Consider the following 55,616-nt stretch of genomic DNA (forward strand, 5'->3'; position numbering starts at 1 on the left):
CCCGCTCTACCCGCAGGAGCACCGTGGCAACTGGCCGAACTCACCGACCGGCGACCCGCAGCCGAGGGATTCCCGAGGCCACCGTCGCCCGGCTTCCGCTGTACCTCCGCGCTCTGACCGCGCTGTCGGAGCGCTCGGTCCCCACGGTCTCCTCCGAGGAGCTCGCGGCGGCGGCGGGGGTCAACTCCGCGAAGCTGCGCAAGGACTTCTCCTACCTCGGCTCCTACGGGACCAGGGGTGTCGGCTACGACGTCGAGTATCTCGTGTACCAGATCTCCCGCGAACTGGGGCTCACCCAGGACTGGCCGGTAGTGATCGTCGGTATCGGTAACCTCGGCGCCGCCCTCGCCAACTACGGCGGGTTCGCCTCCCGTGGATTCCGGGTCGCCGCGCTGATCGACGCCGACCCGGCCATGGCCGGCAAGCCCGTCGCCGGGATCCCGGTGCAGCACTCCGACGACCTGGAGAAGATCATCCAGGACAACGGCGTGTCGATCGGTGTCATCGCCACCCCCGCCGGTGCCGCCCAGGCGGTCTGCGACCGGCTCGTGGCCGCCGGTGTCACCTCGATCCTGAACTTCGCGCCGACCGTGCTGTCCGTCCCCGAGGGCGTCGACGTGCGCAAGGTCGACCTCTCCATCGAGCTGCAGATCCTCGCCTTCCACGAGCAGCGCAAGGCCGGGGAGGAGGCCGCCGCCTCCGACGGTGGCGTCCCCACCGCCGCCGCCCGCAGCGACTCCACCGACCAGGGGCCGGACGGGGACATGCCCGCCGTGATGCCGGCATGAGCCTCCTCGTCGTCGGACTCAGCCACCGCAGCGCCCCGGTCAGCGTGCTGGAGCGGGCCGCGCTGACCGCGGACGCGCAGGTCAAGCTGCTCCAGGACACGGTCGCCGCCGAACCGGCCACCGAGGCCGCGGTGCTCGCCACCTGCAACCGCATCGAGCTCTACGCCGACGTGGACAAGTTCCACGCCGGTGTCGCCGAGCTGTCCACGCTGCTCGCCCGGCACAGCGGCGTCGGCCTGGAGGAGCTCACCCCCTATCTCTACGTGCACTACGAGGACCGGGCCGTCCACCATCTGTTCTCGGTGGCCTGCGGGCTGGACTCGATGGTCGTCGGCGAGGGGCAGATCCTCGGCCAGATCAAGGACTCCCTGGCCCGGGCGCAGGACCTGCAGTCCGCCGGCCGGCTCCTGAACGACCTGTTCCAGCAGGCCCTGCGGGTCGGCAAGCGCGCCCACTCCGAGACCGGCATCGACCGCGCCGGCCAGTCCCTGGTCACCTTCGGCCTGGAGCAGCTGGCCCGGGGCGGGGACGTACAGCAGTGGGCGCGGGGCAAGAAGGCCCTGGTCATCGGGGCCGGGTCGATGTCCTCCCTGGCCGCCGCCACGCTCGCGCGGGCCGGGGTCGCCGAGATCGTCGTCGCCAACCGCACCTTCGACCGCGCCGAGCGCCTCGCCCAGATCCTGATGGACGGCGACGACACGGACGTGGCGGCCCGCGCGGTACCGATGGAGTCGGTGCCGGCCGAGCTGACACGTGCCGACGTCACCGTCTCCTGCACGGGTGCGACGGGCCTGGTCCTGACGGCCGAGTCGGTCGCCGGGGCGGTCGAGGGCCGTACGCCGGCGCCGGCCGCCGGGTCCGGCGAGGACGGACCGGGGGCGCCGGGCGGCGAGTCCGGCCCCGCGACCGGTTCCGGGGCGCAGCGCGGCGGTGCGGCGGGCACGAGCCTCGGCAGCGAGGACGGCTGCCCGCTCGACCTCTCCGCGGTGCAGGGCACCGCCGGGTTCTCCGTACTGGGCGAGGCCGCCGTGGCCGGGATGGCCGCCGCCGACCTCGAACAGCACGCGGCGTGGGTGGACAACGGCTCGGTGGGCGGCACCCAGCGCACGGGCGGTACGGCCCGGGCGGGGCAGACCGGCACGCTCGACCCGGCCGCGGACACCGACGCCATCGCCGCGCTCGCCGCGACCGTCGCCACCGTCGGGCGGATCCCCGAGCGGCGCCGGCCCGAGCCGGTGGAGGAGCCGCAGCGGCCCGAGCCCGTGCTCTTCCTGCTGGACCTGGCGATGCCGCGCGACATCGACGCGGCCGTGCACCGGCTGGCCGGGGTGCGGCTGGTGGACATCGAGTCGCTGGCGGAGGCCTCCGCGGGCGCTCCGATGGCTGCCGATGTGGACCAGGTACGGCGTATCGTCTCCGACGAGGTCGCGGCTTTCGGGGCAGCACTGCGGGCCGCGCACATCACACCGACCGTGGTCGCCCTGCGCACCATGGCCGCGGATGTCGTGGCCGGCGAGATCGCCCGGCTGGACGGCCGGCTGCCCGGACTCGACGACAAGCACCGAGCGGAGATCACCCAGACCGTGCGGCGCGTGGTCGACAAACTGCTCCACGCGCCGACCGTGCGGGTCAAGCAACTCGCGGCCGAACCCGGCGGCGCCGGGTACGCGGACGCGCTGCGGACCCTGTTCGACCTCGACCCCGAGACGGTGGCCGCCGTCTCCCGGGCCGAGGACAGCACCACCGAGAAAGACCGAGGGCCGGCATGACTGACACGCGTGAGCCGCTGAGGCTCGGCACCCGGCGCAGCAGGCTCGCCATGGCCCAGTCCGGGCAGGTGGCGGAAGCCGTGAGCCGGGTGACCGGGCGGCCCGTCGAGCTCGTCGAGATCACCACGTACGGCGACGTGTCGCGTGAGGCGCTCGCCCAGATCGGCGGCACCGGCGTGTTCGTGACCGCCCTGCGCGACGCGCTCCTCAAGGGCGAGGTCGACTTCGCGGTGCACTCGCTGAAGGACCTGCCGACCACGCAGCCCGACGACCTGGTCGTCGCCGCCGTGCCGGTGCGCGAGGACCCGCGGGACGTGATCGTCGCCCGGGACGCGCTGAAGTTCACCGACCTGCCCTCCGGGGCCCGCATCGGTACGGGTTCGCCGCGCCGCATGGCGCAGCTCAACGCGTACGCCCGCAGCCACGGCCTGGACATAGCGACGGTCCCGATCCGCGGCAACGTCGACACCCGCATCGGGTTCGTACGCAGCGGAGAGCTCGACGCCGTCGTGCTGGCCGCCGCCGGACTGAACCGGATCGGCCGCGGCGACGAAGTGACCGACTTCCTGTCGGTCGACACGGTTTTGCCCGCCCCCGGCCAGGGGGCCCTGGCGATCGAGTGCACCGCGGCCAACGCGGACCTCGTCGCCGCGCTCGCCGAACTCGACGACCCGTTCACACGGATCGCCGTGACGGCCGAGCGATCACTGCTCGCCGCCCTGGAGGCCGGTTGCAGCGCTCCCGTGGGCGCGCTGGCCGACCTGCCCCCACTCTCGGATCCGCTCGAGCGGGGGGACCCCCAGGCCGACGGGCAGATTGTCAAGGAAATGCGCCTGCGCGCCGTCGTCGGGACCACCGACGGCACGCGCATGGTGCAGCTGTCCACCACCGGTCCCGTGCCCGAGACGCACGACGGGGCAATGGCGCTCGGTCGCGAACTCGCGGCCGAGATGCTCGCCCAGGGCGCGGCCGGTCTGATGGGGGAGCGAGCACAGTGAGCCCCACCACCCTTTCCGCCGGTCCTGAACACGGGCACGTCACCTTCCTGGGTGCCGGACCCGGAGATCCGGGACTGCTGACTCTGCGCGCCGTGGAGGCGCTGGCGAGTGCCGACGTCCTCGTCGCCGAGCACGAAGTGCTCGACGTCGTACGTCAGCACGCCAGGCAGGGCGTGTCCGAAGTGCACACGGATCCGGATCCCTCCCAGGATCCGGCGCCGGGCACAGGAACGCCCCAGCTGACGGTAGTTGACGACACGTCAACCACCGTCGCCGCCCCCGCGGTGCGGGATGCCGCACATCTTGTCATGGAGGCCGCACGGGGCGGCAGGCGGGTCGTGCGTGCGGTGTCCGGGGACCCGGGCCTCGACACGTACGCCGCCGAGGAGATGCTGGCGTGCGCCGCCGCCGGGGTGCCCTTCGAGGTCGTCCCGGGCATCGCGAGCGCCGTCGGCGTGCCCGCGTACGCCGGTGTGCCGCTGCGGGACGCGCAGGGCGCGGACGTGCGGTTCGTCGACGCGCGCACGGCGTCGGACCGGTGCTGGACGGAGGTCGGGGCGTCGGACGGCACGGTCGTCGTGTCCACGACGCTGGACTCCGTCGCCGCGGCGGCCGGCGAGCTCGTCTCCGCCGGGCGCAAGCCGGACACCCCGATGACGGTCACCGTCGCCGGTACGACCACCCGGCAGCGCACCTGGACCGCCACGCTCGGCACGATCGCGCAGACGCTGAAGCAGCTCAAGGTGCTGCCCTCGCCCGACGGCGGCCGGCCGGTGATAGCCGTGGTCGGTGAGCGTTCCGCCGCCGCCCAGCGCGACCAGCTCTCGTGGTTCGAGTCCAAGCCGCTGTTCGGCTGGAAGGTGCTCGTGCCGCGGACCAAGGAGCAGGCGGCGTCGCTCTCCGACCAGCTGCGGTCGTACGGGGCCGTGCCGCACGAGGTGCCGACGATCGCCGTCGAGCCGCCGCGCACGCCCCAGCAGATGGAGCGCGCGGTCAAGGGGCTCGTCACGGGCCGCTACGAGTGGATCGCCTTCACCTCGGTCAACGCGGTCAAGGCCGTGCGGGAGAAGTTCGAGGAGTACGGCCTCGACGCGCGTGCCTTCGCGGGCATCAAGGTCGCGGCCGTCGGCGAGCAGACGGCGAAGGCGCTGATCGCGTTCGGTGTGAAGCCGGACCTGGTGCCGAGCGGTGAGCAGTCGGCCGCCGGTCTGCTGGAGGACTGGCCGCCCTACGACCCGGTCTTCGACCCGATCGACAGAGTGTTCCTGCCGCGTGCCGACATCGCCACGGAGACGCTGGTCGCCGGGCTGATCGAGCTCGGCTGGGAGGTCGACGACGTCACGGCCTACCGGACCGTGCGGGCCTCGCCGCCGCCGGCGGAGACCCGCGAGGCGATCAAGGGCGGTGGCTTCGACGCCGTGCTCTTCACCTCGTCGTCCACCGTGCGGAACCTGGTCGGCATCGCCGGCAAGCCGCACAACGTCACCGTGATCGCGTGTATCGGCCCGGCCACGGCGAAGACCGCCGAGGAGCACGGGCTCCGGGTGGACGTCATGGCTCCCGAGCCGTCCGTCCACAAGCTGGCGGAAGCCCTGGCCGACTTCGGCGCGAAGCGCCGGGCCGCGGCGGTGGAGGCCGGCGACCCGGTGACGCGGCCGAGCGAGCGGCGGCCGGGGGCGCGGCGGAGGCGGTCGACGACCTGAGCGACCCTCACTGGCTGCGGCTACGCGGGAGTCACCGCGTGGCCGTAGCGCAGGAGGTTGTCCGGGTCGTAGACGGACTTGTCGTGGCGTAGGCGGGCGTAGACCTCCGGGGTCCAGGCGCGGGCGCGGTCCTGTTCGTCGCCCGGGGTGCCGTGGATGTTGACCATGGTGCGGCCCGTTCCGTACGGGGCCATGGCTTGGTAGAGGCGGCGGGTCGCCTGCTCGACGGCCTCGGCCACGGGTGGGGCGGGCATGATGCCGACCGACTCCATGAAGTAGCGGGCGTCGCGGGCGCAGACGGCGTCCTCGACGGCGGACGGGCGGGACAGCGCGCCGCCCATGTGCCGCAGGGATGCCACGAGGAGGGGGTGCTCGGCGCCGGCTCCGGGGCCGACCTGCTCCAGGAACGTGTCGACGGCGTCGGGCGTCAGGTCGCGCAGCAGCGTGCAGCACTCGCGGGCCGGGAGCGGATCCTGCGGTTCCATGTGGATGCGGTCCAGGGCCGCGTGGTCCATCTCCTCGACGGTGTCGACGGCCACGGGGGCGGCTTCGCGCAGCGGCGCGATCAGGGCTTCGCCCTCGGCCGGGTCGCCCGGCCACGCGATCGCGACCCGGGCCCAGAAGCCGCCGCGCAGGGGCTCCGGGATCTGCGGGATCGGCGGCAGCCGCAGCACCGAGAACATGCTGCACATCTCGTCCGGGACCGTGCGGGTCCAGTCCGTCCAGGTGCGCAGCAGGGTCTCGGTGTGCTCGGCGTGGCAGTGGATGGCGCCGCCGTAGAGCCGGGGCACGGGCAGCAGTTCCGTGACGAGCGAGGTGACGACGCCTACGTTGCCCTTGCCGCCGCGCAGCGCCCAGAACAGTTCCGGTTCGTGCTGGGGGTCCGACTCGCGCAGGTGCCCGTCCGGGGTGACGACCTGGAAGGAGCGGACCAGGTCGGCGGCGTAGCCGTAGGTCCGGCCGAGGACGGGGAGTCCGCCGCCGAGGGTGTAGCCGACGACGCCCGCGTCCGTGGAGGTGCCGCACAGGCCCGCCAGGCCGTGCGGGGCGGCCGCGGCCATGACGTGGCTCCACTTGGCGCCGGCGACGATGGTGGCGGTGCGGGTGGTGGGGTCGACGTCGACGTCCGTCATGCGGGACGTGTTGATCAGCAGGCCGTGCTCGATCGGGAAGTTGGCGCCGTGGCCGGTGGCCTGGACGGCGACGGGGGTGTGGGTGGCGTGTGCCCAGCGCATGGCGGTGACGATGTCGTCGGCGCCGGTGGCGCCGATGGCGACGTCCGGGGTGTGCAGGGAGGCCAGGTTGAAGCCGGTCACCTCGTCGGCGTAGGCGCGTTCGCCGGGGCGTAGGACGGGGCCGTGGATCTCTGAGAGGGCGAAGAGGTCGGGGGTGTGGGGGTGGGCTGTCATCGGGTCCTCCGTGGGGGCGGGTACGGAGGGACGGCGGCGGTGGGGTGGGCCGGCCGTCGGGGCTCTTCTACTTGTCCTGCTGTTTCAGGATGGACCTGGGGGTGTGGGGGCGCATGTGGGGGCTGGGGGCTTCGGGGGTGCTCGGCGTTTGTGCTGGGGGTGGGTGGGCACGCAGCCCGGCGTGGCGGGGTGCCGCTGCGCCCACGCGTGCCGCCCTTAGCGGCACGCATGCCCGCAGCTGGGCGGGGCGGGTGTGCGTAGCTGGGCGGGGCGGGTGTGCGCAGTTAGGTGGCCGACAAGGCGTCGGTATCGGGGGGTTTGGGGCGGGCGTAGCGTAGGGGCATGACGACGTACGGATCATTTCCCGGTACTCGCCCTCGGCGGTTGCGGACCAGCCCCGTGATGCGTCGGATGGTCGCCGAGACCCGGTTGCACCCCGCCGATCTCATTCTCCCGGCCTTCGTGCGGGAGGGCGTCAGCGAGCCCGTGCCGATCACCGCCATGCCGGGGGTCGTGCAGCACACCCGGGACAGTCTGAAGAAGGCCGCCGCGGAGGCGGTCGCTGCGGGGATCTCCGGGATCATGCTGTTCGGCGTGCCGGAGGAGTCGAAGAAGGACGCGCTCGGGACGCCGGGGACCGACCCGGACGGGATCCTCCAGGTCGCCCTCCGGGACGTGCGGGCCGAGGTCGGCGACGATCTGCTCGTCATGTCCGACCTGTGCCTCGACGAGACCACCGACCATGGGCACTGCGGCATCCTCGACGAGCAGGGCCGGGTCGACAACGACGCGACCCTGGAGCGGTACGCCGAGATGGCACAGGTGCAGGCCGACGCCGGCGCCCATGTCGTCGCGCCCAGCGGGATGATGGACGGGCAGGTCGGGGTCATCCGCGACGCGCTCGACCAGATCGGGCGGGAGGACGTCGCCATCCTCGCCTACACCGTGAAGTACGCCTCTGCCTTCTACGGGCCCTTCCGGGAGGCCGTCGGCTCGTCCCTGCGAGGGGATCGGAAGACCTACCAGCAGGACCCCGCGAATGTGCGCGAGTCGCTGCGGGAGCTCGCCCTGGACCTGGAGGAGGGCGCCGACATGGTGATGGTCAAGCCGGCCGGGCCCTACCTGGACATCCTCGCCCGGGTCGCGGACGCCGTGGACGTGCCCGTCGCCGCCTACCAGATCTCCGGCGAGTACTCGATGATCGAGGCCGCCGCCGAGAAGGGCTGGATCGACCGGGACCGGGCGATCATGGAGGCCCTGACCGGCATCCGCCGGGCCGGCGCGCGGAACATCCTCACCTACTGGGCCACCGAAGTGGCCCAGAAGCTGAAGGATCAGTAGGACAGTGCGTCGTCCATGTCGGCCAGCCAGTACGTGACCGTGAGCGTGCTGTCGTAGTACACGCCCTTGGCCGGCAGGGCCGGGAGCGCCGAGGGGCCGCCGTCGCTGTTCGGCGTGCGGCCCTGGAAGCCGACCGTGAGCTTGTGGCTGGTCGTGCCCCATTCGCCGCTGCCGTCGGCCGCCGACAGTGAGACGCCCGCGTAGCCGGACTCGCCGGGGGCCAGTGTCGTCACCGCATGCGGCTTGGAGTCCTTGACCGGCCGCGGGACCCACTGCATCTCGTCGAAGCGCAGCACCGGGTAGTAGGTCAGGTCACACATCTTCGAGCCGGTGTTCTTGACCGTGAGCAGCATGTGGTTGAGGGGGCGGCGGACCGGCTGGGCGGTGACGGTGGTGTTGGAGCCGTTGCAGGAGACGCGGGTCGCCGTGGCGCCCTTCGCGGCCTCGCCCTTCGCGGACTTGTCGCCCTTCGCGGAGGTGTCGGCCTTCGTGGACCTGTCGACCTTGGCGGCCTTGGTGGGCTGCGTACCCGTCGTGCCGCCGGTCCCCGTCCCGCTGTCCCCACCCCCGTCCTCGGCCGGGTGCGTCGCCGTGGCGGTCGCCGAGGCCGGGTCGGGGTGTGCCGCGCCTTCGTCCTTCGTGCCCGTGCCGTCCTGACAGGCCGTCAGGGCGAGGGCGGCCAGGAGGGCGACGGGGAGGGCGTGGTACTTGCGCATGTCTTGTGTTTCCTTTCGGACAAAGGCAGTGGGGAAGCGTGACCTCGCGGGTCGCGCTGCCGGTGGGCCGGGAGCGGCGTGCTTGGATGACCAGAGCTTGTGCGGGGGTCCGTCCCGGCCGCCAGACGAGGCGGGAGATCAGGGACGTTGGAACGCCCGCACATGCTGTGACCAGGGAGAACAGTCATTCCCTGGAACGGGGGAACGGGACACGGGGCATGGAGGAGCGGTGTCGGAAGGCACGACCGCGGCGGCATTCGCCGCCCTGCTGGGGGAGTTGAAGGGGCGCTCGGGGCTGAGCTACGGGGTGCTCGCCAAGCGGCTCCACATGAGTACGTCGACGCTGCACCGGTACTGCAACGGGGATGCCGTGCCGACCGATTACGCGCCGGTGGAGCGGCTCGCCCGGCTGTGCAAGGCGTCGCCGGAGGAACTCGTCGAGCTGCACCGCCGGTGGGTGCTGGCGGATGCGGGGCGGGTGCGCAAGGGGAGCGGGGGTTCGGGGAGTGGCAGTGGCGCTTCGGAGGTGCCCCTGACGGACGTGACCTCCGCAGAGGCGGTTTCCGCTGAGGCCGACGTACCCGCACCGCCGGAGCCCGCCGGCCGCCCCCGCCCCCGTCGCGCCCTGCTCGTCGGTGTCGCCGTGGCCGTGGTGCTCGGCGCGGTCGGTCTCGCCGTGGCCGTTCCCTCCGGTGGGTCGGACGACGAGGGGCGGCGCGGGACGGCGGCGGCCTCGGGCGGTGGCGGCGGGCAGGAGGGGAAGGGCACGGCGGCGTCCGTGTCGCCCTCGGCAGTTTCGTCGTCGGCGGGCAGCGAGGGGAAGGACAAGGACGGGAAGGGCAAGGGGCCTGCCGCGTCCCCCGCCTCGGCATCGCCCGGCACAGGCACCGGCACCGGCGGCGGTACCGGCTCCGGTGGCACCGGGCGGGACACCGCCCCCGCCTCCGCTCCCCTCACCGTGGACACGGAACCCCACGCCTGGGAGGACCCCTGCTCGCAGCGCTACTTGATCGATCTGCCGCCGGGGCGCGTCGGGCCGCCGCCGCCGGAGCAGGACGCGCCCGGCTGGGTGGCGGCGAACGGGGCCGTGCCGTCGGGGGAGCAGTTCCTGAAGCTGACCGTGCAGGGGAAGGGGCAGGAGACCGTGGTCGTCAAGCGGCTGACGGTCCGTATGGCGGGGAAGCGTGCGCCGCTCGCCTGGAACGACTACGCCATGGGGTATCCAGGCGTCGGCTGCGGCGGTGGCGTGCCGACCAGGTTCTTCACCGTCGCCCTCGACGCCGCGCGCCCGGGGGTCGTGCCCGAGGCGGGGCACGCGGACTTCCCCTTCAAGGTGAGTGAGAGCGACCCGGAGGTGTACTACATCCGGGCCGACGCCTCCGCGTACGACGTCAGCTGGTACCTGGAGCTGGCCTGGTCCAGCGGCGACCGGACGGGCACGCTGACCGTGGACGACCACGGCCGCCCCTTCCGCACGAGCGGCAACAACGGGCGTCCGGCCTACGAGTTCCCGCTGGGCGGCGAGAAGTGGGTCGAGGAGGGGACTACGCAGTAGTCCTGACGGGCCGGGCTCAGTGGAACTCGTGGACCAGCTCGATCTTGCCGACGATGTGGGAGTTGAACTCGTCGAGCTCCTCGGCCGGGACCCACAGTTCGAGGATGGTGCTGCCGCCGGCCTGCTGGACCGGGTAGCGGCTCAGGAAGTCGGCGTCGACCTGGAAGCGCGTGACGTAGCCGGCGCCGTCGTGCTTGACGTTCCAGTCCCGGGCGATCCGGATCGCGTAGTCCTCGTTGAGGACCGGGTAGAAGATCGGCTGCTCGGGGAGCCGGGGTGGCCAGGCGCGCCAGTCGAGGTCGCGGACCAGGTCCAGCTCCTTGGGACCGGTCGGGCGCCAGAGGGTCGTCGTCGGGCGTGGGGCGTTCTGCACGGGCACCATCAAATCAGCTGAACCGTTCGGTTGTTGACTGCCTTAGTGGTTGCTGATTGAACTACACGCCGGCGGGGCGTCCGGATGGCGGAAAGCTGCTTGTAGACGGCACGTATTTCCCTACGCTGCGGGGCACCAGGCGTCACCGCAGCCGAAGGAGCCGTGTCATGATCGTCGCCGAGCCCCTGCCCACCCACGCTCCCGTGCCGCCCCTGGCCGCGCGGGCGCGGGGCGTCGGCGGCTCCCCCGTACGGGACATCCTCGCCGTCACCTCCCGCCCCGAGGTGATCAACTTCGCGGGCGGGCTCCCGGCACCGGAGCTGTTCGACGCCAGGGGCATCGCCGCCGCCTACGAGGCGGTGCTCGCCGAGGCACCCGCGCGGGCGCTGCAGTACTCCACGACCGAGGGCGAACCCGCGCTGCGGGAGGCGCTCGCCGCCCGGACCACCGCGCGCGGCCTGCCGACCGGCCCCGACGACCTGCTCATCACCACCGGCTCCCAGCAGGCCCTGTCGCTCCTGGCCACCGCGCTGCTGGAACCCGGGGACACCGTCCTCGTCGAGAACCCCTGCTATCTGGCGGCACTCCAGGCCTTCGGCTTCGCCGGAGCGCGGATCGTGGCCGTGCCCGGCGACGAGCACGGCATCGACCCCGGGGCGCTGGAGGAACTCGTCCTGCGCGAGCGGCCCAAGCTGCTCTACACCGTGCCCACCTTCCAGAACCCCACCGGCCGGACGCTGCCCGCCGAGCGGCGCGCCGCCGTGGCGTCGGTCGCCGCCCGGCGCGGACTGTGGATCGTCGAGGACGACCCGTACGGGGAGCTGCGCTACGACGGTGAGCGCGTGCCGTGGATCGCCGCCCACCCGGGCGCCGAGGACCGCACGGTGCTGCTCGGCAGCTTCTCCAAGGTCATGGCGCCCGGGCTGCGGCTGGGCTGGCTTCGGGCACCCGGCGCACTGCGGCGCGCCTGTGCCGTCGCCAAGCAGGCCGCCGACCTGCACACCCCGACCGTCAACCAGCTCGCCGCGGCCCGCTACCTCGCCGACAACGACCTGGACGCCCATGTGGCCCGTGTCGCCGGTGTGTACCGCGAGCGCCGTGACGCGATGCTCTGCGGGCTCGCCGGGGCGCTGCCCGAGGGGTCGGTCTGGCACCGGCCCGAGGGCGGCATGTTCCTCTGGGCGCGCCTGCCGGAGCCGTACGACACCACGGTCCTGCTGCCGCAGGTGGTCCGGCGGAACGTGGCCTACGTGCCCGGCGCCCCCTTCTACGCGGGCACACCCGACCGGGCCACCCTGCGGCTGTGCTTCGTGACGCAGACGCCCGAGGAGATCGGGGAGGGGCTGCGCAGGCTGGGGGAGGGGCTCAGTCCCACCAGAAGTGCCACGTCGGCCGGTTGAGGACCTCGTGCTCGGCGTAGGCGCGCAGGGTCGGGTGGGCGCCCTGCCGGACGGTGGCCGGGCAGAACGCGAGGTGCTCGGCGGCGACGGCTTCCGCGGCGGCGGCAGTCGTGGGCGGGGCGGCCACGGACACCAGCAGGTGATCGAAGCCGAGGGCGGTGACCCGTATGCCGAAGCGGTCCTCCCAGGAGCGGAGCACCGCGCTCAGCCGGGCCGTGTCACCCTCGTGGTTCGCCGGGCCGGTCCAGCCGATCGCCGTGGGGATGTCCGCGCTGCGGCGGGCCGGGACGAGGGCGAGGCGGGGGTCCTTGAGGGGGCCGCCGTCGCCGAGCAGGGCGTCCACGGTGCAGGCGGCCACGGTGTCCGGGTCCTGGTCCCCGGGTGCGGCGTCGGCCGGGCCGGGCCGGGCTTCGCCCCGCGCGGCGTGCTCTTCCCAGTACTCCGCCAGGACCTCCTCGGCGTCGTGGTCCCCGGGGTAGGACACCTCGCCCGGCATCAGCTCCCAGCGGTCCGGGCCGCCGTGGCCGTCGCCCGTCTCCAGGACGACCGGCAGGAGTCCCGCACGACGGGCCGGCTCCAGTGCCGTCCAGCCGCCCGGGGCGGCCCGTTCACCGGCGCACCACAGCAACGGCTCGTGCCAGGGGCCCTCGTCGGTGGTGTCGAGGAGCGTCCCGGCGGGGAGCCGGAGGCCGAGCGAGCCGCCGCTGGGATCTGCCGCCAGCTTCGGCAGGGGGTTGGGAAGAGTCGCCATGGTGGTGACTGTAGAGCCGGGCACTGACAGTCCGGCCCGGCCGACGACCGCCGTGGCGGACAGCGACTGACCCAGGTGGCCCCGGACGCCGGCGGACCGGCGCCGAAGCCGCCCGGCGTCAGAGCCGCTCGGGCGTCCGGATGCCCAGCAGGCCCATGCCCCGGTGAAGGGTGCGGGCCGTGACGTCGCAGAGGAACAGGCGGTTCTCGACCTGCTCGGGCGTCTCCGCCTTCAGGACCGGGCACTTGTCGTAGAACGTCGTGTACAGCGACGCCAGCTGGTACAGGTACGCCGCCAGCTTGTGCGGGGCGTACTCCGTCGCCGCCTCCGCCACCGCCGCCGCGAACGAGTCCACGTGCAGGCCCAGTGCGCGCTCCGCCTCGTGCAGTTCCAGCTCGGGGTGCGCAGCCGGGCGGGAGGCGCCGGCCTTGCGCAGGATCGACTGGATACGGGCGTAGGCGTACTGGAGGTAGACGGAGGTGTCGCCGTTGAGCGAGACCATCTGGTCCAGGTCGAACTTGTAGTCGCGGTTGGCCGACGTCGACAGGTCGGCGTACTTCACCGCGCCGACACCCACCTGGGCGCCGCGCTCGGCGATCTCCTCCTCGGAGAGGTCCTGGGCCTTCTCGCGGACGACCGCCGAGGCACGGTCGATCGCCTCGTCGAGGAGGTCGACCAGCCGGACCGTCTCGCCCTCACGGGTCTTGAAGGGCTTGCCGTCCTTGCCGAGGACCGTGCCGAAGGCCAGCTGGTGGGCCTTCACGTCGTCGCCCAGCCAGCCCGCCCTCCGGGCCGTCTCGAAGACCATCTTGAAGTGGAGCGACTGACGGGCGTCCACCACGTAGATGATGCTGTTCGCCTTGAGGTTGAAGACGCGGTCGCGGATCGCGGAGAGGTCCGTGGCCGCGTAGCCGTAGCCGCCGTCCGACTTCTGCACGATCAGGGGGACCGGGTTGCCGTCCGGGCCCTTGATGTCGTCGAAGAAGACGCACAGGGCGCCCTCGGAGCGGACCGCGACGCCCGACTCCTCCAGGAGGCGGCAAGTCTCGGCGAGCATGTCGTTGTACCCCGACTCGCCGACGATGTCCTCGTCGCGGATCTCCATGTCCAGCTTCTCGAAGACGGAGAAGAAGTAGATCTTCGACTCGTCGACGAACTTCTGCCACGTGGCCAGCGTCTGCGGGTCGCCCGCCTGGAGGTCCACCACCCGGCGCCGGGCACGGGTCTTGAACTCCTCGTCGGCGTCGAAGAGCTTGCGGGCGGCCTTGTAGAGGCGGTCGAGGTTCGACATCGCCTCTTCGCCGGAGGCCTCGTCGGCCTTGTGGTCCAGCTCGTGCGGGTGCTCCTCCAGGTACTGGATGAGCATGCCGAACTGGGTGCCCCAGTCGCCGATGTGGTGGCGCCGGACCACGTTCTCGCCGGTGAACTCCAGCAGCCGCACCACCGCGTCGCCGATCACCGCGGAACGCAGGTGCCCGACGTGCATCTCCTTCGCCACGTTCGGCTGGGCGTAGTCGATGACCGTGGTGCCCGGCTGCCCGGCGTGCGGCACGCCGAGGCGGCCGGTGTCGTCCGCGTAGCGCGCGGCGAGGTTCCGGGTGATCGCGCCGTCGGTGAGGGTGATGTTGAGGAAGCCCGGGCCGGAGACCTCGACGTCCTTGATCAGCTCACCCGACTCGACCCCGGAGACGACCTGCGTGGCCAGCTCGTGCGGGTTGGCCTTCTCTTTCTTGGCGAGGGCCAGGATCCCGTTGGCCTGGAAGTCGGCCCGGTCGCTTCGTCGCAGCAGCGGGTCCGCGGAGCCGGCCTGCGGCAGAGCCGCCGAGAGGGCCGCCGCGAGGCGCTGGTGGACGGAGTCGCTGAGGGACGTGACCGAGGCCATGGGCGAGGGTGCCGTTCTCCTAGGGGAAATCGATGGACCCGGCCAGTATCCCATGGGGGTAAAGCCGTTTTTCCGGGCGCGAGGGGGTCTGGGACAATGGTGCGGTCAGCCGTGCGACCGTACCGGCTGCCCGATGCAGAAAGAAGGACGTGCCGATCGTGGCTCAGAGCACCGAGACCACCGACTGGGTCTCCCGTTTCGCGGATGAGGTCATCGAGGAGTCGGAGCGCCGGGCCCCGGGCAAACCCGTCGTCGTCGCGTCCGGCCTGTCCCCGTCGGGCCCCATCCACCTCGGCAACCTGCGCGAGGTCATGACCCCGCATCTCGTCGCCGACGAGATCCGCCGCCGGGGCCACCAGGTGCGCCACCTGATCTCCTGGGACGACTACGACCGGTACCGCAAGGTGCCCAAGGGCATCCCCGGGGTCGACGAGGAGAGCTACAAGGAGCACATCGGCAAGCCGCTGACGTCCGTCCCGGCGCCGAAGGGCTCCTCGCACCCGAACTGGGCCGAGCACTTCAAGGCCGCGATGACCGAGTCGCTGGCCGAGCTGGGCGTGGAGTTCGAGGGGATCAGCCAGACCGAGCAGTACACCTCAGGTGTGTACCGCGAGCAGATCCTGCACGCCATCAAGCACCGCGGCGACATCGACGCGATCCTCGACCAGTACCGCACGAAGAAGGCACCGGCCAAGAAGCAGCAGGGCCAGAAGCCGGTCGACGAGGCCGAGCTGGAGGCCGCCGAGGGCTCCGGCGCCGCCGCCGAGGACGACGGCAGCTCCACCGCCGCCGGGTACTTCCCGTACAAGCCGTACTGCGGCAACTGCGAGAAGGACCTCACCACCGTCACCTCCTACGACGACGACTCCACCGAGCTGACCTACGCCTGCACCGCCTGCGGCTTCTCGGAGACGGTCCGGCTGAACGAGTTCAACCGCGGCAAGCTGGTCTGGAAGGTCGACTGGCCGATGCGCTGGGCGTACGAGGGGGTCGTGTTCGAGCCCTCCGGCGTCGACCACTCCTCCCCGGGCTCGTCGTTCCAGGTCGGCGGGCAGATCGTCGGGATCTTCGGCGGGAAGCAGCCGATCGGGCCGATGTACGCGTTCGTCGGCATCTCCGGCATGGCGAAGATGTCGTCCTCCAAGGGCGGTGTGCCCACCCCGGCCGACGCCCTGCAGATCATGGAGCCGCAGCTGCTGCGCTGGCTGTACGCACGCCGCAGGCCCAACCAGTCCTTCAAGGTCGCCTTCGACCAGGAGATCCAGCGGCTCTACGACGAGTGGGACCGGCTGGACGCCAAGGTCGCCGACGGCAGCGCCCTGCCGGCCGACGTCGCCGCGCACGCGCGTGCCGTGGGCACGGCCGCCGGTGAGCTGCCCCGCACGCCCCGGCCGCTGCCGTACCGGACGCTGGCGTCCGTCGCGGACATCACCGCCGGGCACGAGGACCAGGCGCTGCGCATCCTCAGCGAGCTCGACCCCGAGCAGCCGCTGACCTCGCTCGACGAGGCGCGCCCGCGCTACGACAAGGCCGAGGCCTGGATCAACACGCACGTCCCCGCCGACCAGCGGACGATCGTGCGGGAAGAGCCGGACGCCGAACTGCTGAAGTCGCTCGACGAGGCCTCCCAGCAGTCGCTGCGGCTGCTGCTCGACGGGCTGGCCGACCACTGGTCGCTCGACGGTCTGACGCACCTGGTGTACGGCGTGCCTAAGGTGCAGGCCGGGTTCTCCGCCGACGCCACGCCGAAGGAGCTGCCGCCGGAGATCAAGACCGCCCAGCGGTCCTTCTTCGCGCTGCTGTACCACCTGCTGGTGGGCCGGGACACCGGGCCGCGGCTGCCCACGCTGCTGCTGGCGGTGGGACAGGACCGGGTGCGCGCGCTGCTCGGTCAGTAGCCGACCGACAGGGAAGGGGCCCTCCGGCCGGAGGGCCCCTTCTGTTCCGAGAGCGATGACGGCGACCGTCTGCGCCGTCCCGAATACCGCGACGGCCCGGATCACGATGGCCGCGGCCACCGCGCCGGCCGCTCCTGTCAGTACCCAGCGCATGTCCAGGACGCCGACGGTGAGCATTGCCCCCGGCTAGGCGATGTGGTCCTCTTCCAGTTCCGCGTTGTGACGGTTCGTGAAGCGGTTGACCATCCGCTTCGCATCCTCCGCGGGCAGGCCGATGCCGAACTCCGCCTCCACGTTGTCCATGAGCTCACGCGGCGTGGGATAGCTGCCGTTGATCGACTGCTTGAAGACCTGGTAGAACGACTCCTCGTCCGGCTCCGCGACCGGCGCGGAACCGGGAGGCACGGTGCCACCGCCCTCACCCAGCTCCCGGGTGCGGCCCGGCCCCACCGGGATCGGGAAACTGCCCGTGTCCTCCGGGGACGGCGCCTCGAGCGGCTGGTCCTCCAGGTACTGCTCGGCGTGCTGCTGCTCCGCGAACCACTGGGCGTACTGCTCCGGGTCGTAGGCGGGGTCGTAGCCACCCTGGTACGCGACCTCGCGAGGGGTGTTGAACCAGGGACTCTGGTCGGGTTCCGGCTCCGCATCCAGGAACTCCGGAGCGGGGGCGCCGTCGAGCTCCAGGCGCTGCTCGCCGGGAGGCGTCGCCGCCCTGCGGGGGGCAGACTGCGCGGAAGCCTCAGGACCGCCCCCGGGCCAGGCGGGCGGGGCCCCCGCGTCCAGCGCCTGCTGAGGAGCCGGCGGGATCAGCGCCGGCTCGATACCCGCCGCCGCCAGCCCCGACGGAGCCGTCTCCGCCAACGGCACCCCGTACCGCGCCAGCCGCAGCGGCATCAGGGACTCCACCGGAGCCTTCCGGCGCCACGACCGCCCGAACCGCGACCGCAGCCGCGCCTGATAGACCAGCCGCTCCTGCTCCAGCTTGATCACCTGCTCGTAGGAGCGGAGCTCCCAGAGCTTCATACGGCGCCAGAGCAGGAACGTGGGGACGGGGGAGAGCAGCCAGCGGGTGAGCCGGACGCCCTCCATGTGCTTGTCGGCCGTGATGTCGGCGATACGGCCGATCGCGTGCCGGGCCGCCTCGACGGAGACCACGAACAGGATCGGGATCACCCCGTGCATACCCACACCGAGCGGATCCGGCCACGCGGCCGCGCCGTTGAAGGCGATCGTCGCCGCCGTCAGCAGCCACGCCGTCTGGCGCAGCAGCGGGAACGGGATCCTGATCCAGGTGAGGAGCAGATCCAGGGCCAGCAGGACGCAGATGCCCGCGTCGATGCCGATCGGGAAGACGTACGAGAAGTTCCCGAAGCCCTTCTTGAGGGCCAACTCGCGGACCGCCGCGTACGAACCGGCGAAGCCGATACCGGCGATGATCACGGCACCGGCCACGACCACGCCGATGAGAACGCGGTGCATCCGAGTCAGTTGCAGTGGCGCGGCCACCCGTACTCCCCTCCCCTTGCGTGTTGTTGCGCGCAACAGGGTGGCACATGTGTGCGGAGAACGGGTGGCCGGTTCCTGACGGAGATGCTCAGCTCTTCGCCGCGGGCTTCTTCGACGGCGAGGACGAGGCGCCCTTCGAGGACTCGTCCGAGGCTTCCTTCGACGCGGACTTCGACGGCGACTTGGACGGCGACTTCGACGCGGACTTGGACGGACTGCCGCCCGCCTTGCCGCCCTTGCCGTTCGCCTCGGACACCGCGGCCACCGCCTCCTTGGCCGCCTTCTTCGCGTCCTTCAGCAGGTCGGAGCCGCTCGGCGTCTTGTCACCGGCCAGACCAGCGCCGTTGTAGTCGAGCGTGACCACGACGTTCTCGACGCGCGCCACGACCGTCTGCTGCTTGAAGGTGCCTTCCTTCTTCTTCAGGTCGTAGTGCACGGCCGTCGCCTGGTCGCCCGTACCGGCCACCGGCTCCGACTTGACGCTCTTCGCGCCCTCGACGGCCTGGGCCTCCTGCACCTGCTTCTCGAAGTACTCCTGGGCCAGCTTGTCGGCCGGGCCGCGGGAGACGTCCGACTCGAAGCGCAGCATCGACACGTTCAGCCAGCGGAACTGCGAGCCCTTCACGCCGTTGTTGTCGAGGCTGTTCCAGGAGCAGCTGCCCCGGGTCGAGATATCGTCCGACTTGCCCTCCTTGCCGGACTTGCCCTTCGGAACGAGATCCTCCAGCGTCTTCTTCGAGAACGCCTTGCACGGCTCCGGAAGCTTGCCGTACGCCGCCGCCCGCACCGTCGGGGACGGGCTCGCGGACGCCGACGCGCCCGCCTTCGCCGCCTCGTCCGTGCTGTCGCCGGAGCCGGAGTCCGAGGAGCAGCCGGCGGCGACCAGCATCACGGGGACGGCGGCCGCGCAGACAAGGGCGCGGTTCAGGCGCTTCGCTCGCCGGGTTCGCTCTACTCGCTGTGCTCGTCGCTGCATGGTTCCTTCACTCATGACGCTCGTGGTTCCCTGCGGTCGGAACGGGTCCGACTGGTCACCGTACGCGCTGAGGCAGCGATGTGTTCTTCCTTCGGGTGCTTTGCGCGTATGCGTGAAGGGGCCGTGAAAGGGGCTCAGTCGCTCAGCGAATCCGCCAGCTGGGAGGCCAGTTTCTGCGCCCTGTCCTGCATTTCCTTGCTGTCCGGGACGACGCCGACGGTCGCCGGCTGCTCCGCGTACTCGATGGTCACGATGACGTTGGACGTGCGGAACGCCACAGTCACCGTCCGCTGCTTGGCCGTCGAACCGGAACTGCTGAGCCCGTCGTCGAGGAAGGCCTCGTCGCCGAGGTCCTCCAGCACCCGGGGCTGCAGCTCGGTCGGGGCGACGGACACGGACGCCGAGGGCGAGGAGGAGCCGGACGGAGAGGGGGAGCCGCTCGGGGACGCGCTCGCACCGCCCGCCGGGGTGCTGTCGGCGGACGCCGTCTCGGTCGCGGTCGGCACGGGCAGATGGGCCGAGGCCTCCTGCTCCGCGAAGAGCTGCTCGGCCTGACTGTCGTCACTGACGGCGTTGTCGTAGGAGACGACCCGCTCGAAATCGATCAGCAGGTGGTCGGTGGCGTCCGGGGAGTCCACCTTCCAGCGGCAGCCGACCTTGCGGTCGGTGTCGAACGTGGTCGTCGGCTCGCCCTCGTAGGCCTTCTCGCGCTGCTCCTCGTCGCCGATCTGCCGGATGCCCGGGAGGAGTTCGTCGAGCGTGCTCTCGCTGACCTCGGCGCAGGGCTCGGGGAGCGTGCGGTAGCGGCCGGGCTCGGCGGCGGGCGATGCCGTGCCGGTGTCGCCCGGGTTGGAGCTGTCCGTCGTTCCCTCGTCGCCCGAGCCGCCGGTGCAGCCGGCCAGGACCGCCGCGAGGAGCACGGCGATACCGGGTACGTACGCCTTCCGTTGCACGTGGTGGCCCCTCTCGACACGGATATTGGCTTGCCGCCCCAGGCCGGGCGATGAACACAATGTGTATCGCACGCACTGCCGTGAACGCCGGTCCGATTTCCCTTTCGTCGACCTTGGCTCCGGTATTTGCTGTTGAAGACTTCTGTTCGCTTACGGGGGATTGAGGGCGTTATGTCGTATGTAGAGATACCGGGTGCGAAGGTACCGATCCGGATGTGGGCCGACCCGGCCTCGGTCGAGGAGGGCGCGCTCCAGCAGCTGCGGAACGTGGCGACCCTGCCCTGGATCAAGGGCCTGGCCGTCATGCCCGACGTGCACTACGGCAAGGGCGCGACGGTCGGCTCGGTCATCGCGATGCGGGGTGCGGTCTGCCCGGCGGCGGTGGGGGTCGACATCGGCTGCGGAATGTCCGCGGTGAAGACGTCCCTGACGGCGAACGACCTGCCCGGCGACCTGTCCCGGCTGCGCTCCCGGATCGAGCAGGTGATTCCGGTGGGGCGGGGGATGCATGACGAGCCGGTCGAACCGGGGCGGTTCCACGGGCTGGCCACCGCGGGGTGGGACGACTTCTGGTCGCGGTTCGACGGGGTGGCGGAAGCGGTCAAGTTCCGTCAGGAACGTGCCACCAAGCAGATGGGAACGCTCGGCGGAGGAAACCACTTTGTCGAAGTTTGCACGGATACGACCGGTTCTGTCTGGCTGATGCTGCACTCCGGTTCCCGGAACATCGGCAAGGAACTGGCCGAGCATCACATCGGCATTGCTCAGAAGCTCCCGCACAACCAGGGCTTGGTCGACCGCGACCTCGCCGTGTTCGTCGCGGACACCCCGCAGATGGCGGCGTACCGCAACGACCTGTTCTGGGCGCAGGAGTACGCGAAGCACAACCGCTCGATCATGATGGCGCTCCTGAAGGACGTGATCCGCAAGGAGTTCAAGAAGGCCAAGCCGACCTTCGAGCCGGAGATCAGCGCGCATCACAACTACGTGGCCGAGGAGCGCTACGACGGGATGGACCTGCTCGTGACCCGCAAGGGCGCGATCCGGGCCGGCTCCGGCGAGTACGGGATCATCCCCGGCTCCATGGGCACGGGTTCGTACATCGTGAAGGGCCTCGGCAACGCCAAGTCCTTCAACTCGGCCTCGCACGGCGCGGGCCGGCGCATGAGCCGCAACGCGGCCAAGCGCCGGTTCACCACGAAGGACCTGGAGGAGCAGACCCAGGGCGTGGAGTGCCGCAAGGACTCCGGGGTGGTCGACGAGATCCCCGGCGCCTACAAGCCGATCGAGCAGGTCATCGACCAGCAGCGCGACCTCGTGGAGGTCGTGGCGCAGATCAAGCAGGTCGTCTGCGTGAAGGGCTGACCGGCGCTACGCGTCCCGGTGCACCTTCGTGTTGGACGCCTGGGCGCGGGGGCGCAGGACCAGGAGGTCGATGTTGACGTGGGCGGGGCGGGTGACCGCCCAGGTGATCGTGTCGGCGACGTCGTCGGCCGTGAGGGGCTCGGCGACGCCCTGGTAGACCTTGGCCGCCTTCTCCTCGTCGCCGCCGAAGCGGGTCAGGGCGAACTCGTCGGTCTTGACCATGCCGGGGGCGATCTCGATGACGCGGACCGGCTGTCCGACGATCTCCAGGCGCAGCGTCTCGGCGAGGACGTGGGAGCCGTGCTTGGCGGCGACGTAGCCACCGCCGCCCTCGTAGGTGCCGTGGCCGGCGGTGGAGGAGACGACCACGACCGTGCCGTCGCCGCTCGCGATCAGCTTGGGCAGCAGGGCCTGGGTGAGGTTGAGGGTGCCGATGACGTTCGTCTCGTACATCTGCCGCCAGTCGGCCGGGTCGCCGGTGGCGACCGGGTCGGCGCCGAGCGCGCCGCCGGCGTTGTTGACCAGCACGCCGATCGTCCTGAACGCCGTGGCGAACTCGTCGACCGCGGCGCGGTCGGTGACGTCGAGGGCGTATGCCGTGGCCTGGTGGCCCGCGGTGGTGATCTCCTCGGCCAGGGCCTCGATGCGGTCCTTGCGGCGCGCGGTGAGGACGACGCGGTAGCCCGCCGCGGCGAGCTGCCGGGCCGTGGCGGCGCCGATCCCGCTGCTCGCACCCGTGACGACGGCGATGCGGGAGGCTGCGGGCGGGGCGGCGGTGGCCATGGGGTGCTCCTCGGCTCATCGGGCGTGGGCGGGCCCGGCGTCCGCGTCGGGCCCGTGGCCAGGATAGGCGGGCCCTCCGGTGGGAGAATGAGGACGGGTGATCCCCCGTTCTCCCGGAGGTGGATCATGGGCGAGGCGCGTGAGGTCATGGACCGGCTCACGGAGGCGGTCACCGCGCACACGGATCTGAAGGCCGTCGCCGAGCTCTACGCCGAGGACGCGGTCGCCTTCACTCCCGACGAGGGGGAGCTGCGCGGGCGCGATTCGATCGTCGAGTACTGGCGGACGATGACCGAGGCCGTCCCCGGGGCGACGTTCGAGGTGCTGCACTCCTACGAGGCCGGGGACACGGCCATCGACGAGGGCATCTACCGCGGCCGGAACACCGGGCCGCTGGAGCTGCCCAACGGCGAGACGCTGCCTCCGACGCAGAAGGAGGTCCGGATCCGCGGGGTGGACATCGCCACCGTGAAGGACGGGCGGATCGTCGACTACCGGCTGTACTTCGACGAGATGGACTTCCTGGGGCAGTTGGGGTTGCTGCCGCCCGACGAGCCGTTCTGAGCAGGCCGGGCGGGGGTCAGTTCCCCCGCGGGGCGTACATGATGACGGCCATGCCCGTGAGGCAGACCAGCGCGCCCGCGATGTCCCAGCGGTCCGGGCGGTAACCGTCCGCGACCACGCCCCACAGGATGGAACCGGCGACGAAGACCCCGCCGTACGCGGCGAGGACGCGGCCGAAGTGGGCGTCGGGCTGGAAGGTCGCGACGAAGCCGTAGGCGCCGAGCGCGAGGACGCCGCCGGCCGCCCAGAGCCAGCCCTTGTTCTCGCGCACGCCCTGCCAGACGAGCCAGGCGCCGCCGATCTCGAAGAGGGCGGCGACGGCGAAGAGGGCGACGGAGCGGAGCACGAGCATGGTGAGCAGCTTCGCATGATCGGTACGGCCGCGTGATGTCGGCGTCAGGCGTCGGCTCAAGCTGCGGCTCGGGCGTCGGCGTCGACTCAAGCTTCGGCTCAGGAGGCGGCTCAGGAGGCGGCTCAGGCGTCGGCGGTCTCCGCGTCGTACCGCTCGCGGGCGTCCTTGACCTCGTCGAAGTGGTTCTCCGCCCGGTCCGCGTAGTCGACGCGGACGAGACGGACGGGGTGACCGTGCGGGTGAGCGCAGCGTCGGGGTGAGCGTCTTGGGGCTGGTGCGGGGGCTAGGGCCCGGCGCGTCCGGCCCGGGTCTCCGTCGCGTAGGCCGTGGGCGGCACTCCCACCGTCGCCGTGAAGTCCCGTACGAGGTGGGCCTGGTCGGCGTAGCCGAGGTCGGCGGCGAGGGCGGCCCAGTCGATGTCCTCGCGGGTGCCGGCCTGTTCCAGGGCCTCGTGGATGCGGTAGCGGAGGATGACCCACTTGGGGCTCACTCCCACGCAGGTGGCGAACAGCCGTTGCAGGGCCCGCACCGACACGCCCTCGGCGCGGGCGAAGTCGCCGACGCGGCGCACGGTGCGGTCGGCGCGGATGTGCCGGACGAGATCGATCGCGAGGTCGGCCTGCGGGTCGGGGGTATGGGGCAGGGAGAGCAGGACGGCGTCCAGGGCGGCCACCCGGGCGCGGTCGCCGGCGGCGGTGACGATCGAGCGGGCGGTGTCGCCGGTGATCCGCGGGAACACCTCCCGGGCGGGCAGCGCGCGGCCCGTCCAGCGGGAGACGGGCTCCTCGGGGGTGTACGGGCGGAAACCGCCGGGGCGGAACTTCGCCCCGCAGACGCGGCCCCGCCCGGTCAGCTTCCTGGTGTACAGGCCCAGGGCGACGCCGGTGACCTCGGCGTACGGTGGCCCGTCGCCCTCGTCCCACTGGAAGGTGAGGTTGACGGAGGGGTGCGGGACGACGTGGGAGGCGTAGGGCGCGGGCAGGTCCCAGTCGATGAACCAGTACCACTCGACGTAGCGGCGCAGGGGTTCGGCGGGCTCGTGGCGGCGGAACCGGACGCGCTCCAGCAGCCCGGACGGGTCGACGATCCCGCGGGTGTCGTGGCGGGGTGCCTCCATGGCCGGATCGTACGTCGCGTTTCTTCAAGAGGGGCAGCCCCTGGCCTGCCTACGGTCGGGGTATGGACACGAACGCGGTGAGGACCCACGGCATCGGTGAGCTGCTGGCCCGGGCGAGGGAGCGGGCGGTGCCGGTGGTGCGGGGCATTCCGGACGCGGCGCTGGCCGCTCCCACGCCCTGTGCCGAGTACGACGTGCGGGCTCTGGTCGATCACCTCTTCCAGGTGATCGTGCAGTTCCAGCGGCTGGCGGCGAAGGAGGCGTCGGACTTCGGCGAGACGGCCGGCGTGGTCGCCGAGGACCCCCGGTGGCGTGAGCGGTTCGCGCGGGAGGCGGACCGGCTGGTGGCGGCCTGGTCCGCGCCCGGTGCCGAGGAGGGCACGACCGGCGCGATGGACATGCCGGCGCGGCTGGTCGGCTCGATGGCGCTGCTCGATCTGACGGTGCACGTGTGGGACCTGGCGCGGGCGACGGGCCAGGACTTCCCGGGTGCCGACGAGGCGGTGGTGGCGGAGCTGGCGGGCGCGGTGGACGAGCTGGCGCCGACGGCCCGGAAGATGGGCGTGTTCGGGGAGCCGGTGCCCGAGGGTGAGGGCGCGTCGGCGTTCGAGCGGCTGCTGGCGCGGACCGGCAGGGACCCTCACTGGGAATAGCCCCCGGCCGGTCGCCGTTCTCCGGTATAGTTGAACCGTAAACAACCTGGAGGGTGAGCGACCATGCAGTTCGGGATCTTCAGCGTCGGCGACGTCACGCCCGACCCCACCACCGGCCGGACACCGACCGAGCGCGAGCGGATCAAGGCCATGGTCGCCATCGCGCTGAAGGCCGAGGAGGCGGGGCTGGACGTCTTCGCGACCGGCGAGCACCACAATCCGCCCTTCGTGCCCTCGTCGCCGACCACCATGCTCGGCTACGTCGCGGCCCGCACCGAGCGGCTGATCCTCTCCACGGCCACGACGCTGATCACCACCAACGACCCGGTGAAGATCGCCGAGGACTTCGCGATGCTCCAGCACCTGGCCGACGGCCGGGTGGACCTGATGCTGGGCCGCGGGAACACCGGCCCGGTCTACCCCTGGTTCGGGCAGGACATCCGGCAGGGCATCAACCTGGCCGTCGAGAACTACGCCCTGCTGCACCGCCTGTGGCGCGAGGACGTCGTCGACTGGGAGGGCAAGTTCCGCACGCCCCTCCAGGGCTTCACGGCCACGCCCCGCCCGCTGGACGGCGTACCCCCGTTCGTCTGGCACGGCTCGATCCGCTCCCCGGAGATCGCCGAGCAGGCCGCGTTCTACGGCGACGGCTTCTTCCACAACAACATCTTCTGGCCGGCCGACCACACCAAGCGCATGGTCGAGCTGTACCGCGAGCGGTACGCCCACCACGGCCACGGCACCCCCGAGCAGGCGATCGTCGGACTCGGCGGGCACGTGTTCATGCGGAGGAACTCCCAGGACGCGGTGCGCGAGTTCCGGCCCTACTTCGACGTCGCGCCGGTGTACGGGCACGGCCCGTCGCTGGAGGACTTCACGGAGCAGACCCCGCTGACCGTCGGCTCCCCGCAGCAGGTCATCGAGAAGACGCTGGCCTTCCGCGACTACGCGGGCGACTACCAGCGCCAGCTGTTCCTGATCGACCACGCCGGGCTGCCGCTGAAGACCGTGCTGGAGCAGATCGACCTGCTGGGCGAGGAGGTCGTGCCGGTGCTGCGCAAGGAGTTCGCCGTGAACCGCCCGGCGGACGTGCCGGACGCCCCGACGCACGCCTCCCTGCTCGCCCGCGACGGCCGGTGAGGAGACCGCAGGACCCGGCTCCCGGGTTGCCCGGCCCCTGGTGAGAGGGGAGTAAGAAGGACGCCCCGGCCCAGCGCATACGGTTCCCGGGGCCGGGCGGCTTGGCACACTGGACGCGTGCCCCACACCGTGCTGCTCGCCGAAGACGACCGCGCCATCCGCAACGCCCTGGAGCGTGCCCTCACCCTGGAGGGCTACCAGGTCCTGGCGGTCGCCGACGGTGTCGAGGCGCTCGCGCAGGCCCACCGCAACCGTCCGGACGTGCTCCTCCTGGACGTGATGATGCCCGGCATCGACGGGCTCCAGGTGTGCCGGGTGCTGCGCGCCGAGGGCGACCGCACGCCGGTGCTCATGCTGACGGCCCTCGTCGAGACGGCCGACCGCATCGCCGGGCTGGACGCGGGCGCCGACGACTACGTGGTCAAGCCCTTCGACGTGGAGGAGGTCTTCGCCCGGCTGCGCGCCCTGCTGCGCCGCACCAGCCCGGTGGGGGCCGGCGGCGCACCGGCCACCGAGGCGCCCAGGGCGCTCCCGGAACGGTTCGTCGAGGCGGCCGGCATCCGCATGGACCCGCAGGCGCGCCGGGCCTGGCGCGGCGCGCGCGAGCTGGAACTGACCCGCACCGAGTTCGAGCTGCTGGAACTGCTGGTGCGCAACGCGGGCATCGTCCTCGACCACTCCACGATCTACGACCGCATCTGGGGCTACGACTTCGGGCCCGGCTCGAAGAACCTCGCCGTCTACGTCGGCTATCTGCGCCGCAAGCTCGACGAGCCGGACGCCCCGCAGCTGATCCAGACGGTGCGCGGCGTGGGTTACGTGCTGCGGGAGGACTGAGTGGGCCGCCTGGGCCGCCTGCCGGCCGGGCGGCGGCCGAAGCTGGTCTCGCTGCGCACCACGTTCGCCGTGTCGTTCGCGGCGGTCACGGCGGCCGTGACGATCCTGGTCGGCATCCTGTCCTACAGCGCCGCCGCCCGGCTGGTGCGGGTGGACCAGCAGACGGTGTTCGACGAGGTCGTGCAGGACCTGCGCGACGAGGTCCGGCAGAACCGCATGAGCCCCGGCGACTTCTCGTCCGCCGCCCCCGGCCACGACCTCGTACGGCCCGCCCGCACGGATGTGCAGGTGCTCGGCCCGGACGGGCACGTCGTCGACGCGGGCAGTCCGGGGCTGCCGGTGACCGGCACCGACGCGCGGATCGCCGCCGAGACGCTGTCCGGGCAGGTCGTCGAGCACAAGGACGTCGACGTGGGCAGCGACGTCTACCGAGTCGCCACCGTCTCCCTCGGCGGCGGGCGGGGCGCGGTGCAGGTCGCGCAGGAGTTCAGCGACGTCGAGGACCTGCTGCGGGCGCTCCAGCGGCGGACCCTGTTGCTGATGGCCGCCGTGGTGGTCGGTGCCGGGCTGTTCGGCTGGTGGCTGGCCCGGCGGATCACGCGCCGCCTGGTCGTGCTGACCGACGCCGCCGAGGACGTCGCCCGCACCCGCCGGCTGGGCATCCAGGTGCCGGTGGCCGGTCATGACGAGGTGGGCCGGCTAGGCCGGGCCTTCGACCGCATGCTGGGCCGGCTCGCCCAGTCCGAGGAGGACCAGCGCCGACTGGTCCAGGACGCGGGCCACGAGCTGCGCACACCGCTGACCTCACTGCGTACGAACATCTCCCTGCTGCGCCGGATCGACGAACTCCCGCCGAAGGCCCGCGAGGAACTGGTCGTCGACCTCGGCCAGGAGGCCCGGGAGCTGACCGACCTGGTGAACGAGCTGGTGGACCTCGCGGCCGGGCAGTCCGACACCGAGCCGCCGCGCCGGGTGGACCTCGCCGACATCGCCGAGGAGGTGGCGGGGGTGGCCCGGCGGCGCAGCGGCCGGGAGATCCTGCTGCGCGCGAGCGGCGACACCACGACCGACGGGCGGCCCGGGATGCTGACCCGGGCGCTGTCCAACCTCGTCGAGAACGCGGTGAAGTTCGACCAGGGCGGCCGGGCCCCCGTCGAGATCGTCGTCGCCGGGCCCGCCCGGCCCGGCACCATCCGGGTCGAGGTGCTGGACCGCGGCCCCGGCATCACCGATCACGACCTCGCCCGGGTCTTCGACCGCTTCTACCGCGCCGCCGACGCCCGTTCCCTGCCGGGCTCCGGCCTGGGGCTGTCCATCGTCCGCGAGGTGGCCCTGGCGCACGGGGGAGAGCCGTTCGCCCACCGCCGGGAGGGCGGCGGGACGGTGACCGGGTTCACGGTGGGCGGGACGGCGACCGGATTCACGGGGGGCGGGGGAGCGTGACCGGCGCTGCTGTTTGACCCGGCGGACCGGAACCGCACGGCCCCCTGGGGCGGGCCGGCGTCGATCCCGATGAGCACCGGGCCGTCCGGCGTCAGCTTCAGGCCGGTGTGCGCGAGCCCGTCCCGCAGGCCGAGCGCCGGCAGACCCCGCAGCACGGTGCCCGCCGCCCGGGCCGCCGCAGTGCGGGGTCGTGCACAGCGGCGGCCGGCGCGGTCAGACCGCCAGCCACACCGCCTGGTCCGGCCCCAGCCGGCCGTCCCCGAGCGGGCCGGAGGCCAGCAGCACCGCGGAGTGGCCGGGCAGGTCGTACGGCTCGGCCGAGAGGTTGACCACGCAGACGAAACCGGGCTCCCGGCGGAAGGCCAGGACCCCTTCCGGGGCGTCCAGCCAGGTCATCGTGCCGTCACCGAGGGCGGGTTGGCCGCGGCGGACGCGCAGGGCCGACCGGTAGAGCTCCAGCATGGAGCCCGGGTCGCCGGTCTGCCGCTCGACGGTGTGGTCGGCCCAGGAGTCGGGCTGGGGGAGCCAGGGCTCGCCGGTGCCGAACCCGTAGGGCGCGGTGCGGCCCGACCACGGGATGGGGACGCGGCAGCCGTCGCGGCCGCGGTCGGTGTGGCCGGAGCGCTCCCAGGTGGGGTCCTGGAGGACGGACTCGGGCAGGTCCTCGACCTCGGGCAGGCCCAGTTCCTCGCCCTGGTAGACGTAGGCGCCGCCGGGCAGGGCCAGCATGAGCAGGGCGGCGGCCCGGGCCCGCCGGGTGCCCAGTGCGAAGTCCAGGGGCCCGTCGGGCCGGTAACTCTCGTTGGCCACCCAGCGCTTGACCGCCCGGCGGCCGTAGCGGCTGGGGTGGCGCATGACGTCGTGGTTGGACAGCACCCAGGTGGCCGGTGCGCCCACCGCGCCGAGCATGCCGAGCGAGCCGTCGATGACCGACCGCAGGTCCTTCGGGTCCCAGCTCGACATCAGGAAGTCGAAGTTGAAGGCGGTGTGCAGACCGTCGGGGCGGACGTACGCCGCCAGCCGTTCGGGGGTGTCCGCCCACGCCTCGGCGACGAAGGAGCGGTCGCCCGGGAACTCGTCGGCGACCTTGCGCCAGGACCGGTAGATCTCGTGCACCTCGTCGCGGTCCCAGTGCGGATGGTCGACGTGCTGCCGGGGCAGCCCGTCGTCCGGGTCCCGGCGCAGCGGCAGGTCGGGCAGCTCCGGGTGCTTGATGAGGCCGTGGGCGACGTCGATGCGGAAGCCGTCGACGCCCCGGGCGAACCAGAACCGCAGGATCGACTCGAACTCGGCCCGCACCTCGGGGTGTTCCCAGTTCAGGTCGGGCTGCTCGGGCGCGAACAGGTGCAGGTACCACTCCCCGTCGGGCAGCCGGGTCCAGGCCGGGCCGCCGAAGCAGGACACCCAGTCGTTCGGCGGCTGAGCCCCGTCGGCTCCGCGCCCGGGCCGGAAGACGTAGCGCTCGCGCTCCGGGCTGCCCGGCCCGGCCTCCAGCGCCGCCCGGAACCAGGCATGCCGGTCGGAGGTGTGGTTCGGCACGATGTCGGGGATCACCCGGATCCCCAGCTCGTGCGCCTCCTCGATGAGCCGCTCGGCGTCGTCGAGGGTGCCGAACAGCGGGTCGATCTCCCGGAAGTCGGCGACGTCGTAACCGTGGTCGGCCATCGGCGACTTGTACCAGGGGTTGATCCAGATGGCGTCCACGCCCAGCGACTTCAGATACGGCAGGCGGGAGCGGATGCCGGCGATGTCGCCGATCCCGTCACCGTTCCCGTCGGCGAAGCTGCGGATGTAGACCTGGTAGATGACGGCGCTGCGCCACCAGGGGGCGGTGGGGGACAAGGGTGGGACTCCTTCGGGTACGGAACGGGCTACTTCGCGGCGCCGGCGGTGAGTCCGGCGACGATCCGGCGCTGGAAGAGCAGCACCATGACCACCAGTGGGACGGTGACCAGGACACCCGCGGCCATCTGGCTGCCGAACGGGGTCTCGTACGTCGTCGCGCCGGTGAACTTGGAGATGGCGACCGTGGCGGTCTGCATGCCGGGCTTGTTGGTCATCGACAGGGCGATGAGGAACTCGTTCCAGGCCGCGATGAACGTGATGATCGCCGTGGTGAAGATGCCCGGCGCGGCCAGCGGCACGATGACCTTGCGGAAGGCCTGGCCGCGGGTGCAGCCGTCGACCATCGCGGCGTGCTCCAGCTCGTCCGGCATCTGCCGGAAGAACGTGGTCAGGTTCCACACCGCCAGCGGCAGCGCGAACGACATGCTCGGCACGATCATCGACTGGTAGGTGTTGATCCAGCCGATGTCCGTGAATAGCTTCAGCAGCGGCACCACGATCGACACCACCGGGAACATCGAGGTCGCGATGATCAGGGTCAGGATCAGCCGCTTGCCGCGGAACTCCAGCCGGGCCATCGCGTACGCGGTGAAGGTGGCCAGCACCAGCGCCAGGACGGTCGTGATCCCGGCGACGAACAGGCTGTTGAGCAGCGCCCGCCCGAAGCCCTGCACCGGGTCGAACACGGCCCGGTAGTTCTCGAAGGACAGCGGGGACGGGACGAGCGAGGTGTCGAAGATGTCGCTCGTGCGGCGCAGGCTGGAGACCAGCATCCAGTAGAAGGGCGCCAGGCAGTACGCCACCACCGCGGCGATCCCCGCGTACGACAGCCACCGCCGCCACTCGACCGTGCGCGTCATGCCGCCACCTCCTTGCCACGGCGCCTTGCACCGGGCGCGCCCCCGGCGAGATCGGTCCCGAGCAGCCGGACGAAGGCCAGCGCGATCAGGAACACATAGAGGAAGAGGATCACCGCATAGGCGGAGGCCGGTCCGAAGCGGACGTTGGACGCCTCGTTCTGCGCGAGCATCGACAGCGTCTCCACCGAGTGCTTCTGCGCGCCGACGAGGATGTAGGGCAGGTCGAACATCCGCAGCGCGTCCATGCAGCGGAACAGCACCGCCACCAGCAGCGCGGGCTTCACCAGCGGCAGGGTGATGTGCCAGAACTGCCGCACCGGCCGGGCCCCGTCCATCCGGGCCGCCTCGTAGACCTCCCGGGGGATCACCTGGAGACCGGCGAGCACCAGCAGCCCGATGAAGGGCGCGGTCTTCCACACCTCGGCGACGATGACGGCGACCTTGGCGTGGAAGCCCTCGGTGGTCCACAGGATCTGCTGTCCGAGCAGCGCGTTGGCGACGCCGTCGCTGTTGAAGATCCACCGCCACAGCAGTCCGGAGATCGCCGTCGGCACCGCCCAGGGCACCAGGATCCCGGCCCGCACCAGCGCCCGGCCCCTGAACGCCCGGTGCATGATCAGCGCCATGGCCACGCCGATCACGGTCTCCAGACCGACGGTGACGACCGTGAAGAACGTGGTGTTCCAGAAGGCGTTCCAGAAGCGCGCCCCGGCCTCGCCGAAGATCTCGGCGTAGTTGCCCAGCCCGACGAACGGCTCGGTGTCGCTGATGAACCCGGTCGCCGGGTCCAGGCCCTTCGCCCCGTACAGCGACTCCTTGAGCGCCATCAGGGTCGGGTAGAGCACGACGACCGTGAGCACCAGCAGGGTGGGGGAGACGAGCAGCGCGGCCAGCCGCCCGGCACCCGCGGTCGCCCGCCCCCGCCGCACCGGCGGCCCGGCCTGCGTGGGGGCCCCGGGCGGTGCCACCGCCTCGGTCATGACCCCGGCCTTCACCGCGCCACGGCCTTGCCCAGCGCCTTCTGCAGGTCCCGCAGTGCCTGCGCGCTGCTCTTGTCCCCGTTCAGCACGGCGTACGCCTCCTGCTGGACGGCCGCGGTGACATCGCCGTACGGCACGACCCGGGGACGCGGGGCGGCCCGCACGATGGACTCCTTGAGCACCGGCAGGTACGGGTACTGCCCGACCAGTGCCCGGTCGTCGTAGAGCGAGGCGTACGGCGGGGCGAGGGAGGCGTCCTCCAGCAGGGTCCGTGTGTTCTTCTCGCTCGTCATGAACTCGATGAAGTCCAGGGCCGTCGCCTTGTTCTTCGCCGAGGAGGACACGGCCATGTTGTGGCCGCCGAGGCTGGAGGAACCGGGACCGTTCAGGCCCGGCAGGGGCGCGACCGCGAACTTGCCCTTGATGCCGCTCTTCTGGGCCAGCGAGTACACGTACGGCCAGTTGCGCAGGAAGACCAGATCGCCGGACTGGAAGGCCTGCCGGCCGTCCTCCTCCTGGTAGGTGATGGCCTTCTTCGGGATCGTCCCGTCCTTGAAGGAACGGGCCAGGAAGTCCAGGCCCTCGCGGGCCTCGGGGGTGTCGACGTCCGGCTTGCCGGCGGCGTCGGTGACGGTGCCGCCCGCGGAGTTCACCGCCTCGGCGAAGTTCACCGTCAGGCCCTCGTACTTCTGGAACTGCCCGGCGTAGCAGGACATGCCCTTCGCCTCGGGCAGCTTCTTCACCTTGGCGCAGGCGGCGGTCATCTGCGCCCAGGTGGTGGGCGGCCCCGCGACGCCGGCCTTCTTCAGCAGATCGGTGCGGTAGTAGAGCATGCCGCCGTCCGAACTGGACGGCACCGCGTACAGCCCGCCCCGGTACCGCGAGGTCTCCACCACCGGCTTCAGCATCTTCGCCAGCGGATACCGCTTCTCGGGCAGCCGGTCGATCCATTGGTGGGCGGCGAACTCCGAGGTCCACACGACGTCGAGGGACAGCACCGTGTAGGCGTCGGACTTCGTCTCCGCGTTCTGGATCATCTGCTGCCGCTGGGCGTCCGGGTCGGTCGGCAGCTGGATGAAGGTGACCTTCTCCTTCGGGTGCGCCGCGTTCCAGCGGTCGAGCATCGGCTGGACGGTGCCGGTGGTGTCCTTGCCGGCCACGTACGTGATGGGGCCGCGCCCCTCGAACGACGGGGTCCCGGCCTGTCCGGAGCCGCCGCCCGAGGAGCCGCAGGCGGTGAGGAGGAGCCCTGCGGCGGTGAGGGCGGCGGCGCTGCTGGTGGTTCTGGTCGTCACTGTCTCTCCTGGTCGTACGGAACCGGGGTCAGGGCTTGTGAGACTGCGCTGTCACGAAACGCGGCGGGATAATGAGCAGGTCAGCGGCGTGAATGCGTCCCCTCCGGGGAGCTTCCGGGCCCGCCGGGACAACGTTTGCAAGCTAGGGGCGGCCCTGCGGCGAAGTCAATGCGTTACTTGCGGGTAATGGGCTGACCGGACGGGTGCTCCATGCATGAAAGCGCTGTCACGACACCCCGTCAGGAAGGGCAACCCTGTGCTAACGTCCGGCCCATGCCTGCAGCCCAGCACCGGCACCCCACGATGGCCGACGTTCGCCGAACGGGCCGGGGTCTCCACCTCCACCGTGTCCCGCACGCTGCGCGGCCTGTCCACGGTCTCGCCGGAGGTGCGCGCCCGGGTCGAGAAGGCCGCGCGCGAGATCGACTTCGCGGTGTCACGGCAGGCGGCGAGCCTGGTCACGGGCAGGACCGGCACGGTCGCCGTGATGGTGCCCACGCTCAACGCGTGGTTCACGGGATCCGCGCTGTCCAGCCTGGCCCCGCTGCTACGGGCGGCCGGCCTCCAGCTCAACGTCTACGAGATCCCGGACCTGGCCGAGCGCACGGCGTTCTTCGAGCACCTCCCGGCGCGCCGCAACGCCGACGCGCTGCTGGTGTTCTCCTTCGACCTCACCGACGAGGAGACGGCGCGGCTGGACGACCTCGGCATGCCGGTGATCTACGTCAGCGCGCACGTCGACGGACGTCCGAGCGTCTACGTCGACGACGTCGCCGGCGCCCTGCACGGCACCCGGCACCTGCTCAACCTCGGCCACCGCCGGATCGCCTTCGTCACCACCGAGGGCGCGAGCGGCTTCACCTTCAGCTCCAACGAGCGGTTGCTGGGCTACCAGCAGGCGCTCACCGAGGCGGGTGTGCCGCTCGACGACGACCTGGTGGTGTCCACGCGGCCCGGCAGCAAGCGCGCCGCCGCCGAGGCGCTCGGCACCCTGCTGAGCCTGCGCGAGCCGCCGACCGCGATCTTCGCCGAGCAGGACGAGGTCGCCGTCGCTCTCATCTGGAACCTCCGCAGGACCCGGATCGCCGTGCCCGAGCGTGTCTCGGTCCTGGGCTTCGACGATCAGCCGCTGGCGGACTGGTTCGACCTGTCGACGGTGGCGCAGTCGCCCTCGGAGATGGCCCGGCTGGCGGGGGAACTGGCCCTGAAGCTCATCGACGACTCGGACGGCGACCAGGAACGCCACATCGTCCTGCCGACGCACGTGATTCCCCGGGGGTCGACGGCTCCGGTGGCCGCGAGGCCGGCGGGGGATCAGTCCGCGAGGGCGGCGGAGGGTCAGTCCGCCGGCTCGGCGAGCGAGTAGAACCCGATCGGGGAGTTCGGCGGGCGCCGGGCGCCCCGGGGCCCGCAGGCCACGGGAACCGGGAACCCCGTCCCGCAGCCCAGGACACCGTCTCAGGCCAGCCCGTGCTGCTTCGCGAAGGTGTTCGCCACGTCTTCCGGGTCCTTCTTGTCCTTGTCGACCTGGCGGTTGAGCTCGGTGAGCTGGGCCGTGGTGAGGACGTTGCCGAGACGGGCCAGGGCCTTGCGGACCGCGGAGTCGGCCTTGCGGTCGGCGATGAGCGGGACGACATGCTGGCCGGGGATGAGGTTCTCGGGGTCCGTCAGCACCACCCAGTCGTTGGCCTGGATGTCGGTGTCCGTGGTGAAGAGGTTCGCCACATCGACGTCGCCCTTCTTCAGGGCGCCCTTGACCAGGGGACCGGAGGAGTCGAGGGACCTGAACTCCTTGAACTCCGCGCCGTAGACCTCCTTGAGGCCCACCACACCCACCTGTCGCTTCTTCACCTCCGGCGCCGCGCCGATGACCAGCTTGCCGTTCTGCTTTTTCAGATCGGCCAGGGAGGTCAGGCCGTACTTCTCCGCCGTCCCCCGCGTGACCACGAAGGCGTCCGAGTCCTCGGCCATGCCGTACGGCAGCACCTGGAGGCCGGCGGGGAGCGCGACGGCGAGGGCGTTCTGCATCTCGCCCTCCTCGGTCTCCGTCGCCCTCGGGGCGAGGTAGTGCAGGAGGGCGCCCTGGTACTCCGGCAGGAGGTCGATGTCGCCGCCCTTCATGGCGGGGATGAGGATCTCGCGGGTGCCGAGGTTCGGGCGGACGTTCGTCTTCACACCGGCTGCCGTGAGCACAGCCGCGTACAGATACCCCAGCACCTGGTTCTCGGTGAAGTTGGCGGTTCCGATGGTGACTCCGCCCTTGCTGGAGCCGCCGCCGGAGGTCGTGCCCTGGTTGTCGAGGGAGGTGATGCCGCTCGCGCAGGAGGAGAGGGCGGGGACGGACGCGGCTGCGAAGAGGCTGCCGAGGAGAGTGCGTCGGTTCATCGAGGGTCCCTAGGCGGTGCGGTGTCGGAAGAGGAAGCGCTGGAGGGTGCTCAGCAGCAGATCGAGTACGACGGCCACGACGGCGACCAGCACCGCGCCGCCGAGCACCTGCACGAGGTCGCGCTGGGCGAGGCCGTCGAAGACGTACCGGCCGAGGCCGCCGAAGGAGACGTACGCGGCGATCGTGGCGGTGGCGACGACCTGGATGAGCGCCAGGCGCAGGCCCGTCATGATCAGCGGGAGGGCGAGCGGCAACTCGACCTGGAACAGGACCTGGTGGCCGCGCATGCCCTGCCCGCGCGCCGCGTCCTTCACGTCCGGGTCGACGGCGGTCATCCCGGCGTAGGTGTTGGTGACGATCGCCGGGACCGCCAGGGCGACCAGGGCGACGTAGACCGGGAGCATGGACAGTCCGCCGGCCAGGAAGACCAGCACGACCAGGCCGACGGTGGGCAGCGCGCGGCCGAACGACGCCAGGTTGATGGCGAGGAACGCGCCCTTGCCCGTGTGGCCGATCAGCAGGCCCAGCGGGAGGCCGATGGCGGCCGCGATGAGCGTGGCGAGGAGGGAGTACTGGAGGTGCTCGGCGAGGCGGTGGGCAATGCCGTCCGAGCCGGACCACTGGGCGCCGCTGGTGAGCCAGCCGCCGAGGTTCTTGAAGAGTTCGTACATGTCAGGCTCGCCGCCTCCGCCAGGGGGTCAGGACGTACTGGACGGCGACCAGGGCCGCGTCCGCGACCACGGCCAGGAGGATCGTGAGGACCACTCCCGCGATCACCGGCGTCGGGAAGTTGCGCTGGAAGCCGTCGGTGAAGAGCTGCCCGAGGCCGCCGTCGCCGATGTAGGTCGCGACCGAGACGAGGGAGATGGACATGACCGTCGCGATGCGGACGCCCGCCATGATCACGGGGAGCGCCAGGGGCAACTCGACCGTCAGCAGCGTGCGCAGGGGGCGCGTGCCCATCGCCTTCGCCGCCTCCTTCGTCTTCACGGGGACCGAGTCGAGGCCCTCCACGGTGTTCCGGAGGAGCACGACCAGCGTGTAGACCGTCAGGCCGATCACGGTGGTGGTGCGGGTGAGGCCGCTGACCGGCAGCAGGAGCACGAAGATCGCGATCGACGGGATCGTGAACAGGACGTTCGAGATGCCGAGCAGGAAGCCGCGCAGAGGGCGGATCCGGTGGGCGACCACTGCCAGGGGGAGCGAGATCAGCACTCCGAAGAGGACGGCGGACAGGGCGGCCTGGAGGTGGGAGACCGTGAGGGTGGCGAGGTCGTCGGTGTGGTCGCCGATCCACGACCAGTCGATCGTCACGCGGCCACCCGGGCTTCCGTGTGGGCCTGCCCGGCGTGCTGGTGGATCTCGTCACGGGACGAGACGCCGGTGAGGACGCCGTCGGCGTCGACGCGGGCTATCAGGCCGGTGGGGGAGGCGATGGACTCGTTGAGGGCCGACAGCAGGGAGTCGTCGTCCCTGAGCGGTCGTACGGGGAGTTCGGCATCGCCCGAGGCCCAGTGCAGGGGTTTGTTCGCCGCGTCGAGTACCAGGGCCCAGGGGCCGCCTTCCGGGGCCGGGCCCTGCGGGACGGCCGCCAGGGTCTTCAGCGAGAGCAGCTTCAGGCCGCGCTCGGCGCCGAGGAAGTCTGCCACGAACGCGTCGGCGGGGCGGGCCAGGAGTTCGGTGGGTGAGGCGCACTGGACCAGGTGGCCACCGGTACGGAAGATCGCGATCCGGTCGCCCAGTCGTACGGCCTCGTCGATGTCGTGGGTGACGAAGACGATGGTCTTGCTCAACTCCTTCTGGAGCCGGAGCAGTTCGTCCTGGAGCTGGGTGCGCACGACCGGGTCGACCGCGCCGAACGGCTCGTCCATGAGGAGTACCGGAGGGTCGGCGGCGAGCGCGCGGGCCACGCCGACGCGCTGCTGCTGGCCGCCGGAGAGCTGGTGCGGGTAGCGCTTGCCGGTTTCCTCCGGCAGACCCACGGTCCGCAGCAGCTCGGCCGCGCGGGCCCGGGCCTTCCTGCGGCCGTGGCCCAGGAGCAGCGGCACGGTGGCGATGTTGTCGAGCACCGTGCGGTGCGGGAAGAGGCCGGCCTGCTGGATGACGTATCCGATGGAGCGGCGCAGTTCGGCGGCGTCCTGCCGGGTGACGTCCTTGCCGCCCACGCGGATGGTGCCGGAGGTCGGCTCGACCATCCGGTTGATCATGCGCAGGGTGGTCGTCTTGCCGCAACCGGAGGATCCGACGAGGACGGTTACGCCGCCTTCCGCCATGTCGAGGGTGAGGTCGTGGACTGCTGTCGTGCCGTTGGGGAAGCGCTTGTGGACCGCGTCGAACTGGATCATGAGATGTCCCTTGCCCGGCTGTATAACGTCATGCAGAGTTCTCGGTACGTGAATAGGTTGTCAACGGCTTGGCGTTAATCCGATGTAACGGCTGACCGTCAGGCGAGATCGAATATCCAGCTTGAGGGGAGTTTGGGCGATATGCCGTCTCAGATCGTGGACGCGGCCGGTGCTGGGTCTTCCGGGCATGCCGACCCAGTGGTCCTCGACGGGCTCGGACTCCGGGTCGAGGACGTCGTAAGCCTCGCCGACGGGACGGCGCGTCCGGAACCCGGGGCCGACGCGATGAAGCGCGTGGCGGAGTCCTGGGACGCCGCCCGGCAGATCGCCGCGACCGGACGCGTCTACGGCCGCTCCACCGGGGTCGGCGCCAACCGGAACGAGGACGTGCCCACCGAGGCGGCCGCCGAGCACGGCCTCCGGCTGCTGCGCAGCCACGCCGGCGCCATCGGGGAGGAGCTGCCCGCCCGCCAGGTCCGCGCGCTGCTCGCCGTCCGCGCCAACCAGCTGCTCGCCGGGGGTGCGGGGCTGCGGCCGACCATGGTCACCGCGCTGTGCGAGGCGCTGGAGAGCGGGGCGTATCCGGTCGTCAACGAGTTCGGATCGGTGGGCACCGGGGACATCGCGGCACTGGCCCAGGTGGGACTGGCGCTGGCGGGTGAGCATCCATGGCGGGCGGCGGGCTTCTCGGGGGCGGGCGGCGCTTCCGGAGAGCCACAAGGTGTGGTGGGTGCCCCCGAGCCCCAGCACCTCGACAACAATGACGCCCTCGCCTTCATCAGCAGCAACGCCCTCACGCTCGCGCAGGCCGCGCTCGCTCTGCACGAACTGCGGGGGCTGCTGGAGGCCACCCAGGTTGTCGGCGCGCTGTCCATGCTGGCGATCGACGGGGCACACGAGGCGTACGCCGCGCCCGTGCACGCCGCCAGGCCGCACCGCGGCTCCATCGAAGTCGCCCGGCGGATGCGGGAGTTGCTCGGCGCCCCCGACCGGCCCTCCCCGCCGCTCGGGCGGATCCAGGACCCGTACGGCTTCCGCTGTCTGCCTCAGGTCCACGGTCCCGCCCATGACGCGGCCGACGCCCTGGAAGAGGTCGTCGCGATCGAGATCAACGCGGCCGCCGAAAACCCGCTGATCGCCGCCGACGACATGGCGGCCTACCACCACGGCGGCTTCTACCAGGCGCAACTCGCCCTCGCCCTGGACCACTTCAGACTCGCCCTGACCCAGGTGGCCCGGCTGTCGACGTCACGGCTCTCCACCCTCAACGAGCCCGCCTACACCCGCCTGCGCCCCTTCCTCGCCGACCACGAACCCGCCTCCTCCGGCATCATGATCCTGGAGTACGCGGCCGGCGCGGCCCTCGGCGATCTGCGGGCCTTCTCGGCGCCCGCGTCGCTCGGCCACGCCGTACTCTCCCGAGGCGTCGAGGAACAGGCCAGCTTCGCCTCGCTCGCCGCACGTCAGACGCTGCGTGCGTGCGGTGCGTATCGTCTGGTCGTCGGCTGCGAACTCGTCGCCGCGGCACGGGCGCTGCGCCAGCGCGAGCTCCGGCCGGATCCGGATCTTCCCGTGGGCCGCGCGCTGGAGCTCGCCCTGTCGGTGCTCGACGAGGAGCACGCCGACCGGCCGCTCACGGACGACGTGACGGCGGCGGCCGCACTGCTCGACCGGTTCACGGACATCTGGAGGGGCGAGTGAAGGCGTGAGCGTGCCCGCACTGGATGCAGTCGAGGAGAGTGAGGAGTCAGCCACACCTGAAGTGCTGACACTATTTCCCAGCTGATGGTGATCTTCCATCGCGAGAAACTCTCACGCATTACGCATTACGCATTACGCATTACGCATCATGCGCACGAGGGCGGCGCTCTAAGAGGTCGTTTTCTCCCGTTGTTTCATCCCGGAATCTGCTGTTTGGTCTGCGGTGTCGGGTCGCGCCAGGAGATGGTGTTCTCGCTGGTGAGGCGGCGGGCCATGAGGTCTGTCATGGCGATGTGGATCATGGCTTCGGAGCGGGCGGGCCTGGTTTCGTAGTCGCGGGCCAGGCGGCGGTGGAGCATGAGCCAGCCGTAGGTCCGCTCGACCACCCACCGCTTCGGGATCGGGGCGAACCCCCTGGTCCCAGGCTTGCGTTGCGTGATTTCCATGTCGATGCCGAGGCTGGCGGCGTGCTCGACGAGGTGCTGGCGGTAGCCGCCGTCGACCCACACCTTGCGGATGCGGGGATGTTCGACGGCGACCTGGTCCAGGAGTTGGGTGCCGGCGATGGAGTCCTGCACGCTCGCCGCGGTGACCAGCACGGCAAGGAGAAGGCCCATCGTGTCGGTGACGATGCTCCGCTTCCTCCCGACGATCCTCTTCCCGGCATCGATGCCCTGGCCGGAGGCGAGCACGCTGGTGGAGGTTTTCACGCTCTGCGCGTCGATCACGCAGGCCGACGGTTCGGCCTCCCGTCCTTCCTTCTGCCGTAAGAGTTGCCTGAGCAGGCCATTGAGCTGGGCGAACACGCCTTCCTGCTGCCACCTGGCGAAATAGCCGTAGACCGTGTTCCAGTGCGGGAAGTCGTGCGGAAGGTAGCGCCACTGAACCCCGGTACGGTCCACGTACAAGATCGCGTCCATGATGTCGCGCAGATCGTGTTCCGGTGGCCGGCCGAAGTCCAGGGCCCGGCCGCGGCGCTCGAAACGCCAGGCCGCCAGGACCGGCTCGATCAACTCCCAGCGGGCATCGGACAGATCACTCGGATACGGGCGTCGCTTCGGCATGCTTCCGGCGTACTGCCGCGGACCGAGTGCGCCCAGTCGCACGCCGACGGCGGTCGAAGCACATAACCTCGACGACCGGGCATCCTGAGATGAGACAGGATTAGGGCCTCTTCCGCCCCACCTGCAACCTCCCGCGACTCGCCGGCATCGACAGCCGCGGTGACCTCGCCTGTGCCGCCACCAATCGCTTAGAGAATCACCTGATAAGCGGGCGCCATAGGCGAAAACGACCTCTAAGACGCCATTTCGTTTGGTGTGATCTTGCGGCAGTCTGGTGTGGTGACGACTGGGCTTGTGCAGCGGATGGTGCCGGACGGCTTGTGGGAGTTATTCGAACGCGTGGTGCCGCCGGCGCCGGAACGTCCTCAGGGCGCGGCCGGCGTCGGCATGGGGATCGGGAGGTGCTGGCTGCGATCATCTTCGTGGCCACCTCTGGGTGCACCTGGACGGCGGGCTGGACGCGCCGGGCGCCTTCCGCTACTTGCGGCTGAGGGTTTGGTCGTCCCCGTTATCAGGATCTCCCACGCTGCGCCGCATCTTCGGATGCGCCTTCGAGCCGCCGAATTCCCACGGGTTGCCGTCGCAGACGGTGGTCCACACCTTCTCCGCTTCCTTGTCGTCGGGATACGCGCCCCACTCGCCGGTGCCGCTGCACTCCGACACCTTGTCGCCGTCGTTATTGAACTCGGCAAGGTTGGTTACGACGACGGTGCCGTCGTCCTTGAAGAGCAGGGTCCCGGTACCGCCCTCGGTCCAGGTGCCTACGATGTCGGCCCGAGCCAGTGTCTGTGGCTGCCATATGCACCCCGTGGCCAGCGTCAACACCGCGACCGCCAAGACCACTCCACGCAACCCCGCAGCGACTCGCCCTCGTTCATCACGCATGACTCCCCCTTGCGTACGTCAAACACCGGTTGCTTCGCACACCAGATCGTCAAGCGCTCACGCTGCCACGAAAGTTGAACATGTTCAACTCTGCTCGGTGCGCACTGGCAGCCCCGCTCCACACCGCATTGAGCGGTGCACTTTGGCCGCTCGCCGTAAGACGGAGGATCTCGTCCTCTCCAGCGCGACAGGGGAGAGCGTCCCCGTCTACGTGCCGAATCGGGGCAGCGGCCGGGCCGGCCGGCACATGTGGGTCCCGGCTGACGACTGCGAGTTATGGCGGGAGCTGGTTGGAGAGAAGGCGCCGCTTCCCGTGGCGCCGGAACAGGAAGCGGACGACCAGATCACCTTCGCCGAGCAGGACATCGACCGGGCGTGCCGCGCCGGCGAAGAGGGATGGTTCGTCAGCGACGCCCGGCCCATCCGCGATCTGGGACAGCCCACGGGTGGCCACACGCTGCCGCGGATGCCGCTCCAGCGATCCGTGAAACCGTCGCTGATCACGTCCGTCGAGCGGGCCGCTGCGTCGGCCGCGCTGGGCTGTCCTCCTTGGGAGCTGGGGCTGTGCGCAGGCTGCGGTCAGCTGATGCGTCGGCATGGGCGCCATGCGGCCATGTACTGCGCGATATGCCGCTCCGAGCTCAACGGCCGATAGCTGGGAGCTGCAGCGGGAAGGCGGCTGCTCAGAGCCCGGTGACCGGCTGCCCGGTGAGTGCTTGGGCGATCTGCCAGAGCTGGCCTCCGCGGGACGCCTTCACCAGAAGGACGTCACCCGGGCGGAGGATGGAAGCCAGGTAAGCGGCGGCGGTGCCGTTGTGCCCCTCCAGATGCCGAGCAGGAGGGAGCCGCCGATGGCCATGAGGCTCACCAGGTAGGCGAGTTGTTGGTGTCGGGGACTCATCCGGTTCCGATCAGGTGGCGTTCCACGCGGCTGCGGACTGACGCAATCCCTATCTTCGCGAGAGGCACCCATGCCGCCGCACCCGTCTCGATCGCTGCCGGGAACACGGCGCGCGAGTGGGAACGGAAGAGGTAGCGAATGCCGACCCGGAGGCGAGAGCCGTAACTGTGCTGCCCAGGCCGGGCCATGTCGACCAAGAAGGGCCCTTCGGTGCCGGGCTGTGTCCAGACGTCCCTGATGCCGACCGCTTCGGCCAGGAGGTGCAGGGCCGCCCCGCTGAGGGAGTCGTCCGCTTCCTCTGGCGCCGCCTCCGCGAGGGCATAGCCTCCCTCGTGCCGCAGGCACAGGAGGCGATTGTGCTCGTCGACGACGACGGCTCCTGTGACTACGAGGGGGCAGCGCTGGTCGTGGGTGCAGGTGCGGCGCTGCGAGTGGTCGCGGGCCGCGTCGTAGACCGGCAGCAGCGCCATCCTGTCGGCGGGGGGCTCGTGGACGTAGTGGGAGAGCTCCCGGATGATCTGGTCGTCCTTGACGCTCACGGGGCATCCAGCCCGTTCCGCTCGGCGTAGACCCACAGCAGGCGCCGCGTCAGAAGGGCCACATCGCGGAGGTAGAGGTAGGTCCCGAAGGCCGGCGTCTCTGCGGTCGGCCGGTTGGTGAGGTCGACCAGCGTGGTCCCTCTGCGCAGCAGGCTGCGCACCTCGCTGTCGTCGTCCGCGCCCAGATCCTCGCGGAGCAGCCGGTTCAGGTGGTGCGCGATCGCCGGCACCTGCCGGTCCATTTCCGCCCGGGTTGTGGTGCCCATGTCCTGGCCGAGGATGGTGTTCGTCTGCGAGGAGATCGCGTCCACGTCGATGGGGGTGTCGGTGCCCTCAGCGTCCTCGGCCGTCTCGCCCCTCTTGCCTGTACTTGCCAAAGTCATCACTGGCCCCTCCGGAGCACGCTTTCTGCCGTGATGACAAAGCTAAGAAGAGGGGCGACCAGGCCTCCATGAATGTGCCCGAACTTGCCCGACGTTCACCCTAGAGAATTGATGGCCGCCGTGATGAGTTCACGCGCTGATGGGCCGTAGACGGCAAGTTCGGCCAGCTCGCCGAACGTCTTCGCATACATGGCAAGTTCGTGCTTCTGGACGACGCTGAGATGCGCCGAGACCAATTCGACGTTCACCAGCTCGTCGTCGTACAGGAAGAACCCCTCTACCCTCTACGGGCCAGAGCCCTGATCGGTCGGCGTCCTGAGGGATGATGCCGATGCTCACCGAGGGGAGTGCCATGACGCTGAGGAGGTAGCCGAGTTGGCCCGCCAACACGTCGGTTCCGCCGATGCGATACCGCAGAACGCTTTCCAGGAGAATGGCGAACGTGTGGTTGCCGTAGACGACCTGCTGCTTCTCTACGCGCACCTTGACGGCCGCCGGCACATCGTCGATAAGCCCTCGGCGGTCACGAATGGAGGTGAGAAGTGCGGTGATGTACGAGGCCGTCTGCACGGGGCCAGGGATGAGCCACGGCGAGTAAATGCGAAATGCCTCCGTGCGCTCCCAGAGGGGAACCACAGATTCCTGCGCCCACTTGAGCCCATGGCGCTCCATCTTGCGCCACTCGATATACATGCCTTTGATCCCACGGGCCGTTGAGATGAGGTCTTCTGCCTCATCCTCCGCGGCGCACGCGGCACACCACTCGCGAAGGTTGCCCTCCGAGGGCGCGCGGGCGCCGCTTTCGAAGCGCGAAGCCTTCGACTCATGCCAACCCAGGGTCTGGGCCAGCGCCCGCTTGGTGAGTCCGGCTGCCTTTCGGGTCTCGGCGAGGCGTTGTCCGAGTGCCTTGCGGGCTTCCTGGACGCTCGAGGAGGGTGAGGTCATGTCGGTGCGAGGCTGCTGTTCTGGCCGTCAGGCCAGTGCGAACTGCGCGTGCGGTGTCGCCCGCTGCCACACGGCCTCGAAAGCTGACTCACAGAGCTTCGCCACCTCGGGGGCATCCGTGAGCTCCACCTCCATGTTCTCGCCGTCGCCGTCGAAGTGGTTGACGAGGACCAGGCTGGAGTCGAACAGCCAGAAGTCGTTGCCCGGCAGCGCGAGGTCCGTCGCGCTGCGGCGCGAGAGCCAGCGCACGTCTTCGCCGGCGGCGATGTTCAGCCCGTCGGTCACGTCGTACTCGAAGCGGATGTACTCGCTGAGCGGCGTCGAGACGATTCGCGCCCGGCGTACTTCGACCCCTCGGGAAGTGGCGGCGGAGACGAGGGTGTGCCAGTCGGCCCACCGCTCGGCGGGGTCGAGGGCCTGGCCGGCTTTCCAGTCGACGAAGGCCGGGTCCGACTTCATGTAGGCGTCGCGCATCTCCAGGTGGACCGCGGTCCTCTGGCAGTCGCGGAACAGCTCCTCAAACGTCGGTGTCCTCGTCATCCTTCTTCACCTCCAGGAAGAACTGCATCATGCGCCGGGGGATCTCCACCACCGACTTGTGTCCGGGGATGTCCATCTGGACGAGGCCGTAGTACAGGTTGATGGGGCGAGTGGCGGGTGAGACGACCTCCGCCGCCTTCATCTGTTCCTCGAACTGTTGCAGTGCGGCGGAGAAGGTTTCCCTTCCGGCGGCCGAGTCCTGGAGCTTGGTTTTCTCAGCCAGGCTCGTGCGGAAGTGTCGCAGCCCGAGGCGAATCGCTGTTGTCCCGTCCATGTGCTCCCGCTTTCTTCTCTGCGGGACAGTGTGCCTGGCTGTGGGTGCGGACGTGAGGGCAAGACGGAATTGGGATAAATGATCAATTCCAAGTGATGCCTGCAGGGGGTGTGGGGTGGGCGGCGGCCGAAGCCACCGCGAGACGGGGGTGCCGACCCTGGTTGTCGAGGTGGCAGCGGGCGGTCAGGCGTCAGGGTCGACTTCGGGGTGCGTGAACCGCATGGGCTTGCTCAGCGACCGGGCGTAGGCGATTTCGGCTCGGGTGCTGTCTCCGATGTAGTCGCCGACTACGAGCACCTCATCGGCGAGCCGGATCTTCGCCCGGTGCAGATCGTCGAGTCGAACCTTCAGCGTCTCGGCCTCGACAGGATCGGACCAAAGTTCGTGCGGCGACTTGATGTCACAGCCCGGTTTGACGACAATCTTTCCGGCTTTGGTCTCCCGCAGATCGGCCTCGATCATCTCGGTCATGAAGCGGGTGGAGCCGCAGATCACGACGATACGTGGGAGGCTCAGCTGCTTCTTCGCGTCGGCGAGCTTCTCTTCGGGGGTGAGCAGTTGCGGGTATGACACTGGTTCCTCCTGGTGGTGTGGTCCAAAATGGACAGAGACCAGTTGGGTCTGCGATTGCATCAAGCCAGGTACTCCGCAGCAGCACTGTCGCCCTTCAGCCTTGCGGCGCCGTAGCGAGCGCCTGCCGTGCGGCGCATGGTTCGATGCGGAGCGCCTGCCCAGCAGCGAGTCGGAGAGCTGGATCGGCAGCCTGAAATTGCCCGAGCGACGTGATGCCGAACCCCGCGCCAGCGAGTGCGGAGAGTGCCTTCCGAGACAAGGTGCGGCGTTCGGCCCCCCCAGCGACGGCCGTGGAGTCGAGGGAGAGCCACACACGTCCGTCGAGCCCTGCAGAGACTTGGACCGGCCCCGCCGGTGCGCAAGGGACTTCGGCGTCGGTGAGGACCTGGGCGGCGGCATCACGATGGTCGGCGGTGTTCTTCATGTCGACAGCACGCGCGGCCATGTAGATCGCATGAGCCAGTTCGGCGGCGGCCTCCTCGGCGGCAGTGACGTTGATTCGGTAGGGCCCCATGGAGACAGTGTCGGTAGTGATGTCGTAGCCGAAACCCCAGAAAGCGCGAGCCACGTCGCGCGGTTCGTCACCAGCCTTGACCCGCTGGCTCTGCGGACCGTGGCCCAGGCCACGTGACCAGTTCTCGAAGTGGATGAGTCCGTTTCGGATTTGCGTGATGTCCGGCAGCGACAGTTCGAATCGCTTGCGTGCCTGTTCCAGCGTCTGTCCGACCATCGGGTCCATGCCGAGATCGGCCAGCGCGGCCTGCTCCAATGTCTCCGCCGTCAGCAACTGCCGCAGCGCGATGCACAAGTGCCGTGCGTCGATCTGCCTTGAGTCGAACCCACCGACGACTTCATTGCCAGCATGGATGCGCCGGACGCACAGCGCGACATCACGCCGTGCCCACTGAGCCTCCGATACGGCGATTGCGTAGGGATTGTCTGCCGGTGACCAGTCGTCGACTGCAGTCTCGTCCATGATGAGCATCTTCTCCCCCAAGGCCCTGACATGCCCGGCATTTTCTACAGAGCTTGGCGGCCAGTTGAGCTGGCCTGCGATCGGCGCCGTCTCCCATGCTCGTAGGCCCTGTCGAATAGGGCTGGCTCAGAGCCACGTGCCCCAAAGAACGGCCGCAACGGCGGCTACGAGGGCGACCAAAACGGCCCACACGACCGCTGCCCGTGGGAAGGTGCGATGTGCCGTTCCTCCAATCTCTGCGCGTGCTGATCCGCGTCGGTGCGCGACCGCGACAGGTGCGGTGACAGTCACGGAGGAATTCTCGCCGGTGACGATGTTGATGTTCTGGAGGGCTTGAGCAACCTGGTCCGGTGTCGGGTCCTGCTGGCCATGCGGCATCGCTGCCCGCAGCTCCCCGACCAACTGAAGGAGCCGCGTACGGACCTGGTCGAGGACACCCTCCAGGGCTGACACGTGCACCGACCAGTACACCCTGAGCACCTGCCTGGGGGAGTTCTGGCTCATCACCACGGCCAGTTCGGCAGCCAAAGCCGGACCGAGCTGCACGGTCTGGCCTGGATGCCTGGCGATCAGCGACTCGATCTGGCCCACACCGACCCCGAGGCGGAGTTCGTCGCCCAGGCTGTCACGGGCGAAGTCCGGCAAGTCGAACATGCTGACCGGCTGTTCCCGGAACTGGAACCTCCCGGTGTGGCCGTCCATTACCAGGGGCGCAGGAATCTTCCGGTAGTCGGGGACCGGCACATCCGTACCCTCATAGCCCTGGAGTTCGAGCAGGGCCCAAGTGCGCAGCGCTGCGGAGCGGGCGTCGACGCCGAGGGTAATCACCTGCCGCAGGATTGGGGCGAGCGAGCGGCTCTCGTTGAGGACGTGGCGCTCCAGCCGGTCGAGTCGGCTTCGGCCGAGTCTCATTTCGTCAAGACCACGGTGGCGATGACGCTGGCGGTCGCCGCCACCGCTCCGATGGCGGTCCAGATGACTGAGCTGCGGTGCCACCAGGGCTGCGGAGTCGCGGGTGTGGGTTCGTTGATGTTGGCGCTCGCAGTGCCGCCCCGGTCCGCCTTCGCGTTCGGCGCGGTGATGTTGAAGGTGGAGCCGTCGCCTCCCGTGATGTTAAGGGCCTGCTGTGCGGCCGAGTCGATCTGGTCGGGGTTGGGGTTCTGCTGGCCGGCGGGCATGGCTGCTCTCACTTCCGCGACGAACTGGGTCAGACGAGTTCTGATGTGATCGAGGACGCCTTCGATGCTGGCAACGGAGACGTCCCAGTGCAGAGACGTAATGTGGGAGCCTTCGTTTCCCAACTGGTGCTGTTCCTGTGTCATCAGCAGGACGTATTCAGCCGAGCCGGGCGGGCTCAGACGTACCACTGTGTCGCCACGGGAGACGACGGCTTCGAGTTCCCGGACTCCTTGTCGGATCGGTGCGCTCTCTCCGATGCCGCGATCCCGAGCGGGCTGGGGTAGCTGCCCCGGGCTGATCCGCTGGGTGTTGCCCCGGATGATCTGGCCCGGCAGATAGAGGTCCACCACGACTTCGAGCGCGGCCGGCACCTTCCGGTACGAGGGCAGCTCATCAGCCGCCGCGTACCCTTCCAGCTCCTTCAGCGCCCAGGCGCGCAGTTCCCCGTGGTGGGCGTAGCCAGCCAGCATGATGCACCGCCGGAGGGCGGTAGCGAGAGAGGCGGTGTCATCCAGGACGGCGCGTTCAAGTTGCGCCAGCCCTCGGATGTCGGGTGTCGTCACGGTGTCCAGTCTGCCCTGCCCCACTGACAGCACTGGTCGATTTCGTCGTCCTGGCACCTCGCCTTGCCATCAGAGCCAAGGGAGTCATGTGCTCCAGTCCCTGACTCAGTCCCGAAGGTCTTTGACCATGACCGCGTACACCGGTGAGTCCGCGAATGGTTGCTGCTCGCCGACTCTGGCGTATCCCCATGTCTCGTAGAGCGCTTGGACCTTGGGGTGTGTGACGTCGACCAGCAGCACGGCGAGGTCTTCCGTACGTTCCTTGAGTAGCGCCTCGTGCAGGCGGTCGGCGATTCCCTGCTTACGCCAGCTTGGGCGCACCATCACTTCGGAGACCGCGTAGGTGGAGGAATAGCCGTTGTTCGGCTCGTACGCGGTGGAGCGCCACCATTCGCGGCCGGGGGCGAGCGGGGCGCCGTAGGCGAAGCCGACCGGTTCGTCTTTGTCGTACGCCACCACGCAGGAGAAGCCGTCCATGCCGGTCCAGTGGTCGACGAACCAGGCGAAGCGCTGGTGGAAGGGGTCGTCCATCTGGTCGGCGTAGGCGTCGGCGTGTACGTCGATGAGTATCTGCCGGAAGACCTCGGGGAGGTTTCCGTGCTGGAAGTGACGCAGGTCGGTCACGCTCGGCTCCATTCGGTTCGCATGCGGTCTGCCCAGTCTCGTGCGTAGGAGGCGGAGGGAGCCATGACGAACAGGCCCCGGTGGAAGTCGCCCATGAGCGTGCGCATACGGCCGGGCAATGGGTCACCATCCATGATGGTGAACACGTCGGTGGCTGAGGCCGTGGCCTGTTCTGTTTCTCCCTGGTGGAGCTGTGCGAGGGCGAGTTGGGCGGTCGCGAGGGCCTTGTTGCGCCGGAAGGCGGTCGGGATCCTGGCCAGGGCGCGGTGCGCCATGGCTTCGGCATGAGGGTGGCGTCCGCTGTTGAACTGGACGATTGCGGCGAGGTGGTCAAGTTCGGCCTGCCCGTAGAAGGCGGTCCAGCGCGGACGCTCTCGGTCGGCCACTCTCGTGAAGGTGTCCTGGGCTGATCCCAGTGAACGCAGGCCCGCACGGCCGTCACCGAGAGCCGCGTACGCGAGGGCGACGCGGACTCGGCCCAGCGAATCGAAGAACGGGTCTCGGCGAGCCGCTGAGGAGGCTTGCGCGGCCTGGGCCGCTGCGAGCGCTTCGGGCCAGTTCTGCCGCTGGTAGGCGAGCATCGAGAGGTTGACCCACACCCGCATTTCGGTAGGGCCGTCCTGGGAGAGGCCGGCGTACGTCGCTGATTCGTTCAGGTAGCTCTGGGCCTGGTCGAGATTGCGGGCGTCGATGCAGGACCAGGCGGCGATGGTGGTGTACTCGGCGGCCAGTGCGTACAGCGCTCGGCGGACGCGTTCGCCGGCGTTGCGCTGCTGTAGTTCCAGCACCCTGGTGCGGCCCTGGGCGGCGGCCTTCTCCAGTGCCGTGTGTCCGCCCTGGCGGTCGTCGGCTTCGACAAGGGCGTTCATCCCGGCAGCGACCCGGGCCACGTCCGACATGCCGACGGTCCGGCGTTGCGCCACCAAGGGAACGGCGGCAGCCGCGCTTCCGGTCGCTGAGGTGAGGAAAGTGCGACGCCGCACGGGGTCCTCCTGCGGGTGTTGCATGGTGCGTGGTGCGCTGAACCCTAAGTCCTCGACGAGACAACCGAACACCCGCTCCAGGGCTGCACACGTGCGTCCGATGGGGCGGCGGGAGCTCCCGTTGAGGAGGTTGCGGATTGTGCGGTCGGAGACGTCACCGGGCCTGCCGGTGATCTCTGCCAGCGCAGCGTTCATCCGACCAGCCAATTCTTCCTGGGTGAGCCCGAGTTCCTCCATCCGACTCTTGAGGATGGCGTTCGCTCCCATGGACCGACCGTAGCCCTGCGGTCACTGGCCGAACCAGACCCGAGGTCACCAGAGCGTAAAGTCTTCCGGTTCGCGGAGGCACGGCGGGGCGCGACATTTCCTGTTCGCCGTCGACCAAGGGCCGTTGACTCGGTACCAGCCGTTGAGCGGGCGAGATTCCCCTTCCTGCCTCTCGATGGCGTGGAGGAAGGCCCGCCCCTGCGCACCCGTCGCGGGGCGGGCGTCCCAGCCTCGGAGGGATGACCCCGTGACCATGACCGCCGCCAAACCAACCGCGACCGGTGTTCCGGGCTACACCGAGACGGTGCCGTGCGAGCCGGAATCCGCGCGCCGCGCACGTCTGCTTGTCTCCGCGGCTCTGGACACCTGGGGCATAGGCGAGTTGGCCGAGGTAGGCACTCTGATCGTTTCGGAGCTGATCAGCAACGCCGTCAGCCATACGCCCTGTCACGTGGTCCGTGTGATGGTTCGGCGCGAGACGGCCGAAGTGATTCGGATCGGCGTTGCCGACAAGTGCCGAGACACCCCGGAACCGGGCTGTTCTGAAGGTGACTCGGAGGGCGGCCGTGGTCTGCTCCTGGTCGAGTCGCTGAGCTGGCGGTGGGGCTACGACCTGCATCGTTGGGGCAAGCTCGTCTGGGCAGAGCTGAGGGTGCCGACCGCATGCTGATCTCGCGTATCTCCTTACGACTCCTGCCCCCGGAGGAACTGGTCGGCGACCCGTTCCCGGACGCGTGCGTGCAGCTGGCCTTCGGCCCGACGCGTGCGTCTGACGATGCCGGCGCGGTTGTTGTCCCAGAGCCGGTCCGGATAACTCCCGCCGACCTTGTGCGGCTGCGCGTCGAGTCGGGACTGGCTCTCGGCGAGATCCGCGCGGAGATGCAGCGTGCCGAGATCGCGTGGCGGCAGCAGCTCAGCCGCTGGTACGGCGACGGCCGACTGGCAGTCGAGGCCCGCGCACCGGACATCAGCCTCCTTCAACGGGTCCTGAACGGACTGCGGAATCCCGGTCCGGTTTCGACGTAGGCCCCGGCGCCTCTTCTTCCCGGCGCCCCTGAGACTCCCGCACAAGCAGGATCGTGTTCCTCGATGCCGTGCGGGTGAGCAAGTCAGCCGAAGGACAGAACTTCTGACAGGAAGGAAGACCGTGTTCAACCACATGGATCGATTCCCCACGGGCAGCCCGCTGCCGCAGGGGCATCTCACGGCGGCCCCGTGGGGTCTCCGTCGCATCGCCCCGTACCCGCCCGTCGAGGGCCCCGTCTACGCGACGGTGACGCTGGATCCGAAGACGCAGACCGCCCGGTACTTCGACACTTCCGGGGCGCCCACCATGTCCCCGGGCCACGGCACATCCTCCGGTACGAATCCCGCGACCGGCACCACGGGCCAGGGCGACCGCAACAGCGACTCCCCGGACAGCGACACGGGGAACGACACCGACCAGTGACTCTGGTGACGAACGACGATCGTCCGGTCCTGGTCGTCACCAACCTCGACGACCCGACCGCGGACTTCGTGATCGCCGAGCTGCACGACCGGGGCGTCCCGGTCGTGCGGTTCGACTCCGGTGACTTCCCCGCCACCCTGTCGTGCTCGGCCGCCATCGGCGGCACCCACAGCTGGCGGGGAAGAGTGCAGACCCCGAGCCGACGTGCCGACCTGGGCGCGGTGCGTTCCGTGTACTACCGGCGCCCCTCCGGGTTTGCCTTCCCCCACCTCGACAAGCAGGACGAACGCTTCGCCGTCGCCCAGGCGCGCTACGGGCTCGGAGGCATCCTGACCTCGCTGCCCGGCTGCCTTTACGTCAACCACCCCAATCACATCGGCGACGCCGAGTACAAGCCAGTCGGGCTCGCGGCAGCGGCGGCGGCCGGCTTCACGCTTCCGCCGACGTTGATCACCAACGTTCCCGACGACGCGCGGGCCTTCATCAAGGCGCAAGGTGCCGTCATCTTCAAGCCGATCTCGGTTCCGCTCTACCTGGTCGACGGCAAGGCCCAGACCGTCCCCGTGACCGAGGTGACCGTCGACGAGATCGACGATTCCGTGTCCGGCACCATGCACCTCTTCCAGAAGCGGGTGCGCAAGGTTGCCGATATCCGGGTGACTGTGATCGGCGAGCAGATCTTCGCCGTGCGGATCGACTCCGGTCTCCTCGACTGGCGTACGGACTACGGCACTCACACATACACGCCGCTTGCCGCGCCACCCGCGGTGGAGCGGTCGATGCGCGCCTATCTGAAGCACTTCGGGCTCGTCTTCGGGGCGTTCGACTTCGCTCTGACCGACCGCGGCGAGTGGATCTTCATCGAGTGCAATCCTTCCGGGCAGTGGGCCTGGATGGAGCCGCCGACCGGTCTGCCGATGACTGCCGCACTCACCGATCTCCTGGAAGGAGGACTCCGTGGCCAGTGAAACCGACATCGAGACGGCCGCAGCCGATCTCCGGCGCCGGCTCGCCCGACAACTGGAGAAGGACGGCTGGCTGCGCTCGCCGCAGTGGCGGGCCGCCGTGGAGGCCGTGCCCCGCCACAGATTCATCCCGCGTTTCTACCGGGAGAGCCACGCCCCGGGCGTCACCACCTGGGAGCCGGTCACACCGGAGACGGTCGGTAAGGAGGAGTGGCTACGGCTTGTCTACACCGACGAGACATGGATGACCCAGTTCGACGGCCGGGACACCGACTGGGCCGACCTGAAGCCGATCAGCAATGCGACCCCGACCTCGTCGTCGACGTTGCCGAGCCTCGTGGTCCGGATGCTCGAAGACCTGGATGTGCAGGACGGCATGAAGGTGCTGGAGATCGGCACCGGAACCGGTTACTCGACAGCACTGATGTGCCACCGGCTTGGCAGCGAGAGCGTGACCTCGATCGAGACGGACGAGGGCGTGGCCCGACGAGCCGGCCACGCCCTCACGGGATCCGGCCATACCCCCCACCTGCTGGTGGGGGACGGCCGCGTCGGCCACCCCGACGGAGCCCCGTACGACCGGCTGATCGCCACGTGCGGCTTCCGCAGCATCCCGCCCGCCTGGTTGGAGCAGGTCCGCCCGGGCGGCCTCATCCTCACCACCCTTCGCGGCTGGATGCGCTCCCTCGGTTTGGTCAAACTCATTGTCACCGGTGACAGCGCGAGCGGCTGGTTCAGCGAGGACGACCCGAGCTTCATGGTCGCCCGCCAGCAGGACGCACCGGAGAGCCTTGGCATGGTCCCAGGCCCCGAAGACGGGACGGTACGGAAAGCCGCACGCGGGCCAGAGGTGCTCACCAGCTCCGGTCCGGCATTCATGGCGCAGCTCGCTGCGCCGGACGCCCGCTTCTTCTCGATGGCAGTCGACGGCGGCCCGGTCAGCACGTTTCTGTTGGACAGCGTGACTGACTCCTTCGCCGTCCTCGCTCCCACGGAGAGTGGCTGGCAGGTCCGCCAGGGCGGCCCTCGGCGCCTGTGGGACGCGATCGAGTCGGCGGTGGCCACCTGGGAGGAATACGGCTCACCCAACACCGCGGCGTTCGGTATGACCGTCGCCCGCGACCAGCAGGCCGTCTGGCTCGGGAACCCGAGCGGTCCGCAGTGGCCGCTACCCTCCTGAGACAGCCGCCACCAACGCGAGGAACGCCAGGATGGACGACGAACCGCTGACGGAGTGGGCGGAACGCCGTGACGCGAAGATCGGCCGACTGCGCGCCGTGCCGGTTGTGCCCGGCAACGGGCCCAGGGCATCACATCTGCATCCGGATGCGCCCCGCGCCATCGAGCGCTGGAACGGGCACACCTGGGAGCTGTACGGATTCGCAGCCGGCCTGGCCGAGGCCCAAGCCGTTCTCTACCCGGAGGCCGGCAAGCCCGCACCCTCAGGGCCGGTGCCGAAGCCGCTCGGTCCCGGCACCGGCAAGCACCGCAAACCCCGGGCGCCCGGGCCAGACAGTGGCAGCCGGACCCAGACGTGATCAACGCTGCCGCGCCCGAGGCCCGCTGCGGGCGTGGAACGGCACCTCACATGACAAAGGCGGAGCTCAAAGCCCCGCCTCACGTGCCGCGGACGATCCCCGCCTCAGGGCCACACAAGGCAGTACGGCTGATGCCCCGCCTCATGCAGCCGGTGGCTGAAGTCCTGCCACTCGTGCAGCAGTTGGTAGACGTTGAACGCGTCCCGGGGGCCGCCCCGGTCCGGGACCGTCGACCAGATGAAGGCCGCCGCGCCCACCGCCTCCTCGCCGATGCCGCGCAGGGGGTCGACGACCGTCATGGGGAGTTTGACCACCGCGTAGTCGGGGTGCAGGACGACCAGTTCCAGCGGCGGAACCTTGTGCAGGGGGACGCCCTCGATGCCCGTGAGGACCATCGCCGCCATGGTCTCCGGCTTGATCTTCGTGAACATGCCGTTCATGCCGAGCTCGTCACCGCCGAGCTCCTCGGGGCGCATCGAGATCGGGACGCGGGCCGCGGTCGCGCCGTCGGGCGCACCGAAGTACTTGTACGTCACCCCCACCCGACCACCATTCCCGCTGCTCCCGGCCGAAAGATCCTCCACCTGGCCTTCAGTACGTCCGGAGGCTCGCTCCGGTTCACTCGGCCGACCCTGTGTCCGACGCGGCTCCTGAGCGTCCTCCGCGTCGCGCCGGTGCCTTCCCCGCCGGGCACGTCGCGGACCCAGGTCATCGGTCCCCTCGCCCAGTCCGCCACCGCGATGCATATCTCCACCCGACTGCTCTTCCAGAACGCGTCGCCCCCGCCGCGCAACCCGATCATCGTGTCAGTGACCTCCCCCACGGCCGCCCGCCGAAACGTGCGCTGAAACATCTGCCCGCAGGATCTCCGCAGCCTCCGACCGCCCCGGGCCGTTTGAGCTGTGTGTATCAGGGACCAGTCTCGCAGACGACGGCGGCCCCGGGGCCGGTTGTCCCCTGCCCCGCCCGCGCACGCCCCTGGCCTACCCTGAACAGGTCACTGGCACCCGGAGCCCGACAGCGTCGGAGAAGGTCGGAGAAGTCGCAGGTCATGAGTGAACTGGCATATCCGTATGAAGCACCGGCCTCGCAGGCTCTGTTCGATCGCGCGGCGGCCGTCACGCCCGGCGGCGTGAACTCCCCGGTGCGGGCCTTCCGAGCCGTCGGCGGCACGCCGCGGTTCATGGTGTCCGGCACCGGTCCCTATCTGACGGACGCGGACGGCAGGGAGTACGTCGACCTCGTCTGCTCCTGGGGGCCCATGATCCTCGGGCACTCCCACC

Annotated in this window: 56 protein-coding genes and 3 pseudogenes (1 of these 59 only partly in view); 25 read left to right on the plus strand and 34 right to left on the minus strand. The window is 70.3% G+C overall.

What is annotated here, in order from left to right; all coding sequences use genetic code 11:
- The first annotated feature begins 23 nt into the window (after window positions 1-23).
- The 4 genes from IGS69_RS19715 to IGS69_RS19730 are packed head-to-tail and all read left to right on the plus strand — an operon-like array spanning window position 24 to window position 5,258.
- Window positions 24-788, plus strand: coding sequence for a redox-sensing transcriptional repressor Rex (locus tag IGS69_RS19715; RefSeq protein WP_190901662.1), 765 nt, complete (start codon window positions 24-26; stop codon window positions 786-788).
- Window positions 785-2,557 carry a glutamyl-tRNA reductase gene (locus IGS69_RS19720; RefSeq protein ID WP_190901664.1) on the plus strand — a complete coding sequence of 591 codons (1,773 nt, stop codon included), beginning with the start codon at window positions 785-787 and terminating at the stop codon, window positions 2,555-2,557. The genes IGS69_RS19715 and IGS69_RS19720 overlap by 4 nt, the downstream gene beginning before the upstream one ends.
- The gene (hemC, locus tag IGS69_RS19725) at window positions 2,554-3,555 is read left to right on the plus strand and encodes a hydroxymethylbilane synthase (protein ID WP_190901666.1); all 1,002 of its coding nucleotides are present in this window, start codon (window positions 2,554-2,556) and stop codon (window positions 3,553-3,555) included. Before IGS69_RS19720 ends, hemC begins: the two co-directional genes overlap by 4 nt.
- Window positions 3,552-5,258, plus strand: coding sequence for a bifunctional uroporphyrinogen-III C-methyltransferase/uroporphyrinogen-III synthase (locus IGS69_RS19730; RefSeq protein WP_190901668.1), 1,707 nt, complete (start codon window positions 3,552-3,554; stop codon window positions 5,256-5,258). Before hemC ends, IGS69_RS19730 begins: the two co-directional genes overlap by 4 nt.
- Before the next feature lie 20 nt (window positions 5,259-5,278).
- Here the strand turns inward: IGS69_RS19730 and IGS69_RS19735 are convergent, their stop codons facing one another.
- Window positions 5,279-6,667, minus strand: coding sequence for an FAD-binding oxidoreductase (locus tag IGS69_RS19735; RefSeq protein WP_190901670.1), 1,389 nt, complete (start codon window positions 6,665-6,667; stop codon window positions 5,279-5,281).
- A 342-nt stretch (window positions 6,668-7,009) separates the two neighbouring features.
- On the opposite strand from IGS69_RS19735, the gene hemB reads away from it, so the two are divergent.
- The gene (hemB, locus tag IGS69_RS19740; RefSeq protein ID WP_190901671.1) at window positions 7,010-8,008 is read left to right on the plus strand and encodes a porphobilinogen synthase; all 999 of its coding nucleotides are present in this window, start codon (window positions 7,010-7,012) and stop codon (window positions 8,006-8,008) included.
- Here the strand turns inward: hemB and IGS69_RS19745 are convergent.
- Window positions 8,002-8,724, minus strand: coding sequence for a DUF4232 domain-containing protein (locus tag IGS69_RS19745; protein WP_190901673.1), 723 nt, complete (start codon window positions 8,722-8,724; stop codon window positions 8,002-8,004). The genes hemB and IGS69_RS19745 overlap by 7 nt on opposite strands.
- 229 nt (window positions 8,725-8,953) lie before the next feature.
- On the opposite strand from IGS69_RS19745, the gene IGS69_RS19750 reads away from it, so the two are divergent.
- Window positions 8,954-10,279 (plus strand): helix-turn-helix domain-containing protein, encoded by a 1,326-nt coding sequence (locus IGS69_RS19750; RefSeq protein ID WP_190901675.1) that lies wholly within the window; start codon window positions 8,954-8,956, stop codon window positions 10,277-10,279.
- Between the two features lie 16 nt (window positions 10,280-10,295).
- Here the strand turns inward: IGS69_RS19750 and IGS69_RS19755 are convergent, their stop codons facing one another.
- Window positions 10,296-10,652, minus strand: a complete 357-nt coding sequence (locus tag IGS69_RS19755; RefSeq protein ID WP_385865360.1) for a hypothetical protein — start codon at window positions 10,650-10,652, stop codon at window positions 10,296-10,298.
- 167 nt (window positions 10,653-10,819) lie between these two features.
- Between IGS69_RS19755 and IGS69_RS19760 the strand changes: the two genes are divergently transcribed.
- A complete protein-coding gene (locus IGS69_RS19760) occupies window positions 10,820-12,052 on the plus strand; it encodes an aminotransferase-like domain-containing protein (RefSeq protein ID WP_190901679.1) in 1,233 nt (410 codons plus the stop codon).
- Here IGS69_RS19760 and IGS69_RS19765 read toward each other — a convergent pair.
- Together IGS69_RS19765 and argS are read right to left on the minus strand one after the other, a co-directional pair.
- Entirely contained in the window at window positions 12,018-12,803 is a 786-nt protein-coding gene (locus tag IGS69_RS19765; protein WP_190901681.1) for a DUF4253 domain-containing protein, read from the minus strand. The two genes, IGS69_RS19760 and IGS69_RS19765, sit on opposite strands and share 35 nt — an antisense overlap.
- Before the next feature lie 118 nt (window positions 12,804-12,921).
- Window positions 12,922-14,685, minus strand: a complete 1,764-nt coding sequence (gene argS, locus IGS69_RS19770; protein ID WP_190901683.1) for an arginine--tRNA ligase — start codon at window positions 14,683-14,685, stop codon at window positions 12,922-12,924.
- 149 nt (window positions 14,686-14,834) lie between these two features.
- Here argS and lysS point away from each other — a divergent pair, with 149 nt between their 5' ends.
- Entirely contained in the window at window positions 14,835-16,583 is a 1,749-nt protein-coding gene (lysS, locus tag IGS69_RS19775; RefSeq protein WP_190901685.1) for a lysine--tRNA ligase, read from the plus strand.
- A 186-nt stretch (window positions 16,584-16,769) separates the two neighbouring features.
- Here lysS and IGS69_RS19780 read toward each other — a convergent pair whose 3' ends face one another.
- The 3 genes from IGS69_RS19780 to IGS69_RS19790 form a co-directional block, all read right to left on the minus strand.
- Complete coding sequence (locus tag IGS69_RS19780; protein WP_190901687.1) at window positions 16,770-18,089, minus strand: DUF2637 domain-containing protein; 1,320 nt, start codon at window positions 18,087-18,089, stop codon at window positions 16,770-16,772.
- Window positions 18,090-18,177: 88 nt separating this feature from the next.
- Window positions 18,178-19,080, minus strand: coding sequence for a DUF3558 family protein (locus tag IGS69_RS19785; protein WP_190901689.1), 903 nt, complete (start codon window positions 19,078-19,080; stop codon window positions 18,178-18,180).
- A gap of 119 nt (window positions 19,081-19,199) precedes the next feature.
- Window positions 19,200-20,018 (minus strand): DUF3558 domain-containing protein, encoded by an 819-nt coding sequence (locus IGS69_RS19790; protein WP_190901691.1) that lies wholly within the window; start codon window positions 20,016-20,018, stop codon window positions 19,200-19,202.
- 171 nt (window positions 20,019-20,189) lie between these two features.
- Between IGS69_RS19790 and IGS69_RS19795 the strand changes: the two genes are divergently transcribed.
- Window positions 20,190-21,383 carry an RtcB family protein gene (locus IGS69_RS19795; RefSeq protein ID WP_190901693.1) on the plus strand — a complete coding sequence of 398 codons (1,194 nt, stop codon included), beginning with the start codon at window positions 20,190-20,192 and terminating at the stop codon, window positions 21,381-21,383.
- A gap of 6 nt (window positions 21,384-21,389) precedes the next feature.
- Here the strand turns inward: IGS69_RS19795 and IGS69_RS19800 are convergent, their stop codons facing one another.
- The gene (locus IGS69_RS19800) at window positions 21,390-22,166 is read right to left on the minus strand and encodes an SDR family NAD(P)-dependent oxidoreductase (RefSeq protein WP_190901694.1); all 777 of its coding nucleotides are present in this window, start codon (window positions 22,164-22,166) and stop codon (window positions 21,390-21,392) included.
- A 126-nt stretch (window positions 22,167-22,292) separates the two neighbouring features.
- Here IGS69_RS19800 and IGS69_RS19805 point away from each other — a divergent pair, with 126 nt between their 5' ends.
- A complete protein-coding gene (locus tag IGS69_RS19805) occupies window positions 22,293-22,730 on the plus strand; it encodes an ester cyclase (RefSeq protein WP_190901696.1) in 438 nt (145 codons plus the stop codon).
- Window positions 22,731-22,746: 16 nt separating this feature from the next.
- Here IGS69_RS19805 and IGS69_RS19810 read toward each other — a convergent pair whose 3' ends face one another.
- Together IGS69_RS19810 and IGS69_RS19815 are read right to left on the minus strand one after the other, a co-directional pair.
- Entirely contained in the window at window positions 22,747-23,082 is a 336-nt protein-coding gene (locus IGS69_RS19810) for a YnfA family protein (protein ID WP_190901698.1), read from the minus strand.
- A gap of 283 nt (window positions 23,083-23,365) precedes the next feature.
- On the minus strand, window positions 23,366-24,199 hold the full coding sequence (locus tag IGS69_RS19815; RefSeq protein WP_190901700.1) for a helix-turn-helix domain-containing protein: 834 nt from the start codon (window positions 24,197-24,199) through the stop codon (window positions 23,366-23,368).
- 62 nt (window positions 24,200-24,261) lie between these two features.
- Here IGS69_RS19815 and IGS69_RS19820 point away from each other — a divergent pair, with 62 nt between their 5' ends.
- The 4 genes from IGS69_RS19820 to IGS69_RS19835 all read left to right on the plus strand — a co-directional run bounded on the left by IGS69_RS19820 (window position 24,262) and on the right by IGS69_RS19835 (window position 28,272).
- Window positions 24,262-24,852, plus strand: coding sequence for a TIGR03086 family metal-binding protein (locus IGS69_RS19820; protein ID WP_190901702.1), 591 nt, complete (start codon window positions 24,262-24,264; stop codon window positions 24,850-24,852).
- A 63-nt stretch (window positions 24,853-24,915) separates the two neighbouring features.
- The gene (locus IGS69_RS19825) at window positions 24,916-25,992 is read left to right on the plus strand and encodes an LLM class flavin-dependent oxidoreductase (RefSeq protein WP_190901704.1); all 1,077 of its coding nucleotides are present in this window, start codon (window positions 24,916-24,918) and stop codon (window positions 25,990-25,992) included.
- Between the two features lie 117 nt (window positions 25,993-26,109).
- The gene (locus IGS69_RS19830) at window positions 26,110-26,829 is read left to right on the plus strand and encodes a response regulator transcription factor (RefSeq protein WP_190901706.1); all 720 of its coding nucleotides are present in this window, start codon (window positions 26,110-26,112) and stop codon (window positions 26,827-26,829) included.
- Window positions 26,830-28,272 carry a sensor histidine kinase gene (locus IGS69_RS19835; protein ID WP_190901708.1) on the plus strand — a complete coding sequence of 481 codons (1,443 nt, stop codon included), beginning with the start codon at window positions 26,830-26,832 and terminating at the stop codon, window positions 28,270-28,272. It begins immediately after the preceding gene.
- Window positions 28,273-28,485: 213 nt separating this feature from the next.
- Here IGS69_RS19835 and IGS69_RS19840 read toward each other — a convergent pair whose 3' ends face one another.
- From IGS69_RS19840 to IGS69_RS19855, 4 genes are read right to left on the minus strand one after another with little or no spacing between them, the layout of a single operon-like run.
- Complete coding sequence (locus IGS69_RS19840; RefSeq protein ID WP_190901710.1) at window positions 28,486-30,114, minus strand: glycoside hydrolase family 13 protein; 1,629 nt, start codon at window positions 30,112-30,114, stop codon at window positions 28,486-28,488.
- 29 nt (window positions 30,115-30,143) lie between these two features.
- Entirely contained in the window at window positions 30,144-30,977 is an 834-nt protein-coding gene (locus IGS69_RS19845; RefSeq protein ID WP_190901712.1) for a carbohydrate ABC transporter permease, read from the minus strand.
- Window positions 30,974-31,957: a carbohydrate ABC transporter permease gene (locus tag IGS69_RS19850; protein WP_232543582.1), complete on the minus strand. Its 984-nt coding sequence runs from the start codon at window positions 31,955-31,957 to the stop codon at window positions 30,974-30,976. Before IGS69_RS19850 ends, IGS69_RS19845 begins: the two co-directional genes overlap by 4 nt.
- A gap of 11 nt (window positions 31,958-31,968) precedes the next feature.
- Window positions 31,969-33,252 (minus strand): ABC transporter substrate-binding protein, encoded by a 1,284-nt coding sequence (locus IGS69_RS19855; protein WP_190901714.1) that lies wholly within the window; start codon window positions 33,250-33,252, stop codon window positions 31,969-31,971.
- A gap of 277 nt (window positions 33,253-33,529) precedes the next feature.
- On the opposite strand from IGS69_RS19855, the gene IGS69_RS19860 reads away from it, so the two are divergent.
- On the plus strand, window positions 33,530-34,618 hold the full coding sequence (locus IGS69_RS19860; RefSeq protein WP_190904564.1) for a LacI family DNA-binding transcriptional regulator: 1,089 nt from the start codon (window positions 33,530-33,532) through the stop codon (window positions 34,616-34,618).
- A gap of 92 nt (window positions 34,619-34,710) precedes the next feature.
- Here IGS69_RS19860 and IGS69_RS19865 read toward each other — a convergent pair whose 3' ends face one another.
- The 4 genes from IGS69_RS19865 to IGS69_RS19880 are packed head-to-tail and all read right to left on the minus strand — an operon-like array spanning window position 34,711 to window position 37,983.
- A complete protein-coding gene (locus tag IGS69_RS19865; RefSeq protein WP_190901716.1) occupies window positions 34,711-35,637 on the minus strand; it encodes an ABC transporter substrate-binding protein in 927 nt (308 codons plus the stop codon).
- Between the two features lie 9 nt (window positions 35,638-35,646).
- On the minus strand, window positions 35,647-36,309 hold the full coding sequence (locus IGS69_RS19870) for an ABC transporter permease (RefSeq protein ID WP_190901718.1): 663 nt from the start codon (window positions 36,307-36,309) through the stop codon (window positions 35,647-35,649).
- A gap of 1 nt (window position 36,310) precedes the next feature.
- Entirely contained in the window at window positions 36,311-36,952 is a 642-nt protein-coding gene (locus tag IGS69_RS19875; RefSeq protein WP_190901720.1) for an ABC transporter permease, read from the minus strand.
- A complete protein-coding gene (locus IGS69_RS19880; RefSeq protein WP_190901722.1) occupies window positions 36,949-37,983 on the minus strand; it encodes an ABC transporter ATP-binding protein in 1,035 nt (344 codons plus the stop codon). Before IGS69_RS19880 ends, IGS69_RS19875 begins: the two co-directional genes overlap by 4 nt.
- 141 nt (window positions 37,984-38,124) lie before the next feature.
- Here IGS69_RS19880 and IGS69_RS19885 point away from each other — a divergent pair, with 141 nt between their 5' ends.
- A complete protein-coding gene (locus tag IGS69_RS19885; RefSeq protein WP_190901724.1) occupies window positions 38,125-39,684 on the plus strand; it encodes an aromatic amino acid ammonia-lyase in 1,560 nt (519 codons plus the stop codon).
- A gap of 194 nt (window positions 39,685-39,878) precedes the next feature.
- Here the strand turns inward: IGS69_RS19885 and IGS69_RS19890 are convergent, their stop codons facing one another.
- A complete protein-coding gene (locus IGS69_RS19890) occupies window positions 39,879-40,748 on the minus strand; it encodes an IS5 family transposase (RefSeq protein WP_190900287.1) in 870 nt (289 codons plus the stop codon).
- Window positions 40,749-41,027: 279 nt separating this feature from the next.
- Between IGS69_RS19890 and IGS69_RS19895 the strand changes: the two are divergent.
- Window positions 41,028-41,194, plus strand: a pseudogene (locus tag IGS69_RS19895) (transposase); the annotation flags it as partial.
- Window positions 41,195-41,225: 31 nt separating this feature from the next.
- Here IGS69_RS19895 and IGS69_RS19900 read toward each other — a convergent pair.
- Window positions 41,226-41,585, minus strand: a complete 360-nt coding sequence (locus IGS69_RS19900; RefSeq protein WP_190901726.1) for a hypothetical protein — start codon at window positions 41,583-41,585, stop codon at window positions 41,226-41,228.
- A 361-nt stretch (window positions 41,586-41,946) separates the two neighbouring features.
- On the opposite strand from IGS69_RS19900, the gene IGS69_RS34690 reads away from it, so the two are divergent.
- Window positions 41,947-42,288 carry a hypothetical protein gene (locus IGS69_RS34690; protein ID WP_232543584.1) on the plus strand — a complete coding sequence of 114 codons (342 nt, stop codon included), beginning with the start codon at window positions 41,947-41,949 and terminating at the stop codon, window positions 42,286-42,288.
- 28 nt (window positions 42,289-42,316) lie between these two features.
- On the opposite strand, the pseudogene IGS69_RS34695 reads toward IGS69_RS34690, so the two are convergent.
- The 12 genes and pseudogenes from IGS69_RS34695 to IGS69_RS19960 form a co-directional block, all read right to left on the minus strand.
- A pseudogene (locus tag IGS69_RS34695) lies at window positions 42,317-42,460 on the minus strand (UDP-N-acetylmuramoylalanyl-D-glutamate--2,6-diaminopimelate ligase); the annotation flags it as partial.
- Window positions 42,461-42,530: 70 nt separating this feature from the next.
- Window positions 42,531-43,073, minus strand: coding sequence for an NUDIX hydrolase (locus tag IGS69_RS19910; RefSeq protein WP_190901729.1), 543 nt, complete (start codon window positions 43,071-43,073; stop codon window positions 42,531-42,533).
- A complete protein-coding gene (locus tag IGS69_RS19915) occupies window positions 43,070-43,456 on the minus strand; it encodes a hypothetical protein (RefSeq protein WP_232543585.1) in 387 nt (128 codons plus the stop codon). The genes IGS69_RS19910 and IGS69_RS19915 overlap by 4 nt, the downstream gene beginning before the upstream one ends.
- A 95-nt stretch (window positions 43,457-43,551) precedes the next feature.
- Window positions 43,552-44,401: pseudogene (locus tag IGS69_RS19920) on the minus strand (helix-turn-helix domain-containing protein).
- 27 nt (window positions 44,402-44,428) lie between these two features.
- Entirely contained in the window at window positions 44,429-44,941 is a 513-nt protein-coding gene (locus IGS69_RS19925; RefSeq protein ID WP_190901733.1) for a DUF6879 family protein, read from the minus strand.
- Window positions 44,919-45,215 carry a hypothetical protein gene (locus IGS69_RS19930; RefSeq protein WP_232543586.1) on the minus strand — a complete coding sequence of 99 codons (297 nt, stop codon included), beginning with the start codon at window positions 45,213-45,215 and terminating at the stop codon, window positions 44,919-44,921. The genes IGS69_RS19925 and IGS69_RS19930 overlap by 23 nt, the downstream gene beginning before the upstream one ends.
- Before the next feature lie 183 nt (window positions 45,216-45,398).
- Entirely contained in the window at window positions 45,399-45,788 is a 390-nt protein-coding gene (locus IGS69_RS19935) for a hypothetical protein (protein WP_190904566.1), read from the minus strand.
- 94 nt (window positions 45,789-45,882) lie between these two features.
- Entirely contained in the window at window positions 45,883-46,764 is an 882-nt protein-coding gene (locus IGS69_RS19940) for a hypothetical protein (RefSeq protein ID WP_232543587.1), read from the minus strand.
- 126 nt (window positions 46,765-46,890) lie between these two features.
- Window positions 46,891-47,676 (minus strand): AbiTii domain-containing protein, encoded by a 786-nt coding sequence (locus tag IGS69_RS19945; protein ID WP_190901737.1) that lies wholly within the window; start codon window positions 47,674-47,676, stop codon window positions 46,891-46,893.
- The gene (locus tag IGS69_RS19950) at window positions 47,673-48,506 is read right to left on the minus strand and encodes an AbiTii domain-containing protein (protein WP_190901739.1); all 834 of its coding nucleotides are present in this window, start codon (window positions 48,504-48,506) and stop codon (window positions 47,673-47,675) included. Before IGS69_RS19950 ends, IGS69_RS19945 begins: the two co-directional genes overlap by 4 nt.
- A gap of 105 nt (window positions 48,507-48,611) precedes the next feature.
- Entirely contained in the window at window positions 48,612-49,142 is a 531-nt protein-coding gene (locus IGS69_RS19955) for a GNAT family N-acetyltransferase (protein WP_190901741.1), read from the minus strand.
- Window positions 49,127-50,380, minus strand: a complete 1,254-nt coding sequence (locus IGS69_RS19960) for a helix-turn-helix domain-containing protein (protein ID WP_190901743.1) — start codon at window positions 50,378-50,380, stop codon at window positions 49,127-49,129. The genes IGS69_RS19955 and IGS69_RS19960 overlap by 16 nt, the downstream gene beginning before the upstream one ends.
- Before the next feature lie 253 nt (window positions 50,381-50,633).
- On the opposite strand from IGS69_RS19960, the gene IGS69_RS19965 reads away from it, so the two are divergent.
- From IGS69_RS19965 to IGS69_RS19990, 6 genes are all read left to right on the plus strand, one after another.
- A complete protein-coding gene (locus tag IGS69_RS19965) occupies window positions 50,634-51,050 on the plus strand; it encodes an ATP-binding protein (protein WP_190904567.1) in 417 nt (138 codons plus the stop codon).
- Window positions 51,044-51,406 (plus strand): hypothetical protein, encoded by a 363-nt coding sequence (locus IGS69_RS19970; protein WP_190901745.1) that lies wholly within the window; start codon window positions 51,044-51,046, stop codon window positions 51,404-51,406. The genes IGS69_RS19965 and IGS69_RS19970 overlap by 7 nt, the downstream gene beginning before the upstream one ends.
- Window positions 51,407-51,527: 121 nt before the next feature.
- Window positions 51,528-51,830, plus strand: a complete 303-nt coding sequence (gene tgmA / locus IGS69_RS19975) for a putative ATP-grasp-modified RiPP (protein WP_190901747.1) — start codon at window positions 51,528-51,530, stop codon at window positions 51,828-51,830.
- 5 nt (window positions 51,831-51,835) lie between these two features.
- Window positions 51,836-52,798 carry an ATP-grasp ribosomal peptide maturase gene (gene tgmB / locus IGS69_RS19980; RefSeq protein ID WP_232543588.1) on the plus strand — a complete coding sequence of 321 codons (963 nt, stop codon included), beginning with the start codon at window positions 51,836-51,838 and terminating at the stop codon, window positions 52,796-52,798.
- Window positions 52,788-53,975, plus strand: coding sequence for an ATP-grasp peptide maturase system methyltransferase (tgmC, locus tag IGS69_RS19985; protein ID WP_190901751.1), 1,188 nt, complete (start codon window positions 52,788-52,790; stop codon window positions 53,973-53,975). The genes tgmB and tgmC overlap by 11 nt, the downstream gene beginning before the upstream one ends.
- 31 nt (window positions 53,976-54,006) lie before the next feature.
- Complete coding sequence (locus tag IGS69_RS19990) at window positions 54,007-54,333, plus strand: DUF6087 family protein (RefSeq protein ID WP_190901753.1); 327 nt, start codon at window positions 54,007-54,009, stop codon at window positions 54,331-54,333.
- Window positions 54,334-54,437: 104 nt separating this feature from the next.
- Here IGS69_RS19990 and IGS69_RS19995 read toward each other — a convergent pair whose 3' ends face one another.
- Complete coding sequence (locus IGS69_RS19995; protein WP_003974483.1) at window positions 54,438-54,875, minus strand: hypothetical protein; 438 nt, start codon at window positions 54,873-54,875, stop codon at window positions 54,438-54,440.
- Between the two features lie 509 nt (window positions 54,876-55,384).
- Here IGS69_RS19995 and hemL point away from each other — a divergent pair.
- Window positions 55,385-55,616, plus strand: partial view of a glutamate-1-semialdehyde 2,1-aminomutase gene (hemL, locus tag IGS69_RS20000; protein ID WP_190901755.1) — the start only. It continues 1,085 nt past the right edge of the window; 232 of the gene's 1,317 nt are visible here — the first part of the coding sequence; it begins with the start codon at window positions 55,385-55,387; the stop codon falls past the right edge of the window.

The sequence above is a fragment of the Streptomyces tuirus genome, from assembly GCF_014701095.1.
Lineage (GTDB): Bacteria > Actinomycetota > Actinomycetes > Streptomycetales > Streptomycetaceae > Streptomyces > Streptomyces tuirus.

Bases quoted from the DNA above. Each gene is read 5' to 3' on its own strand.
- IGS69_RS19720 (WP_190901664.1), top strand. From the start codon at position 785: ATGAGCCTCCTCGTCGTCGGACTCAGCCACCGCAGCGCCCCGGTCAGC.
- hemC (WP_190901666.1), top strand. From the start codon at position 2,554: ATGACTGACACGCGTGAGCCGCTGAGGCTCGGCACCCGGCGCAGCAGG.
- IGS69_RS19735 (WP_190901670.1), bottom strand. From the start codon at position 6,667: ATGACAGCCCACCCCCACACCCCCGACCTCTTCGCCCTCTCAGAGATC.
- hemB (WP_190901671.1), top strand. From the start codon at position 7,010: ATGACGACGTACGGATCATTTCCCGGTACTCGCCCTCGGCGGTTGCGG.
- IGS69_RS19745 (WP_190901673.1), bottom strand. From the start codon at position 8,724: ATGCGCAAGTACCACGCCCTCCCCGTCGCCCTCCTGGCCGCCCTCGCC.
- IGS69_RS19760 (WP_190901679.1), top strand. From the start codon at position 10,820: ATGATCGTCGCCGAGCCCCTGCCCACCCACGCTCCCGTGCCGCCCCTG.
- IGS69_RS19765 (WP_190901681.1), bottom strand. From the start codon at position 12,803: ATGGCGACTCTTCCCAACCCCCTGCCGAAGCTGGCGGCAGATCCCAGC.
- argS (WP_190901683.1), bottom strand. From the start codon at position 14,685: ATGGCCTCGGTCACGTCCCTCAGCGACTCCGTCCACCAGCGCCTCGCG.
- IGS69_RS19785 (WP_190901689.1), bottom strand. From the start codon at position 19,080: ATGAGTGAAGGAACCATGCAGCGACGAGCACAGCGAGTAGAGCGAACC.
- IGS69_RS19795 (WP_190901693.1), top strand. From the start codon at position 20,190: ATGTCGTATGTAGAGATACCGGGTGCGAAGGTACCGATCCGGATGTGG.
- IGS69_RS19800 (WP_190901694.1), bottom strand. From the start codon at position 22,166: ATGGCCACCGCCGCCCCGCCCGCAGCCTCCCGCATCGCCGTCGTCACG.
- IGS69_RS19805 (WP_190901696.1), top strand. From the start codon at position 22,293: ATGGGCGAGGCGCGTGAGGTCATGGACCGGCTCACGGAGGCGGTCACC.
- IGS69_RS19810 (WP_190901698.1), bottom strand. From the start codon at position 23,082: ATGCTCGTGCTCCGCTCCGTCGCCCTCTTCGCCGTCGCCGCCCTCTTC.
- IGS69_RS19815 (WP_190901700.1), bottom strand. From the start codon at position 24,199: ATGGAGGCACCCCGCCACGACACCCGCGGGATCGTCGACCCGTCCGGG.
- IGS69_RS19820 (WP_190901702.1), top strand. From the start codon at position 24,262: ATGGACACGAACGCGGTGAGGACCCACGGCATCGGTGAGCTGCTGGCC.
- IGS69_RS19825 (WP_190901704.1), top strand. From the start codon at position 24,916: ATGCAGTTCGGGATCTTCAGCGTCGGCGACGTCACGCCCGACCCCACC.
- IGS69_RS19845 (WP_190901712.1), bottom strand. From the start codon at position 30,977: ATGACGCGCACGGTCGAGTGGCGGCGGTGGCTGTCGTACGCGGGGATC.
- IGS69_RS19850 (WP_232543582.1), bottom strand. From the start codon at position 31,957: ATGACCGAGGCGGTGGCACCGCCCGGGGCCCCCACGCAGGCCGGGCCG.
- IGS69_RS19865 (WP_190901716.1), bottom strand. From the start codon at position 35,637: ATGAACCGACGCACTCTCCTCGGCAGCCTCTTCGCAGCCGCGTCCGTC.
- IGS69_RS19870 (WP_190901718.1), bottom strand. From the start codon at position 36,309: ATGTACGAACTCTTCAAGAACCTCGGCGGCTGGCTCACCAGCGGCGCC.
- IGS69_RS19880 (WP_190901722.1), bottom strand. From the start codon at position 37,983: ATGATCCAGTTCGACGCGGTCCACAAGCGCTTCCCCAACGGCACGACA.
- IGS69_RS19885 (WP_190901724.1), top strand. From the start codon at position 38,125: ATGCCGTCTCAGATCGTGGACGCGGCCGGTGCTGGGTCTTCCGGGCAT.
- IGS69_RS19890 (WP_190900287.1), bottom strand. From the start codon at position 40,748: ATGCCGAAGCGACGCCCGTATCCGAGTGATCTGTCCGATGCCCGCTGG.
- IGS69_RS19915 (WP_232543585.1), bottom strand. From the start codon at position 43,456: ATGACTTTGGCAAGTACAGGCAAGAGGGGCGAGACGGCCGAGGACGCT.
- IGS69_RS19925 (WP_190901733.1), bottom strand. From the start codon at position 44,941: ATGACGAGGACACCGACGTTTGAGGAGCTGTTCCGCGACTGCCAGAGG.
- IGS69_RS19930 (WP_232543586.1), bottom strand. From the start codon at position 45,215: ATGGACGGGACAACAGCGATTCGCCTCGGGCTGCGACACTTCCGCACG.
- IGS69_RS19940 (WP_232543587.1), bottom strand. From the start codon at position 46,764: ATGGACGAGACTGCAGTCGACGACTGGTCACCGGCAGACAATCCCTAC.
- IGS69_RS19945 (WP_190901737.1), bottom strand. From the start codon at position 47,676: ATGAGACTCGGCCGAAGCCGACTCGACCGGCTGGAGCGCCACGTCCTC.
- IGS69_RS19955 (WP_190901741.1), bottom strand. From the start codon at position 49,142: ATGGAGCCGAGCGTGACCGACCTGCGTCACTTCCAGCACGGAAACCTC.
- IGS69_RS19960 (WP_190901743.1), bottom strand. From the start codon at position 50,380: ATGGGAGCGAACGCCATCCTCAAGAGTCGGATGGAGGAACTCGGGCTC.
- IGS69_RS19965 (WP_190904567.1), top strand. From the start codon at position 50,634: ATGACCGCCGCCAAACCAACCGCGACCGGTGTTCCGGGCTACACCGAG.
- IGS69_RS19970 (WP_190901745.1), top strand. From the start codon at position 51,044: ATGCTGATCTCGCGTATCTCCTTACGACTCCTGCCCCCGGAGGAACTG.
- IGS69_RS19990 (WP_190901753.1), top strand. From the start codon at position 54,007: ATGGACGACGAACCGCTGACGGAGTGGGCGGAACGCCGTGACGCGAAG.